Here is a 41,786-nt window from a genome sequence, read left to right as displayed (position 1 = left end):
GGGCATCGCTGACAGCCCTCAGTCATTTAGAAAGCAACTTTATTGCTTCTGCATAAAAAAATTACTGGGGATCCCTCAGCCCTATGGGAGAGGGTTAGGGTGAGGGTACCCAAAACCCCTCACAGCATTGCAACCACGCCTGTGCGCTGTGCGACAGATACACCCCTTCACGCCAGATCATCCCTAACTGCCAGTGCAGATCGCTCTCCAGCGGGATCCAGCGCAGCGTGTTTTTATCCAGCCGCCCGCAGATCGGCTGCGGCAGAATGGCTATCCCCACGCCCGCCTGTACCATCGCTGCCAGAAAATCCCACTGGCCGCTGCGCACCGCAATGCGCGGCTTTACGTTGTGCTGGTTAAACAGCGCCATCAGCTGGCGGCTTAAGGCGAAATCTTCGTTGTAAATCAGCAGCGGGTGTTCGCCGAGCAGCTCGGGTTTTACTGATTCAATCTTCAGCCAGTCGCCGGAGCGCGGCACCAGCACGCACAGCGGGTGGCTGAACAGCGGCAGCGTTGCCAGCCCGCTCTCTTCTTCCACGGGAAGGGCCGTCATGGCCACGTCCAGTTCACCGTTCATCACCGCCTGCTGCACGGTCAGGCCGCCAAACTCAGAGATTTTTAGCTCAACGCCGGGATAGCGCTGGCGAAACAGGCTAATCGGCCCGGCCATCATCATGCCGACCATCGGCGGAATGCCGAGCCGCAGCAGCCCTTTTGTCAGGTGGTTGATGTCCCCAAGCTCGGCCTCCAGCTGGCGGAACTCCGCCAGAATTGCCAGCCCGCGCTCGAACACTACGCGACCGGTATCGGTCAGCAGCAGCTTGCGCCCGTCGCGGATCAGCAGGGTACAGTTCAGCTCATCTTCGAGGTTTTTCAGCATCTTACTGATGGTAGGCTGGGTTACGAATAACTTCTCCGCTGCGCGGGTAAAACTTTGCTGGCGAACCACCTCGACAAAATAGCGCAGCGTTCTTATGTCCATGATTATTCCTCGAAACTATACCTTCGATGATTTTAATTCATTTCAGTCGATACCGTACGCTCACTATACTGGCGCCTCGTCTCATTTCTGAGGAAAACCCCCATGGCCGTGGCGTTAAGCCGTGTTACGCCTGCCGTTGTTCAACGACTCCAGGTACCGGTTCAGGTACTGCTCTACGCGGGACTGTTTGTTTTTGCTGAATATCTTGTCGACTGGCTGAACCTGCCTTTACCCGCCAACCTGGTGGGAATGGTGCTGATGCTGACGTTGATCCTCTGTCGCGCGTTACCCCTTAGCTGGGTGCGGGCCGGTGCGCGCTGGCTGCTGGCGGAGATGCTGCTGTTCTTCGTTCCGGCCGTGGTGGCGGTGGTGAATTATGCGCAACTGCTGATGGTCGACGGCTGGCGCATCTTTGCGGTTATCGCCCTGAGCACGCTGATGGTGCTGGGCGCCACCGCCTGGGTGGTGGATAAAGTGTATCGCTTTGAAATCAGCAGGCAGAAGCATGACTAACTTTCAGATAAGCGTGCTATGCCTGATTGCGACAGTCGTCATTTACTTTGCCAACAAGCGCCTGTATCGCCGCTTTCGCACGCTGCCGCTGATGCCGCTGGTCTTTACGCCGATCCTGCTGGTGCTGATGCTGGTCTTCGGCCATATCTCCTGGCAGAACTACATTGGTGAATCCCACTGGCTGCTGTGGCTGCTCGGCCCGGCGACTATCGCCTTTGCGGTGCCGGTGTATGACAACCTGGCAATTATTAAACGCCACTGGATGTCGCTCAGCGCGGGTGTCGTCACCGCGACGGTAGTGGCGGTGTGCAGCTCGGTCTGGCTGGCGCGGCTGTTTACCCTGTCTGATGAAATCCAGCGCAGCCTGGCGGTACGCTCGGTGACCACACCGTTCGCGCTGGCGGCGGCTAAACCGCTCGGCGGACAGCCGGATCTGGTGGCGCTGTTTGTGGTGGTGACCGGCGTGTTCGGCATGGCAGTGGGGGATGTGCTGTTTCTGCGCCTTTCCATTCGCGAAGGGATGGCGAAAGGGGCGGGGTTTGGCGCGGCGTCGCACGGGGCGGGGACGGCACGTTCGTATGAGCTGGGACAGCAGGAAGGCGTTGTTGCAAGCCTGGTGATGATGCTCTCGGGCGTGACAATGGTATTAATCGCGCCGCTGGTGGCGTGGGTGATGTTTTAAGTTCCCCGGCCAGAGCGACCGGGGAGAAAAGGTTTAGTGCGCGCGGCCTTGCTCAACACCCAGGCCGGTTTGCGAGCGGATAAACTGGGCGCGGAATTTCTCACGCTCCAGGTTACCCTCCGGCGAGTTGTCGGTCGCTGAGAAGAACCAGATCCCAATAAACGCCACGGCAATGGAGAACAGCGCCGGGTATTCATACGGGAAGATAGCGCTTTCGTGACCGAGGATCTGCACCCAGATGGTCGGGCCGAGGATCATCAGAATCACCGCCGTCAGCAGCCCCAGCCAGCCGCCAATCATCGCCCCACGGGTGGTCAGTTTTGACCAGTACATGGAGAGCAGAATGATTGGGAAGTTACAGCTTGCCGCAATCGAGAAGGCCAGCCCCACCATAAAGGCGATGTTCTGCTTCTCGAACAAAATCCCCAGCAGGATGGCGACGACGCCCAGCACCAGTACGGTGATTTTGGAGACTTTCAGCTCATCGCGCTCGCTTGCGCCTTTGCGGAAAACGTTGGCGTAGAGATCGTGCGATACCGCAGACGCACCAGCCAGCGTCAGCCCTGCAACCACCGCGAGGATGGTGGCGAAGGCCACGGCAGAGATAAAGCCGAGGAACAGGTTACCGCCTACCGCGTCGGCCAGATGCACCGCCGCCATGTTGTTACCGCCGATAAGCGCGCCCGCCGCGTCTTTAAACGCCGGGTTTGCCCCCACCAGCATGATCGCGCCAAAGCCGATGATAAAGGTCAGTATGTAGAAGTAGCCCATAAACCCGGTGGCGTAAAACACGCTTTTACGCGCTTCACGTGCATCAGACACCGTGAAGAAACGCATCAGGATATGCGGCAGGCCAGCGGTACCGAACATCAGGCCGAGACCGAGCGAGAGCGCGGATATCGGATCTTTCACCAGCCCGCCCGGGCTCATGATCGCTTCCCCTTTCGGGTGCACTGACATGGCTTCGGTAAACAGATTATTGAAGCTGAACCCGACGTGTTTCATCACCATAAAGGCCATAAAGCTGGCGCCGAACAGCAGCAGTACCGCTTTGATGATCTGTACCCAGGTGGTGGCCAGCATGCCGCCGAACAGGACGTACATCACCATCAGCACGCCTACCAGCACCACCGCGACGTGGTAGTTCAGACCGAACAGCAGCTCGATCAATTTACCCGCGCCCACCATCTGCGCAATCAGGTACAGCGCCACCACAACCAGCGAACCGCAGGCGGAGAGCATGCGGATGGGGCCTTGTTTGAGGCGGTATGAAGCTACGTCTGCAAAGGTGTAGCGGCCAAGGTTACGCAGGCGCTCGGCAATCAGGAACAGAATGATCGGCCAGCCGACGAGGAAGCCGAGGGAGTAGATCAGGCCGTCATACCCCGAGGTATAAACCAGCGCGGAGATCCCGAGGAACGAGGCGGCAGACATAAAGTCTCCCGCAATCGCCAGCCCGTTCTGGAAGCCGGTAATGTTGCCGCCCGCGGTGTAGTAATCGTTACGGGAGCGCACGCGTTTCGACGCCCAGTAGGTGATGTAAAGCGTTAGCACCACGAAAATCAGGAACATGATAATCGCCTGCCAGTTGGTTGGCTGGCGCTGGACCTCGCCGGTAAGGGCATCTGCCGCATGGGCAGCAAAGGGAAGTGTGGCGGCAAGCGCCGTCAGGACTCGCTTCATGATGCTTTTACCTCGCGCAGAACTTCTCTGTTAAGACGATCGAATTCACCGTTCGCACGCCAGACATACACACCTGTCAGCACAAACGAAATAACGATAACGCCAATGCCAATTGGGATGCCGCGCGTAACGCTGGTTCCGGCGTGCAGCGGCGTACCGAGCCACTGCGGCGCAAAGGCGATCAGCAGAATAAAGCCGACGTAAATAACCAGCATGATGATGGAAAGGATAAAGGCAAACCGTTGCCGTTTTTCGACGAGCTCCTTGTAGTGCGCACTATTCTCTATCTGCTGACAAATATCGTTATTCATCACAGAGTCTCCAAAGGTAAGGTTGGTTTGTTTTTATCCCCTCTCCCCTATGGGGAGAGGGTTAGGGTGATGGAAGGAAGGTGCGGTCTGATGCCCTCACCCCGGCCCTCTCCCACGGGGAGAGGGAGAAAACACTAGGAAGGCATTGCGATGGCCTGCTTCTCTTCGAGCAGTTTGTCCACCACGCCAGGATCGGCAAGCGTTGAGGTATCACCGAGGTTGCTGGTGTCGCCCGCTGCGATTTTGCGCAGAATACGGCGCATAATCTTGCCGGAACGGGTTTTCGGCAGTGAGTCGGTCCAGTGCAGCACGTCCGGCGTGGCCAACGGGCCGATCTCTTTACGCACCCAGTTACGCACCTCGGTATACAGCTCTGGCGACGGCTCCTCGCCGTGGTTCAGGGTGACGTAGGCGTAGATCGCCTGGCCTTTGATGTTGTGAGGAATGCCGACAACTGCCGCTTCGGCAATCTTCGGATGCGACACCAGCGCAGACTCAATCTCCGCCGTGCCCAGACGGTGGCCGGAAACATTCAGCACGTCGTCCACGCGTCCGGTGATCCAGTAATAACCGTCTTCGTCCCGGCGCGCGCCGTCGCCGCTGAAGTACATGTTTTTAAAGGTCGAGAAGTAGGTCTGCTCGAAGCGCTCATGGTCGCCGAACAGGGTACGCGCCTGGCCAGGCCAGGAATCGACGATTACCAGGTTGCCTTCGGTGGCCCCTTCCTGCGGATTGCCTTCGTTGTCCACCAGCGCGGGCTGCACGCCGAAGAACGGACGGGTGGCCGAACCGGCTTTCAACTGCGTGGCGCCCGGCATCGGGGTGATCATGAAGCCGCCGGTTTCGGTCTGCCACCAGGTGTCCATCACCGGGCACTTCTCGTTGCCGATCTTCTTCCAGTACCACTCCCAGGCTTCCGGGTTGATCGGCTCGCCCACGGAACCGAGGATGCGCAGGGAAGAGCGGTCGGTCCCTTCGATGGCTTTATCGCCTTCCGCCATCAGCGCACGGATCGCCGTTGGCGCGGTGTAGAGAATGTTGACCTGATGCTTATCGACCACCTGGCACATACGCGCCGGCGTTGGCCAGTTAGGTACGCCTTCAAACATCAGCGTCGTTGCGCCGCAGGCCAGCGGGCCGTACAGCAGGTAGCTGTGACCGGTGACCCAGCCCACGTCGGCGGTACACCAGTAGATGTCGCCCGGATGGTAGTCGAAAACGTATTTAAAGGTGGTGGCCGCGTAAACCAGATAGCCGCCGGTGGTATGCAGCACGCCTTTCGGCTTACCGGTGGATCCGGAGGTATAAAGGATAAACAGCGGATCTTCCGCGTTCATCTCTTCCGGCTGATGCTGGTCGCTTGCGTTTTCAATCAGATCGCTCCACCACAGGTCTCGGCCCTCGTGCCAGTCAATGTTGCCGCCCGTGCGTTTGAAGACAATGACGTTATGGATGGATTTCACGTTCGGGTTTTTCAGCGCTTCATCGACGTTTTTCTTCAGCGGAATGCCGCGCCCGGCACGCACGCCTTCGTCAGCGGTGATCACCAGCTTTGAGTTCGAGTCGACGATACGTCCGGCAACCGCCTCCGGCGAGAAGCCACCAAAAATAACGGAGTGGATCGCGCCGATGCGCGCGCAGGCCAGCATAGCCACCGCGGCTTCCGGCACCATCGGCATATAGATCGCCACCACATCGCCTTTTTTAATGCCCTGGGCCAGCAGCACGTTGGCGAAGCGGCAGACGTCGCGATGAAGCTCTTTATATGAGATGTGTTTGCTCTGAGAGGCATCGTCGCCTTCCCAGATAATGGCCGTTTCGTTGCCGCGTTCGGCAAGATGGCGGTCCAGGCAGTTCGCCGCCAGGTTCAGCGTGCCGTCTTCATACCATTTAATGGAGACGTTGCCCGGCGCGAAAGAGGTGTTCTTTACCTTCTGATAAGGTTTGATCCAGTCGAGGATGTGGCCCTGTTCACCCCAGAATGCGTCAGGGCTGGAAATGGACTGCTGGTATTTCTCCTGGTACTGCTCCGGGCTTATCAGGCAACGGTCCGCAATGTTTGCGGGAATGTCGTGTTTGTGTATTTGGCTCATGGCTTTTTTTCTCCTTGTAAGATGTTAATAATATGTCGCAAAAACGTTAATAGTAGGGGCTTTACAAGCTTTGTTTAGTATTTGGGCGACAGATCACGCAATGTCTGAAGAGTATGAAAATTGAGCGAATGAAACTTTGAAGGGAAATAATTCATCTGAAGAATTATTCACTTTTTTGTTTGTAAAAGTTTTTTCATAACAATCGGTTATTGATGTGGATTGCTATTAATTACCGTCAATGACGCTTTTTGCAGTGAAATGCCTTGTTCTTTAAGGCTTGCGCAGCATGCCGTGCAAATGATACTCATACGGCGCGTTAAAAAATCCCATAAACCAACGCAACACAATTCATACCCTTTCAGTATGTCTCCATATTCATGCAGTTTTGCTGGTGCGGAGATTTCATTGAGGAAGTCAGTTTCTATGAAAAATTTGAAAGTCAGCCTGGCCTGGCAGATCCTGCTGGCCCTTGTGCTGGGCATCTTGCTGGGCAGTTACCTCCATTATCATAGCGACAGCCGCGAGTGGCTGATTGCGAACCTTCTCTCGCCAGCGGGCGATATCTTTATTCATCTGATCAAGATGATTGTTGTGCCGATTGTGATCTCGACGCTGGTGGTCGGTATTGCCGGGGTAGGTGATGCGAAACAGTTAGGCCGCATCGGCGTTAAAACCATTCTCTATTTCGAAGTGATCACCACGGTTGCCATCATTCTTGGTATCACCCTGGCGAACGTGTTCCAGCCAGGTTCCGGGATTGATATGTCGCAGCTGGCGACGGTGGATATTTCGAAATATCAAAGCACCACCGCCGACGTGCAGAGCCATTCGCATGGGCTGATGGGGACTATCCTCTCGCTGGTGCCGACCAACATTATCGCGTCAATGGCGAAGGGCGAGATGCTGCCGATCATCTTCTTCTCGGTGCTCTTTGGTCTGGGGCTTTCTTCCCTGCCCGCGACGCACCGTGAACCGCTGGTAACGGTGTTCCGCTCTATCTCTGAAACCATGTTCAAAGTCACCCACATGGTGATGCGCTATGCGCCGGTGGGTGTTTTTGCGCTGATCGCCGTAACCGTGGCGAACTTCGGTTTTGCCTCCCTGTGGCCGTTGGCGAAGCTGGTGATTCTGGTGCACTTCGCGATCCTGTTCTTCGCGCTGGTGGTGCTGGGGATTGTGGCGCGCCTGTGCGGGCTGAGCATCTGGATCCTGATCCGCATTCTGAAAGATGAGCTGATTCTGGCGTACTCCACGGCAAGTTCTGAGAGCGTGCTGCCGCGTATCATTGAGAAGATGGAGGCCTACGGTGCACCGGCGTCCATTACCAGCTTCGTTGTACCGACCGGTTACTCCTTCAACCTGGATGGTTCAACGCTGTATCAGAGTATTGCGGCAATCTTTATCGCTCAGCTGTACGGCATTGACCTGTCGCTGTGGCAGGAAATCGTGCTGGTGTTGACCCTGATGGTGACCTCAAAGGGTATCGCAGGCGTGCCGGGCGTCTCCTTCGTGGTGCTGCTGGCGACGCTGGGCAGCGTCGGTATTCCGCTGGAAGGCCTGGCGTTTATCGCCGGTGTGGACCGTATCCTCGACATGGCGCGTACCGCGCTGAACGTGGTGGGTAATGCGCTGGCGGTGCTGGTAATCTCCAAGTGGGAACACAAGTTCGACCGTAAAAAAGCGCTGGCGTATGAACGCGAGGTGCTGGGTCGTTTTGATAAAACGGCTGACCAGTGATGTAAAAATGCCGGGTGGCGGCTTCGCCTTACCCGGCCTACATAACCGTAGGCCCGGTAAGCGCAGCGCCACCGGGCAATAATTTACTCCCCGCTCAACGCATCAAACTCTTCACACCCGGTATCAAACCCTTCCGTACAGCTCAGGTTTAACCAGTAAAGCGCTTTCTGTTTATTCGGTGTGATAAAGCCTTTCTCACCCTGCCTGAACAGCATGCCTGCCCAGTACTCCGCATAGCCCGTCCGGGACAGAGCCGAACTCCGCTTGAACCACGCCGCAGCCTGCAAGTCATCCTGAGGGACTTCAACGCCGTTGGCATAGATCAGCCCCAGCAGCTGTTGCGCGTCTACCGCCGAGTCGCTATCGATGTCTTCGGTCGCCGTTTGCAGCAGTTTAATGGCCTGCGGGTAGTCGGTCTTGCCTGCTTGCGTGTTCACCAGCACCCGCGCCAGCATGATCGCGCCGCGTTTGCTGCCCGCAATGTTTGCCTGTTGGGCCAGAGCTTTGGCCTGTGCGTAGTCGCCCTGCGTAAAGAGGATTTGCGACAGCAGCGCCATGGCGTCGACATTGCCGCCTTTCGCCGCTTTCTCGGCCCACAGCGCGGCCTGCTTGCTGTCGCCGGAACTGAAGTACGTATCGGCAAGATAATACTGGGCGCGCGCATCACCGGCTTCCGCCTGTTTTCGATACTGGCTGCCTATCTCATCGGCACGGGCAAAGGCGGTTAAAAATAACAACAACAGAAAAATGGCTTTCATGGATTCTTATCATCGGGGTACATGCCGCGCAGTATAATCGCGGTGACAGAAGAAAAAAACGGGTGCGTTAAGACCTCAGCATCCCACAAGCCGGGCGGAACACGCGTTCCACCCGAAGAGGTTAGCCTGCGTTACAGGCTAATTTCGCCGCCACCTCCTGATGTTCACTCTTTATTGAAAACTCACATAACTTACCGCGAGTAATAAAGGTAAAGATCACTATCGTCAGGCAAATAATAAAAACGATGCCTAACGCAGTTTTTAATGGCGTCATGCCTTTTACTCCTTGTGAAAAAAAGAATAAGAGGCTACTCTCAACCTGTTGGGGGTTGAGGGGTAGCCTCGGGTAAATGCAAATTTCCCGGGGCTTTCCACTTTCTGTCCCTCAACAATGCTCAAGACAGAAAGTCTTAAGCACCCGCCGCATATCTTATCCCTCTGAATTAAAATGCAAAGATGTAATTAATTTTCGCGCAAATTACATTTTTCTGCGAGACGTCTTCAGAGAAATATATTGATATTATTAATAGCGATGCCAGAAATAATAATGGGGTGAATATCTCACCCCATTTAGTCAGCGATTAATTAACAGCTTCATCCCATTGCGCTTTCACGCAGGCGGGCTTTCAGCTTGTTATATTCGTCGATCACGTACTGTTCCGCTGCGCGCTGATCCGCTATGGGCTCCACGTTTACGGCGCAGTATTTATACTCCGGCGTTTTGGTTATCGGGCTTAAGTTCTCCGTCACCAGCTCGTTACAGGCGCCAATCCACCACTGGTAGGTCATATAGACCGCGCCTTTGTTCGGACGGTCGCTGACCTGCGCGCGGGTAATGATGCGGCCTTTACGCGAGTTCACCCACACCAGCGCTTCATCTTCAATACCGAGCCGTTCGGCATCGGCGGTGTTGATCTGCGCGTAGCCCGGTTCATCCGCCAGCGCCGCCAGCGCGGCGCAGTTGCCGGTCATGGAACGGCAGGAGTAATGGCCCACTTCACGCACGGTGGAGAGCACCATCGGATACTCGTCGGTGAGTTTATCGATCGGCGCGACCCAGTCGCAGGTGAAGAATTGCGCCAGCCCGTTCGGGGTGTCGAATTTTTCTTTAAAGAGGTACGACGTTCCCTGATCCGCCTCTGACTCATCCCGGCATGGCCACTGGATGTAGCCTAGCTCACCCATTTTTTCATAGGTTGCCCCATAAAAGTCCGGGCACAGATGCCGCAACTCGTCCCAGATCTCCTGGGTGTTGTTGTAGTGCATCGGGTAGCCCATCCGGGTGGCGATTTCGCTGATGATCTGCCAGTCCGTTTTCAGATCCCACTTCGGCTCGACAGCCTTGAAGAAGCGCTGGAAGCCGCGGTCTGCCGCCGTATAGACACCTTCATGCTCTCCCCAGGAGGTCGACGGTAAAATCACATCCGCCGCCGCCGCGGTTTTGGTCATAAAGATATCCTGAACAATCACCAGCTCCAGATCCTCAAACCCTTTACGCACCGCAGACAACTCGGCGTCGGTCTGGAGCGGATCTTCACCCATGATGTAGGCCGCACGCACTTCACCGTGCGCCGCGCGGTGCGGCAGCTCGCTGATGCGATATCCCGTGTGCTCAGGCAGGCTCTCCACGCCCCAGGCCTTCGCGAATTTCTCGCGATTTTCCGGGAATTTGACGTACTGGTAGCCCGGATAGGTGTCCGGCAGCGCGCCCATGTCGCACGCGCCCTGCACGTTATTCTGACCACGTACCGGGTTCACGCCCACATGCGCTTTACCCAGATTGCCGGTCAACATGGCGAGGCTGGTGAGCGAGCGCACGGTTTCCACGCCCTGGTAGAACTGGGTCACGCCCATACCCCACAGAATAGAGGCGGTTTTCGCTCCGGCGTACATCCGCGCCGCCTGGCGGATCTCCTGTGCGCTGACGCCGGTTATCGCCTCAACGGACTCCGGCGTATAGCCTTCGACAATCTTGCGATACTCTTCAAACCCTTCCGTACGGCTTGCGACAAACGCCTGGTCGTAGAGGTTCTCCTCAATAATGACGTGCCCCATTGCATTTAACAGCGCGATGTTCGAGCCGTTTTTCAGTGCGATGTGCATATCGGCAATGCGCGCGGTTTCAATTTTGCGCGGATCGCAGACGATGATTTTCGCCCCGTTCTGTTTGGCGCGAATCACGTGATTCGCGACGATAGGGTGAGAATCCGCCGGGTTATAGCCGAAGATGAACACCAGATCGGTGTTATCTATCTCATTGATGGCATTACTCATTGCGCCGTTACCGACCGACTGGTGCAGACCTGCAACCGATGGGCCGTGTCAGACGCGAGCGCAGCAGTCGACGTTATTGGTACCAATAACGGCGCGCGCGAATTTTTGCATCACATAGTTGGTTTCATTCCCGGTTCCGCGTGAGGAGCCGGTGGTCTGAATCGCATCCGGGCCATACTTGGCCTTGATGGCGCTAAGGCGCGTGGCAACATAATCCAGCGCTTCATTCCAGGAGACGGCTTCCAGCTTGCCGCCGCGCTCGCGGCGGATCATAGGGGTTTTCAGGCGCGGGGTGAGGATTTGGGTATCGTTAATAAAATCCCAGCCGTAGTACCCTTTCAGGCACAGCGTGCCCTGATTGGTTTTACCCTGCGCCGCTTCCGCCCGGACGATTTTGCCGTTATCGACCACCAGGTGGATCTTGCAACCTGAGGCACAATAAGGGCAAACCGTGACGACTTTTTTCATCACTTTGCTCCAGTTAAACAGTTCTTACCTGCCCAATATGCAGCTTCTATGCCATGTTTTTACTATGGGTATTTCCTGACTTTACGACCCTTTGCGGGGCAAAACCCTGACGAAAAACAGCCAATCGTCAAAATTGACGTGTCGAAAGGGCAGGGGATGTGACATGGATTGAATTTCCGTCACGTAAAAAACAATTCGGCTGGAGCCGGCGGCAGAATGGTTCAGACTTAACATAATTCCCTGACGGAAGCATGCGATGAAACCGGCGATTCTGGTGGTTGATGATGATGTCGCAGTCTGCGAACTGCTACAGGATGTGCTCAGCGAGCACGTCTTTACCGTGCTGACGTGTCACACCGGTCAGGAAGCGGTGAACCGTGTCCAGCAGGACTCCGGCATTGCGCTGGTTCTGCTGGACATGATGCTGCCGGATATCAACGGATTACAGGTTTTGCTGCAGATGCAAAAGCGGCGACCGTCGCTACCGGTGGTGATGCTGACGGGGCTGGGAAGTGAATCAGATGTGGTCGTCGGGCTGGAAATGGGCGCTGATGATTACATCGGAAAACCGTTCAATCCGCGCGTGGTGGTCGCCCGCGTTAAGGCGGTGCTGCGTCGTACCGGTGCGCTGGCCGCGGGGCCTGCCGCGCCGCGCGTTGAAGGTATTGCCTTTAACGGCTGGACGCTGGACACCACCCGCTGCGAGCTGAGCGATCCGCAGCGTAATACCGTGCCGTTAACCCAGGGCGAATATGGCCTGCTGCTGGCATTAACGCAAAACGCCCGCCGGGTACTGAGCCGTGAACAGCTGCTTGAACTGACCCACAGCGAAAGCGCCGAGGTCTTTGACCGCACTATCGACGTGCTGATCATGCGGTTGCGGCGAAAAATTGAGGTTAATCCGCACCAGCCTCTGCTGATCAAAACCATTCGCGGTCTGGGCTATGTTTTTGCCACGGACGTTTCCCATCATGAGAAAGCCGCCTGACCGTTCTCCTGAATAAACGTCTGAAGCTCGGCCAGCGTTTTCGCGCCGTCAATTGCATTAGCCGCCAGCAGGCTGGCCCGCGCACAGGCGTGCGCCAGATAAATACTCTCCGTCAGCGGCAGGGATTCATGGCAGCCGTATAAAAAGCCCGCGCAAAACGCGTCGCCCGCGCCGACGCTGCCGATAATCTCGTCCTGCGTCAGCTTCCACGACGGAACCCATTGCCCTTTTTCACCCGGCGCTTCACCCCATGCCCCTTCCGGACAGTGGATCACCACCCGCTGTCGCACGCCTGCCGCCAGCAGCTGTGCGGCAGCGTCGGCGATATGGGCCATGTTCAGCGCATCATGGCTGTCGCGGATCTCAAGCCCGCTAAACTCACCGGCTTCCAGCTCGTTAATCACCAGATAATCAAGATGGCGCAGGGCAGGGAGCACCAGCGGCTGATAGCGCGGGTCGCCCTTGCGGGACACCAGATCGAGCGAGGTTTCATACCCCTGATCGTGCATCTGTGCCAGTAACCGCGCGCTGCGGGTGCCAAATTCCTCGTCCGGCATATCCAGGCTGTCGAGCAGCAGCAGATAGCCGAGATGGAAGATCTTCAGCGATCCGTCTAAACGATCGAAGGCGGGAAGATCCAGCAGGCGGTTGGCGCCCGGCGAGTGGAAAAAGGTGCGCTGTCCGCTGGGGTCGGTCATCACCTGCGACATCGACGTTGGGGAGAACGTCGTGCGCTGCACGCGCTGGCGATTGACGTGATACTGGTCGAGCATCGCCAGAATATAGTCTCCGTCGCTGTCTTCCCCAATCAGCCCCACCGCCTGTAACGGCAGGCCGACGTGCATTTTCGCCAGCGTCAGCAGAACGTTGAGCGGCGCACCGCCGGTTGAGCGTTCGCTGTGGGTGATTTCTGCCAGCCAGCCGCGCTCCGGCCACTGTACGATCTGGTGGACGTGATCCACCAGCATATTGCCTGCGGCGACGATCCCTTTGCGTTCCATTAGGCCTGCCCCGCACTGCCGAAGATGCGCATCTGTTCCGCAACCGTATCGGTAATGGCCTCTTCAATGCCCAGCAGCAGCTCGGCAAACTCATCGTAAAGCGGTTGGCGGTTCGCCATGCGTTGCTCAACGGCGGCAAGTGCGGCCTGCGACATGCCGGTATAGAAATTGATTTTATGAATACCGAGTTCAATGGCGCGGCGGAAATCAGTGTCGCTTATGCCAGAGCCACCATGTAAAACCAGCGGCAGGCCCGTCTGCTGGCGAATGGCGTCCAGACGCGGAAAATCAAGCTTCGGCTCGCCCTTGTATTTGCCGTGCGCGTTGCCAATGGCAACCGCCAGCGCATCGATGCCGGTTGAATCAACAAATTCGCGCGCCAGTTGCGGGTCGGTAAAGAAGGCTTCATCCGCATGACCGTACAGCGCGCCACCTTCATCCCCGCCTACCGCGCCCAGCTCCGCCTCTACCGAGACGCCCACCGCGTGGCACATCTTCACCACTTCCCGGGTCTGGCGGATATTTTCCTCATAGCTCAGCGTGGAGCCGTCGAACATCACCGAGCTGAACCCTAAACGCAGGGCGCGCACCACCGCCTCAAAATGCAGGCCGTGGTCGAGGTTAAGCACCACGGGAATATCGTGGCGGGCAGCTTCGAATTTCACCGCTTCCACCAGCGACTCCAGAGACACGTACTTAAAATGCACTTCGGCGATGTTGATGATAAACGGCGAGCGTTCCTGCTTCGCGGCGGCAAACAGCGCGCGCAGAAAATGGGAGTCGAGCACGTTGAACGCGCCCAGGGCGTAGCGGTGTTCCCTGGCGTGGGCCAGACCGTCGGCAAGAGAAATCAATGGCATCATTCACTCCTTATATCCGAAAGAGGGTGTACTCGTTGCACAGCACCAGCACCGCCGGTTCGTCTTCTTCGATGGTGTTGTAGCGATCGATGGGCTGTAAAAAGTGGTTGTCGTGTTCATCGTCATTGACCGACGACACTTCGCCCACCAGCACATCACCAAAGCCGCGTTCACCCCAGAAACTGTGGTACAGGCCGGGCGTCAGGCAGATGCTCTCCCCTGGCGTGAGGCGCAGCTGGCTGCCGGGCGCGTGCGTCTGCCGACAGCCATCTATCGTGACGGTCACGTCGGTGTTTTCGGTCTCTTCATGCGCGCCCGCATTCCATAACTCAATAATCAGATTCCCGCCGCCGCGGTTAATGATGTCCTCCCGCTTGCGCCAGTGAAAATGCATCGGCGTCACCTGGCCGTCGCGGACGTGCATGATTTTTTCGGCATAGCACTTTTCATAGGGCACGCCGTTGGGGGAGCCGTTGCGCAGGGTGAAAAGCGTCAGGCCCTGGGTGGCAAAGCTGTTGCCGCCGAACGCCGTCACGTCCCAGCCGAGCCTAAGGTCAAACACCTCCTGCCATGCTGCCTGGTCAAGCTGCTGCCATTTTGTCGGCGGAAAGCTGGCAAACGGCGGGAGATGCACGCCGTGCATGGAGAAGAACTGCCGCGTGTGGCCGAGGATTTCATTTATGTCGGAGCGTTTCATGGGGACTCCTTGAGTTTTTGCCGCCCCCTTACCCTAACCCTCTCCCCAAAGGGGAGAGGGAACTTGAACACCCTCTCTCCTTTGGGGAGAGGGTCGGGGTGAGGGGCTTACTTAACCGTCCACCCCTTATACGTGCCGACGTTCTTTTTATCGATCATCGTCACCGGGATCAGCACAGGCTCTTTCGGCGCAGGTTTGCCCTGAAGAATGTCATAGCCGATCTCCACCGCCTTCGCCGCCATCACCTGCGGATCCTGCGCCGGGGTAGCAACAAACAGCGAGTTTTCGCGCTTCAGGGCTTCTTCACCATCCGGGCTGCCATCCACGCCAACGATAAAGAATTCATTGCGTTGCGCCTGTTTAGCCGCCAGATCGGCGCCGATCGCGGTCGGATCGTTAATCGCGAATACGCCGTCGATCTTCGGATTGGCCGCCAGCAGGGAGGTCATGACCTCCAGGCCGCCTTCGCGGCTGCCTTTGGCGTTCTGATTATCCGAGAGCACTTTGATATCCGGGTGGCGCCTGAACTCGGTCTGGCAGCCCTCCACGCGGTTTTGTACCGCAGAAACCGGCGGTCCGTTGATGATCACCACGTTGCCTTTACCTTTCAGGCGGTCGGTAATGTACTTACAGGCCATTTCTCCCGCCTGAGTGTTATCGGAGGTGATGGTCGCATCGGCCCCTTCCGCCGCCACGTCCACCGCCACGACCACGATCCCCGCCTCTTTAGCGCGTTTTACCGCGGGGCCGATCCCTTTGGAATCCGCGGCATTGAGGATGATCATGTCTACTTTCGCCGCAATGAAGTTATCGATCTGCGACACCTGCTGGCCCAGATCGTACCCGCTGGAGACCAGCGTCACCTTGACGTTGTCCCCCGCCAGCTTGCGCGCTTCCAGCTCGGCACCTTTGGTGATCTGCACGAAGAACGGGTTAGCCAGGTCACCCACCGTCACGCCGATGGATTTCAGATCTTTTGCCTGCGCAAACGGGGTTGCGGCCAGCAGCGCGCCAGCACAGAGCGCGGTCACTAAGGGCTTCAATCTCATGCTGTATTCCTCACGTAGGGTATTGTTGTTATGCACTTTGATGGTGTCGGGTACGGTATTTGTCGATCAGCACCGCTATGATGATCACCGCCCCTTTGATCACCAGCTGCCAGAAATAGGAGACGCCCATCAGCGTCATGCCGTTGTTGAGGGTGGCGATGATCAGCGCGCCCACCAGGGTGCCGGTGATCGTGCCGATCCCGCCGACGAAGCTGGTGCCGCCGAGGATCACCGCCGCAATCGCATCCAGCTCGTACCCCGTGCCGAGGTTGCCGTTGGCGCTGTAGAGACGTGAAGCGCTCATCACGCCGCCTAAGCCCGAGAGCAGGCCACTCATGCCGTAGACAAACAGCAGCACCAGCCAGACCTTAATGCCGGTTAAGCGTGCCGCCTGCATGTTGCCACCAACCGCATAGATGTGAACGCCGAGGGTGGTGCGGCGCAGGATGAACCAGCACACCACAATCACCGCCAGGGCGATCACCACCAGCCACGGAATCGGGCCGAGGTAGTTATTGCCGATCCACTCGAAGTTAATGTTGGAGTTAATAACCGTCGTGCCGTCCGCCAACAGGTAGGCCGCGCCGCGCAGCGCCGTATAGGTGCCGAGCGTGACGATAAACGGCGGAAGTCCGGCGAAGGCCACCAGCGCACCGTTGAACAGCCCCAGCACCATACCGAGCATCAGCGCCGCCGGAATGGAGAGCATCGCAAATTCAGGGATAAGCGAGACCACCATCGCCGCCACTGCCGTGGTGCCCAGAATCGAGCCCACGGAGAGGTCAATCCCGCCGGTCAGGATGATGAAGGTCATCCCGGCCGCCAGCACAATGTTGATCGACGCCTGCCGGGTAATGTTGAGCAGATTACTCTCGGTGAAAAAGTTCGGGGCGATAAAGCCAAATACCGCCACAATCAGGATTAAAATCGGCAAAATGCCGATCGTTTGCATCAGATCGCTCATCAGCATTTTTTTGGCGGAGGCGGATTTCGCCACCTGCTGCGGATGGGTTGGAGTTGTCATAATTACACCGCCTGATGATGTGTGTCGTTTACGCCGGTTGCCAGCGTCATGATGTTTTCCTGAGAGATGTCGCGCCCGTGCAGTTCACCCGCAATGCTGCCTTCCCGCATCACGTACACCCGGTCGCTCATCCCTACTACTTCCGGCAGCTCGCTGGAGATCATCAGTATCGCAACGCCTTTGCGCGCCATCTGGTTCATGATGCGGTAGATCTCGCTTTTTGCGCCGACGTCTACGCCGCGCGTGGGCTCGTCCAGAATCAGAATGCGCGGGCCTATCGCCACCCAGCGGGAGATCAGCAGTTTTTGCTGGTTGCCGCCGGAGAGCCCGCCCGCGCGCACCTGTGAATGGGGCACGCGGATATTGAGCAGGGCGATGGCGTCATCGGAAATCGACTGCGCTTTTTTGCGGTTCAGCCAGCCGAAGGTGGCGTCGCGCTCCAGCGTCGCCATGGTGATGTTCTCCTGCGCCGCCAGCTCCAGAAACAGACCTTGCTCCTTGCGGTTCTCGGTAAGAAAACCGATGCCGTTCTCAATGGCCGCGCGCGGGGAGTGGATCACCACCGGTTCGCCGTCCACCTCAATCATGCCGCCGGTGGCTTTGCGCACGCCGAAGATCAGCTGCGCCAGCTCGGAACGCCCGGCCCCGACCAGCCCCGCCAGTCCGACGATTTCACCGGAGCGCACCTGCAAACTACAGGGCTGCACTTTTTTGCCGTCGGTGAGGTGGTGGACGTTAAGACGCGGGCTGCCGAGGGGAATATCGCGCTCTTTGTTAAACAGATCGCTGAGCGGACGGCCCACCATCATGCGCACCAGCTCGGAGGCGTTGAGCCTGTCGCGCGTCAGGCTGCCGACGTATTGCCCGTCGCGCAGCACGCTGACGCGGTCCGAGAGTTCATACACTTCCGCCATCCGGTGGCTGATGTAAATAATCGCCATGCCTTCATCGCGCAGGCGCAAAATCAGTTCGAACAGACGGTGGGTTTCGCGCGAGGAGAGGGCGGCGGTAGGTTCGTCCATCACCAGAATGCGGCTGTTGCGGTGCAGGGCGCGGGCGATCTCCACCTGCTGCTGCTCGGCGATCGTCAGCTTCATGACCAGGTCGGTGGCGCTGAACTGCGCACCGAGGCGGTCAATGACCGCCTGCGCCTGGGCAGCCATCTCTTTGCGCTGGACCAGCCCGCCGCGCGACAGCTCGCTGCCGAGAAAAATGTTTTCCGCCACGGTCAGGTTAGGAGCAAGCTGCATCTCCTGATAAATCAGGGTAATGCCTGCGGCCAGCGCATCTTTCGGACCTTTGATGTGAAATGGCTTGCCGTCGATGAGGATGTCGCCGCTGCTGGCGGTATAGGCGCCTGCGAGGATCTTCATCAGCGTGCTTTTTCCGGCGCCGTTTTCCCCCATCAGCGCGTGGATCTCACCGGGGAAAACCGTCAAATCCACGCCCTTGAGCGCGTGGAAATTGCCAAAGGTTTTGGCAATGTGGCGCATCTCTAAAACCGGGGTTCTGCTCATGGCGGATCTCCTGTGAATGTCGATATCTGCACTTCATCACAGGCGCGTAAATGCAAAATGTCAGAAGCTGTTCATATTTGTCATAGTTATGAATAGCTAATCGCCATCACATTTTCCTTTTCCCTCTCCCTGTGGGAGAGGGCCAGGGTGAAGGCACCAATCCGCAGAGGAGCCCAAACCCATGTCTTCACGCCCCCCGTTCTTCACCAGCGCCCGCGGACGCCTGCTGATTTTTAATCTGCTGGTGGTCGCCGTCACGCTGATGGTCAGCGGTGTGGCGGTGCTCGGCTTTCGTCACGCCAGCCAGATCCAGGAGCAGGTCCAACAGCAAACGCTGGATGACATGACCGGCAGCATGAACCTCGCCCGTGATACCGCAAATGTGGCAACGGCGGCGGTGCGGCTGTCGCAGGTGGTCGGTGCGCTGGAGTACAAAGGCGAAGCCGAGCGGCTGAAACAGACGCAGATGGCGCTGCGCCACTCGCTGGATCAACTTGCCGATGCGCCGCTGGCGCAGCAGGAGCCGGCGCTGGTGGCGCGAATTATTCGCAGGAGTAATGAATTACAGCAGAGCGTGACGGGAATGCTGGAGCGCGGGCAAAAGCGGCATCTGGAGCGTAACGCGCTGCTCAGCTCGCTCTATCAAAGCCAAAGCTACCTGCGTCATTTGCAGGATATCAACCGCCGTTACGCGAGCAATGTGCCAGACGCCCGACAGCTTGCAGAGATGGACAGGCTGATCGTTGCCGCCATTGATACCCCTTCACCGCGCGCCACGGTGCAGCAGCTGGATGCAGTAACCGCGGGGTTACCCGCGAGCGCCCTGCAACCGGTGGCCAACCTGGTGCTCCCGGATTTTAATGATGAGCTGCGCAAGCTCGCACCACTGTCGACGCAGCTGGAGGAGAGCGATCTGTCCATCAGCTGGTACATGTTCCACATCAAGGCGCTGGTGGCGATATTAAACAGCGACATTAATCAGTACGTTGAACAGGTGGCGCAGGCTTCCCGGCTTCGCACGGCCCAGAGCCATCACGAGCTGCAATCCATCAGCGTGTTTATCAGCATCTTCGCGGTGCTGGCGCTGATCATCACCGGCTGTGCCTGCTGGTATATTTACCGCAATCTGGGCTCCAACCTGACGGCTATCTCAAGGGCGATGTCGCGTCTCGCTCACGGGGAGCAGGATGTGTCGGTGCCCGCGCTACAGCGGCGTGATGAGCTGGGGGAACTGGCGCGCGCGTTTAACGTTTTCGCCCGCAATACCGCTTCGCTGGAGCACACCACGCGGCTGCTGAAGGTGAAGACCTCACAGATGGAGGTTGACCGCATCGAACGTCAGGGGCTGGAGGAGGCGCTGCTGCACAGCCAGAAAATGAAGGCGGTCGGGCAACTGACGGGTGGCCTGGCGCATGATTTTAATAACCTGCTGGCGGTGATTATCGGCAGTCTGGAGCTGACCGATTCGGCATCACCGGACGCGCCGCGCATCACCCGTGCGCTTAAAGCCGCGGAACGCGGAGCCATGCTCACCCAGCGTCTGCTGGCCTTCTCGCGCAAGCAATCCCTGCATCCACATGCGGTAGAGATGAAGCCGCTGCTGGAGAACCTGAGCGAGCTGATGCGGCACTCGCTTCCCGCCACGCTGACGCTGGATATTGAAGCGCAAACCCCGGCCTGGCCCGCATGGATTGACGTCAGCCAGCTGGAAAACGCCATTATCAACCTGGTGATGAACGCCCGTGATGCAATGGAGGGGCAATACGGTGTGATCAAAATCCGCACCTGGAACCAGCGTGTGACCCGCAGCGACGGGCGCAGGCAGGATATGGTCGCGCTGGAGGTGATTGACCACGGCTGCGGGATGTCGCAGGAGGTGAAATCGCAGGTCTTTGAACCGTTCTTCACCACCAAACAGACCGGCAGCGGCAGCGGGCTAGGGCTGTCGATGGTGTACGGCTTTGTGCGCCAGTCGGGTGGTCGCGTTGAGATCGAAAGCGCGCCGGGGCAGGGAACCACCGTGCGGCTCCAGCTGCTGCGCTCGACGCTGCCCGCGTTCTCCGGTGATGTCGTGCTGGCAACCACGGCCCCGGCAGAAAGTGAGCTGCTTGTGCTGGTCCTGGAAGATGAGGCGGGCGTGCGGCAGACCCTGTGCGAGCAACTGCACCAGCTTGGCTACCTGACACTTGAAGCCGAAAACGGCGAGCAGGCGTTGAACATGCTGGACGCATCACCGGATATCGGCATGTTTATCAGCGACCTGATGTTGCCGGGCGGCCTGAGCGGTGCGGAGGTGATCGGCCATGTACGCAGCCACTATCCGCAGTTGCCGGTTCTGCTGATCAGCGGGCAGGATTTGCGCCCGGCGCATAACCCGCAGCTGCCGGACGTTCCGTTACTGCGAAAACCGTTCACCCGCGCACAGCTGGCGCAGGCGCTGCGCAAGGTGAGGGTAATTTGAGATTCCTCCGCTACTCCCGCTAACAGCCAGTCATTACTTTAAGGCCAGTTCACCTGCGAGTCTGGCCTTATGAAACGTTACTCTACCGCTCTGTTATTGGGTCTGCTGACTTTAACCAGCCAACTGGCGCATGCCGATGTGATTGATGATGCTATTGGCAATATTCAGCAGGCGATCAACGACGCTTATAACCCCGGCAGCAGCCGTAATGACGATGACGACGATCGTTACGATCGCAGCCGTCAAACCGACAGCCGCCAGTACGACGATCGTCGTCGGCAGTTAGAAGACCGACGCCAGCGCTTAGACGAGCGTCAGCGGCAGCTGGATGACGACCGGCGTCGGTTAGAGGAGGATGAGCGCCGGTTAGAGGATGATTACGATCGGTGGTAAACCCCGGTATCGCAACGCGTAGGCCGGGTAAGGCGCAGCCGCCACCCGGCAAAACCTAATCCAGCACCAGTACCATCCCGTCATACCCCGCTTCAATGCCGGACGGCAGCGGGTTATCCATCATCCAGACGTCAAACTGATGGCTGATATGCGTCAGGATCACCTGCGGACAGCCAATCACCTCGTTCAGCGCAATCACCGTATTCAAATCACAGTGGTTGCGCGGCGTCTCCTGGCGCGGTTCATGGCTACAGTCAATAATCATCGCCTGCGGCTGATTATTTAGCAGAAACGTCACCGTTTTATCCGGTAGCCCGGCGGTATCAGAAAGCCACGCCACGCGGCTGTGGGCGGACTCCAGCAGATAGCCAAATGTGAGTTTTGAATGGTTGAGCGGCAGCGGCGTGACCCGCAAGCCCTGAAGTTCAAACGTTACAAACGGCTCTACCGTGTGGCTGAAATCGAGAAGGCCCGGATGTTTGAACAGGTCGTCACAGCCTGCGTCGTCCGGCGGACCGTAAACCGGAATGGTCGCCCCCACGCCCCAGCGCAGAGGAAACAGCCCCTGAACGTGATCCATATGATAGTGGGTAAGCAAAAACTGCCTGAAACTCCCTGCGGGCCAGTCGTCCATCAGGTGTGGAATACCCGCGTCCAGCAAGGTGACCGCATCGTTGAATTTCACCGCCGCGCTGCAGGGGCGACGGCGATAATTTTCCTGCAAACGCGCCCGTCGGCACGCCGCGCAGTCGCAGCCAAACACCGGCACCAGTTGCGCCCCTCCCGTTCCTGTCAGCGTGATCGTCAGACTCATAACGCACCTCTACAGCGGTTTGGTGAAGCGGAAATGGCTTTGCGTATACCCTTCACGAACATAAAAACGGTGCGCGTCCACGCGCTTCACGCTGGTGGAAAGCTCGGTCAGCTCGGCGCCTGCCTGGCGTGCGATCTCCTCTGCCCAGGCCAGCAACTGGCTGCCCACTTTCAATCCGCGCGCCTGCGGCATCACCACCAGCTCCTGGATCTCGCCGATCCAGCGGGCGTGGTGCAGGTGAAACTGCATGTGCAGGCCGATCATCCCGATGATCTTCCCGTCCAGCTCGGCCAGCTGGTAGCGCATATTGTGATCCTGCAAGTTGGCCAGATACCCGGCGTGAAACGCCTGATGATCGAACTCGGCCTGCTTAAGTTCGCAGATCAGCGCGTAAACGATCGGCGCATCGTCGGCGGTGGCGGGGCGAAGCTGGCAGTCAGGCATGCTGTTTCTCCTTCTGGCGAATAAGCGATAGAAAGGTCTCGACTGACTGTAGCAAACTTCCGTCGTTATTGAGGAGATGGCAACCCGACGGGGTGTAGCGCGCCGCCCGTTCCAGCCGCTGGTCGATCTCGCGTGCGTTTTCGCGCCCCCGCTTTTGCAGCCGGCTACGCAGAACCTCCGGGGAAACCTGCAAACAGACCGGGAGCAGCGCCGCTTCGTACCGGGCGCGAGCCTGCGGGAGATGCGCCCGTGAGCCGTTAACCAGCACGTCGAACCCCGCGTGCAGCCAGAGGTCGATCTCAATGCCGACGCCATAGTAGTAACCGTTGGCATGCCAGCTTAGCGCCAGCAGGTTTTGTCCGGCGCGGGTAAAAAACTCCTGCTCGCTCAGGGCGATATGGTTTTCGCTTCCGGCGTTGGCATCGCGCGTGATATAGCGGTGCGCCACCAGCAGCTGTGAGTGTTCCCGCTGCCGTAACGCCGACAGCAGGCTGTCCTTCCCAGAGCCGGACGGGCCCATTAACCAGATGAGTCTTCCCATCAGAACACCCTTTTTCCCTGACGCCAGACGTGGTCGATATGAATGTGCTCGCCCTTACGGTGCGCCAGCACCAGATCGGCCCGTTTCCCCTCGGCGATTTCCCCGCGATCGTGAAGATTAAGCGCCGAGGCCGGGTTTTTCGTCACCAGGCGAATCGCCTGCGGCAGCGTGAAGCTATTGCCTTCGTCGTCCGCGACGCGGAAGGCCGCGTCCAGCAGGCTGGCGGGGTAATAGTCAGATGAGAGGATATCCAGCAGGCCGAGGGAGGCGAGCTTGCTTGCCGCCACGTTTCCGGAGTGCGACCCGCCGCGCACGATGTTCGGCGCACCCATTAGCACGTTCATGCCATGCTTACGCGATGCCTCTGCCGCCTCGAACGTGGTGGGAAATTCGGCGATCACGCTCCCAAGCTGGTGGGATTCGCGAACATGGTCGTGCGTGGCATCATCATGGCTGGCCAGGGCAATATTACGGTCACGGCACATCGCGGCAATGGAGAGACGATTCGGCTGCGACCACCGCGCCGCAAGCTGGAGCTGCTCTTCTTCATAGCGCGCCATCTCGGCATCATTGAGCGCGTATTTGCCCTGATAGTATTCGCGATACTTTTCAATGTTGGCGAACTGGCGCTGCCCCGGCGAGTGATCCATCAGGGAAACCAGCGAGACCGGCTCGCGGCCCACCAGCTTTTCAAACAGCGGCAGGGTGGTGTGGTGCGGCAGCTCGCAGCGCAGGTGCAGGCGGTGCTCGGCGCGGTTGAGGCCGCGCTTTTGCGTCTCTTCCACGGCGTTGATCATCTTCTCCAGGTTCTCCAGCCGATCGCCGCCGTCGCGCACGTCGCCGATCGCCACCGCGTCCAGCACCGTGGTGATGCCGCTGGCGACCATCAGCGCGTCGTGGCTGCTCATCGCTGAATGCGCGGGCCAGTCGACCTTCGGGCGGGGCGTGAAAAATTTATCAAGATTATCGGTATGCAGCTCAATCAGCCCCGGCAGCAGCCAGCCGCCTTCGCCATCCATCGCGTCCGGTGAGCGGCTCTGGGTTTCAGCAAACGCGCGGATGACACCGTCCCGGACCTCAACCGAGCCGTTCACGACCTCATTTTCCAGTACCAGCCTGACGTTATTGATAATCATACGTTTGTCCCCATCGGGTGCAGTCTGTCCGCCACGCGATGGCGTACGGCGTCGTCGTGGAAGATCCCGACGATCGCCGCGCCGCGCGCTTTGGCCTGTTCGATCAGTTCCATCACCGCTGCGCTGTTCTTACTGTCGAGCGAGGCGGTGGGTTCATCCAGGAGTAAAATCGGGTAATCGACGATAAAGCCGCGGGCGATGTTCACGCGCTGCTGTTCGCCGCCGGAAAAGGTCGACGGGGCGAGGTGCCACAGACGCTCCGGTACGTTGAGACGCGTCAGCAGGCTGGCGGCTTTAGCGGCGCAGGTTTCGCGCGGCACGCCGAGATCCAGCAGGGGCTGCATGACCACGTCCAGGGCAGAGATCCGCGGGATCACCCGCAGGAACTGGCTGACCCAGCCGATCGTCGAGCGGCGTACTTCCAGCACCTTGCGCGCGGGAGCCTGGACCAGATCGACCCATTCATTGTTATGGCGGATATGAATATGGCCTTCGTCCGGCAGGTAGTTGGCATACAGGGAGCGCAGCAGGGTGGATTTTCCGCTGCCGGAATGGCCATGCAGCACCACGCATTCGCCATTGCTGACCTCTAACGAGGCATTTTGCAGTACCGGCAGGCGGACGCCGTTTTGCTGGTGGAGCACGAAGGTTTTACTGACATTTTCAACGTGGATCATTTTTGCCTCGCGATTCGTTTTGCCGGGTGGCGGCTTCGCCTTACCCGGCCTACGGGTGCGGTGTTCGTTTTGCCAGGTGGCGGCTTCGCCTTACCCGGCCTACGGGTGCGGTGTTCGTTTTGCCGGGTGGTGGCTTCGCCTTACCCGGCCTACAGGTGCGCTGTTCGTAGGCCGGGTAAGCGCAGCGCCACCCGGCAACAGCGCCCTCAGTTCTGCAACACCGACGACACCAGCAGCTGGGTATACGGATGATGCGGATCGTCGAGCACCCGGTCGGTTAACCCACTTTCCACCACCTGACCTTGCTTCATCACCAGCAAGCGGTCCGCCAGCAGGCGCGCAACGCCTAAATCATGGGTGACAATCACCACCGCCAGGTTCAGCTCCACCACCAGGCCGCGCAGCAGGTCGAGCAGGCGAGCCTGCACGGATACGTCCAGCCCGCCGGTCGGTTCGTCCATAAACACCAGCTTCGGATGGGTGACGAGATTGCGGGCAATCTGTAAACGCTGCTGCATGCCGCCGGAGAAGGTGGTCGGCAGGTCGTCGATGCGCGAGGCGGGGATTTCAACTTCCTCCAGCCAGTGCTGCGCCGTGGCGCGGATATTGCCGTAGTGGCGTGCGCCGGTGGCCATCAGCCGTTCACCGATGTTGCCCCCCGCTGACACCTGACGGCGCAGGCCGTCCATCGGGTGCTGATGCACCACGCCCCACTCGGTGCGCAGCAGGCGGCGGCGCTCGGCTTCGCTCATGCCGTACAGCGATGCGCCCTCATACAAAATGTCGCCATTCTGCGGCGTCAGGCGCGCGGAGATGGACTTCAGCAGGGTGGTTTTACCGGAGCCGGACTCGCCGACAATGCCCAGCACTTCGCCCGGCCACAGCTCAAACGACACGTCGCTAAAGCCTTTGCCCGGCGCATAAAGGTGAGTCAGGTTGTTAACCGAAAGCAGCGGTTTCATTGGCTGTTCGCCTCGCTCTGTTGGCGGCAGTAATCGGTGTCGGAGCAGACAAACATCCGTTTGCCCGTGTCGTCCAGCACCACTTCATCCAGATAGCTGTGTTTGGATCCGCAGATGGCGCACGGCTCGTCCCACTCCTGCACCGTAAACGGGTGATCGTCGAAATCCAGGCTCTCTACGCGGGTAAACGGCGGTACGGCGTAGATGCGTTTTTCACGTCCGGCACCAAAAAGTTGCAGGGCGGGCATCATGTCCATCTTCGGGTTATCGAATTTCGGGATCGGCGACGGGTCCATCACGTAGCGGCCGTTCACCTTCACCGGGTAGGCGTAGGTGGTGGCGATATGGCCGAAGCGGGCGATGTCCTCATACAGTTTGACCTGCATGATCCCGTACTCTTCCAGGGCGTGCATGGTGCGGGTTTCGGTTTCCCGCGGCTCGATAAAGCGCAGCGGCTCCGGGATCGGCACCTGGAAAATCAAAATCTGATCTTCCGTCAGCGGGGTTTCCGGAATGCGGTGACGGGTCTGGATCAGCGTCGCGTCTTCGGTTTTTTCAGTGGTGTTGACGCCCGTTACGCGCCTGAAGAAGTTGCGGATCGACACGGCGTTGGTGGTGTCGTCTGCCCCCTGGTCGATGACCTTCAGCACGTCCGCTTCGCCAATCACGCTGGCGGTGATTTGAATACCGCCGGTGCCCCAGCCGTAGGGCATCGGCATTTCGCGGCCGCCGAACGGCACCTGGTAGCCGGGGATCGCCACAGCCTTAAGGATGGCGCGGCGGATCATGCGTTTAGTTTGCTCGTCCAGATAGGCAAAGTTGTAGCCGCTTAAGTTAGCCATTGGCGCGCTCCCGTTGCAGGCGTTTCAGCAGTTCCAGTTCGGCCTGGAAATCGACGTAGTGCGGCAGCTTGAGGTGCGAGACAAAGCCCGCGGCCTCAACGTTATCCGCGTGGGCCAGCACGAACTCTTCGTCCTGTGCCGGGCCTGCAATATGCTCGCCGTAGTCCGGCGCCTGGAGCGCACGGTCAACCAGCGCCATCGCCATCGCCTTGCGCTCGCTCAGGCCATACACCAGCCCGTAGCCGCGGGTAAAGTGTGGATCTTCATTTTCTGGCGCGACAAAACCGTTGACCATTTCGCACTCGGTCATCAGCAGTTCGCCGATGTTCACCGCAAACCCCAGCTCTTCTGGCACAATTTCGACATCGAGATAGCCGCTGCGGATCTCTGCCGCGAACGGGTGGTTGCGCCCGTAGCCGCGCTGCGTGGAGTAGGCCAGCGCCAGCAGATACCCTTCGTCGCCGCGCATCAGCTGTTGCAGACGGGACGAGCGCGAACAGGGATAGACCGGCGGCGTGCGGGTGATGTCATCCGGTGTGCTGCCGGTGTCTTCTTCCGCCTTCGCCAGCCCCTGGTTTGCCAGCAGGCTAAAGACGTGCGGGGAGGCGTCTTGTTCAGCATCAGAGGCGCTGAGCTGCGGTGTTTCACCGTTTGCCAGCAGAGCGAAGTCCATCAGACGATGGGTGTAGTCGTAGGTGGGGCCAAGCAGCTGGCCGCCAGGAATATCTTTATACACCGCAGAAATACGGCGCTCTAAACGCATTTCCGCCGTATTTACCGGCTCGCTCACCGCCAGCTTCGCCAGCGTAGTGCGGTAAGCGCGCAGCAGGAAGATGGCTTCCACGTTATCGCCGCTGGCCTGTTTCAGCGCCAGCGCCGCCAGCTCACGGTCCGCGATGCCGCCTTCGGTCATCACGCGGTCGACGGCCAAATTTAACTGCTGTTCAATCTGGGCGACGCTCAGCTCGGGAAGAGCGTCATCCCCCCGGCGTCTGTGCGCCTGCAAGGCATGGGCGGCGGCGATCGCCTTCTCGCCCCCTTTGACGGCAACGTACATCAGCACACCTCCACGTGGGTAGTTCGCGGGATCGCCAGCAGGCGCTCGCCGCAGGTCAGGAGCAGGTCAATGCCGAGCGGGAACGGATGCGGACGCTCGGTCAGCTCATGGATGATGCACTCCGGCAGCTGGGGGGCGACCATCCGCTCGTCGGCGATGCCTGCACCCGTCAGGCGAAGCATGCGACCACCGCTCAGGCTGGAGACTTGCAGGATCAGCGTGGCGCTGGTTTCCGGTGCGACGGCGCTGCCTTCGCTCAGGGCGTTAAGCTGCTCGTGGCTGATTTGCTCGTCTGCCACGGCGAAGACCGCCTGCTGGGGCTGCTCGACCAGCGGCGCGTTGGTATGAAAGCGCAGGTTCTGGCTGGCGATATCGTTCAGCAATGCCCCTGACAGCCATACCGGCGTGTCGTTGTCCGCCAGCGTCAGCAGCACGCTGGTAGAGGCGAGATTCAGCGGCAGCCAGCCCTGCGAAAGCTGGTGCAGCGAGACGATCACGCCGGGCTCGCTCATGGCTTTCAGCAGGCGACGGAAACTCTGTTGGGCATCCTGGACGGCCAGGGTAAAGGCAGGTTGAAGCGTCATGCGTTGTCTCCGCGAACGAGCGTAAAGAAGTCGACCCGGCTGGTATTCACTTCGGCCTGACGCGCGGCAAGGCGTGCGGCGCGGTCAGCTTCCAGCGGGGCAATAAGGGTTTCCATTAAGGTCTGAAAATGCGGCTGTTCCTGTAAAAGCGCGTCGATCACGGCGCAGCGCTCGGCGTGTGTTTTGTCGCGCCCAAGTACGTAGCCGTAGCCCAGCGTGCCGCTGCTCAGGCGGATCACCGCGCGGGTGAGGGTGGCATCGCCGGCGAAGAAGCGCTCGCCGGTGCCGCCCATGCGTGCCTGGATCTGCACCAGGCCGATCTCTGGCGCGCGGATCGTGTCGTAGTCCGGCGTCAGGCCGAGCGCGTTCATGCGGGCAGCCAGCGCAGCAGGCTGGCTGTGGGCCAGCACGCGCATCCAGCGCTGACGAGTGGAGGTGTCGAAGTGCATTCAGTGCTCCATGGTAAATTCAATCATGTCGGCGCGGGTCAGGCTGACGGAGTATTCCGTTGCGTTGACGTCGCCGTCACGGTGGTTGAGGGTGCGCACGCAGAGCAGCGGGGCCATGTTGGGGATCTCCAGCACCTTGCTCTCTTTAGCCTGCGCGCGGCGGGCGCTGATGCGCGTCTGGGTGCGTTTGAGCGCGATACCCGTCGCCTCCTGAAGAAAATCATGCAGGGAACCGCTGGCGAAATGTTGCAGCACGGGCCAGAGGGAGAGGTCCGCGAAGTAGTGGTCGATCTGACAGACCGCCACGCCGTTCACCCGGCGCAACGTGCGCAGGTGAACGACGTTGTCGCCCTCCTGAATCCCCAGCGCGTCCGCTACGTGGCGGGAGGCCGGGCGCAGGACAGACAGCAGCTTTTCGCTGGTGGGGTGGCTGCCCTGATCGAGCAGGTTCTGGCTAAAACGCGCCTGGGCATTGAGCGGGTAGTCAAACGGACGCATCAGCACCAGCACGCCGACGCCCTGACGACGCTGGACCCAGCCGCGTTCCACCAGCTGATCGATGGCGCGACGCAGGGTGTGGCGATTCACTTCGTAGCGGTCGGCAAGCTGCTGCTCGGCGGGCAGGTAGTCGCCGCACCGATAGTGCGTGCGCAGCTCCACTTCGAGCTTTGCCGCAATCTCTTGCCAGCGGCTAGGGTAACTGGTCGGATGTCTGGATAAGTGCATACCAATCAAAGCCTCGCTTCTCAGATGAAGTGCTTACGCAAGCGTTGAGAGAGGAAATCCAGCAGGCTGACGGTGACGATGATAAGCACCATCAATGCGCAGGTTTGCTGGAACTGGAAACCGCGAATCGCTTCCCACAGGGTGACGCCAATACCGCCTGCGCCCACCATGCCGACCACGGTGGCGGAGCGAACGTTGGACTCGAAGCGGTATAGCGAATAGGAGATGAGCAGCGGCATGACCTGCGGCAGGACGCCGTAGAGGATCTCTTCGATTTTGTTCGCGCCGGTTGCGCGGATGCCTTCCACCGGGCCGGGCTCGATGGCTTCAACCGCTTCGGAGAGCAGCTTGGAGAGTACGCCGGTGGTGTGGATGAACAGCGCCATCACGCCAGCGAACGGACCCAGGCCGACGGCGACCACGAACAGCATCGCAAAGACCATTTCGTTGATGGCGCGGCAGGCATCCATCAGGCGACGCATCGGCTGGTAGATCCACCACGGCACGATGTTTTCGGCGCTCATCAGGCCAAACGGAATGGAGAGGATCACGGCGAGGGCGGTGCCCCAGACGGCGATTTGCAGGGTGGTGGCCATTTCACTGAGGTAGTCCTGCCACTGGCTGAAGTCCGGCGGGAAGAAGTCGGCGGCGAAGGTCGCCATGTTGCCCGAGTCCCTGAAGAGCAGCAGCGGATCCATCTCCGCGCCCTTCCAGGAGATAACGAGCACCGCCAGCAGAACGGCCCAGCTTATGAGCGAGAACCAGCTGCGCTTTGGCGGCGGGAGGGTGATGGTTTGCATGTTGGCTCCTTAATCTGTTCTCCCTCTCCCTGTGGGAGAGGGCCGCGGTGAGGGCATCAGCGTGCGCCTTTCCCCCTCACCCTAACCCTCTCCCTCAAGGGAGAGGGGACTTGAGTTACTGCACCGCTTTATTCACGCTGGTCATCGCCCCGAGCGCGGCGGTCAGGCGGTCGAGATCGTCCAGCTGCGCCTGTATTTCCGACACTTTGCTGGTCTTCTCTTCTTCCTTCAGACCTTTGTTGTCCTTCACGCCCTGCATCTGTTTAAACAGCGCCAGCTGGCGAATCGGCACCAGCTGCAAATCGCTGGACGCGCGGAACGGTGCCCAGCCCAGGTGCGCCAGCACTGCTTTCTCTTCCGGCGTTTTGCCGTAGTTCATAAAGAAGTCGTAGACCTTGTCTTTGGTGCTTTCGGAGAGGTTTTTACGCCACACAATCGGGTCGCCCGGGATCAATGGCGATTTCCAGATCACCTTCAGCGCTTTCAGCTTGTCCGGCGCGGAGGTCTTCAGCTTGTCGAGGTTTTCAGTGTTGTTGGTGGCAACGTCTACCTGCTTGTTTGCTACGGCCAGGGCGTTGGTTTCGTGGCTGGCGTTGACCGTGCGCTTGAAGTCGCTGGCGGAGATGTTGTTTTTCGCGAAGACGTAGTAACCCGGGACGAGGAAGCCGGACGTAGAATTCGGGTCGCCGTTACCAAAGGTCAGCTCTTTGCGTTTGGCGAGCATATCGTTGAGGTTGTTGATCGGGCTGTCTTTGTTAACGATCAGCACGCTCCAGTAGCCCGGGGAGCCGTCTGCTGCAACGGTCTGGGCAAAGACCTGGCCGTTGGCGCGATCTACCGCTTCCATGGCAGAGAGGTTGCCGTACCACGCGATGTCGACTTTGTTGAAGCGCATTCCCTGGATAATGCCCGCGTAGTCCGGGGCGAAGAAGGCGTTCACTTTGATCCCCAGTTTGGTTTCCATATCTTTCAGGAACGGTTCCCACTGCGGCTTCAGGTTTTGCTGTGATTCCGTTGAAATGATGCCAAAGTTCAACGCTTTTTCCTGTTCCTCTGCCCAGGCCGGGCTTAACAGGGTGCTGATGCTGAACATGCTGGTGAAGGCCAGCGCGGCAACGGCTTTGTAGTTCATTTCCATTCCTCGTTATCGGGGCGTTAAGCAGCCTGCGCGCGTTCTTCGACGCGGTTTACGCTGCGGTAGAGATGATCAAAACGTTCGTTATCAAACTGATGGCTGGCGCCATCGAAGAACACGTGGCCCTGACGCAGGGCGACGATGCGCTCGCAGTAGCGCAGGGCGTAATCCACCTGATGCAGCGTCACCACCACGGTGATGCCGTCGTTCTGGTTGATGTCGCGCAGGGTTTCCATCACGATGCGGGCCGATTCCGGATCCAGCGAGGCGATAGGCTCATCGGCCAGAATGATTTTGGCTTTCTGCATCAGGGCGCGGGCGATGGCGACGCGCTGCTGCTGTCCGCCGGAGAGCGTTGAGACGCGCTGGTGGGCAAAATGCGCCATGCCGACGCGGGTCAGCGCCTGTAAGGCTTCTTGTTTCTGGGAAGGGGAGAACCAGCGCAGGCAGGTGCGCCAGAACGGGGTGCTGCCGAGCGCGCCAATCAGCACGTTCTCGAGCACCGTCAGGCGGTTCACCAGGTTGAACTGCTGAAAGATATAGCCCGTCTGCGCGCGGCTTTTGCGAATATCGCTCGCCAGACGCCCCGCATGTTGCACGGTGTTACCCAGCAGCTCGACGCGACTTTCCGGCGTTTTGTCACAGGTAATGAGGCCGCTTAAGTGACGAAGAAGGGTGGATTTTCCTGAACCGGATGGCCCCAGCAGCGCCACCATTTCGCCCTGCTGGACGGTCAGATCAACGGCATGCAGCGCCTTGTTGTGATGGAAGGTTTTGCTCAGTTTCTCGACGCGAATGACAGTTTGCATGTGCTGGGCCTCACGATAAATGTGGCCTCATGCTGGCGCATCAATATGACATTCAGGTTAAGTGTTGGTTGCGGGAGTTTGAAGAGTTGAGGGGGATTTGATGACAATCACCGTAGGCCCGGTCAGCGCAGCGCCACCGGACGCTGTTGCCGGATGCGCTGCGCTTATCCAGCCTACGATTTAACGACGTTAATCATCCACGGCACGCCGTATTTGTCGGTTACAGTGCCGAATCCGTGCGCCCAGAAGGTCTCCTGCCAGGCCATTTCAATATTGCCGCCATCGGCGAGGTTGTCGAACCAGCGCTTGCCTTCCGACACATCCTGGGTGTCGAGCACCAGTGTGAAACCCGCGTATTGCGCGCTGCTGCCAGGCGGTATCCCGTCGCTCATCATAATGTCGCTGCCCGCGATGCGGACGTTAGAGTGGGCGATGGCGGTATCCGGGAAGTTCATGCCGGACGGACAGCCTTCTTCGCTGTTTTCGTCTTTAGGCATTTCGCCGAAGGTGATTTTGTAGAGGAGTTCTGCGCCGACGGCCTGCTGATAGAAGGCGGTGGCCTCCGCACAGTTGCCGGCGAAAGAGATGTAGGGACTTAACGGCATAATCTTTACCTCACGTAAGAAAAGCCCGTTAAGTGTAGTTCCCGAACGCCCGGTAAGCGAAGCGTCACCGGGCGGGTCAATCAGTTCTTTTTCACGAACTCAGATTTCAGTTTCATCGGACCGAAGCCGTCAATTTTGCAATCGATATTATGATCGCCTTCAACAAGACGGATGTTTTTCACTTTGGTACCAATCTTCAGCATGGAAGAACTGCCTTTTACCTTCAGATCTTTCACAACGGTAACGCTGTCGCCGTCTGACAGCAGGTTGCCGTTCGCGTCTTTCACAATCAGCGTATCGCTGTCCTGCGCAGGCTCCGCATCGTTCCATTCATGGGCGCATTCCGGGCAAACGAACATGCCATTGTCTTCATAGGTGTATTCAGAATTGCATTTCGGGCAGTGTGGAAGTTGCATGTTGGTATCCTCAAAAGTGTTAACACGCTGGAAAACGCCAGCTAAATGACGGCAGTGTGCCGAAAAAGGCAGCGAGTATAACGCAAATCCCCACTTTTGTCGGTGATATTGTTTTAGAAAAATAGCGCAAAAATGCGTAAAAGATGACACGAACTGTCAGTGAATTAAGGGAAGCTTATGCCCTGCACGGCAGTGATCGTTATGATGATAAATATATCGAATATTTTATTACAGCAAATTGCTACGCTGTGCCATTTCGGATAAGGTGAAGGAACAAGCCGTTATTTATCTATCCTTTCTGATGCTATACATCTTTTGGTGTCAGGGAATACCTCTCTTTTTTGGTGGGTAAATAACGATGATATCTCCTGATGTTTCCTGAAAATGCGTTTTGTCTATTTACTTTTGGTCTTCTGACCAGAGGGATGTTTTACACGTATTAGAAGGGTGAGATTTAAATTCTCATTATCTTCAGTTACTTGTATTAAATGAACATGTTTTCCATACATGATCATATAAGCCTGAACAGTATAATTAAAAAAACGTGGCTTAATAAAAGTAATAAATTTGCGTTAAGGGAAGGCTTTTATCATGCACACACAGACCATATTTGAATTAAGCCAGGAAGCCGAACGTTTGTTACAGCTGGCTCTGAACAATCTTGATTCATTAAAATCAATGCCGATTGCAAAGCTGGATAGCACAGCCGCTGCCATGAGCGGCGTTAATAACAACGTTTTGCCATTACATTTTAGCGCGCGGGGTGTCGACGCTCAGCAGGCGTTGCTGAATAACGAATTACGCAAAATAACCCGCCTCGAAATGGTGCTGGCGATTGTGGGTACCATGAAAGCGGGAAAATCGACCACCATTAATGCGATTGTGGGCACGGAAGTGCTGCCGAACCGCAATCGTCCGATGACGGCGCTGCCCACGCTGATCCGCCATACGCCGGGCCAGAAGGAGCCGGTGCTGCATTTTTTGCACGTTGCGCCCATTGATACCCTGATTTCCCAGTTGCAGACGAAATTGTGCGATAAAGATCGCGGCAAGCTGGCGCGGCGTCTGGAAATCGACAAGGACATGAATACGCTGCTGGAGCGCATCGAAAGAGGTGAGGCGTTCGGAAAACATCACCTGGGCGCGGAGCCCATCTTTCATTGTCTTAAAAGCCTGAACGATCTGGTGCGGCTTTCTCAGGCGCTGGGCGTGGAGTTTCCTTTTTCTGAGTACGCCGCGATTGAACATATTCCGGTGATTGAGGTGGAATTTGTGCACCTCGCCGGTCTGGATGCGCACCTGGGGCAACTGACGCTGCTCGACACGCCGGGGCCGAACGAGGCCGGACAGCCGCACCTGCAAAAAATGCTCAGCGAGCAGCTGGCGCGCGCCTCCGCCGTGCTGGCGGTGATGGACTATACCCAGCTTAAATCTATTTCCGACGCCGAGGTTCGTCAGGCAATTTCGGCGGCGGGGAAATCCGTGCCGCTTTACGCCCTGGTCAATAAATTCGATCAGAAAGATCGTAACAGCGACGATGAAGAGCAGGTACGGGCGATGATTTCCGGCACGCTGATGAAAGGGAATATTTCTCCGGGACAAATTTATCCGGTCTCTTCCATGTGGGCCTACCTGGCAAACCGCGCCCGCTATGAGATGAACACCCATGGGCGGCTTCCCGATCATCAGGATCAGCGTTGGGTACAGGATTTTGCCGAGGCCGCGCTGGGCCGCCGCTGGCGTACGGCCGATCTCGACGATAGTGACCATATTCGCCATGCGGCGGATCTGCTGTGGGAGGATTCGCTGTTCGAACAGCCCATCCGCAAGCTGATTTACGCGGCTTACGCCAACGCCTCGCTGTTCGCCCTGCGGTCGGCATCGCATAAGCTGCTGAACTATGCGCAAAATGCCAGAGAATACCTGGATTTTCGCCATCAGGGACTGACGGTCGCCTTTGATGAGCTGGAGCGGAATATTAAGCGCCTGGAAGAGGACATGGCGATGCTGCGTCAGCGGCAGAGCGTAGTGAGCGATGAGGTCCAGCATGAAGTTGAAGAGGCGCTCAACGCAGCGGATACATTTCTGCTTAGTCAGAAAGGTGAACTTCACCAGGCGCTGGACGACATGTTTAGCCGCCCGTTAATTCTTGATTTAGCCGGGCGCGAGCCATCCAGCATGCGTACAGACGACACGGATGAGCACCAGCAGCTGGTGCTTGACGATGAAGGGCAGGCACAGATTGTCCTGAGCAAGATCCGATCGTCATGCGAGCAGATTTTGCTGAATGCGCAGAGCAGAATTAGCCGGGAGCTGGCGTTACGCTTCGATCAGCTGGAGTCTACGCTCGCCCGATCGTTGAATGAGGCGATGCGCCCCATCGAGATGCAAATTAAGGAACAGCTCAGTCATGCCGGCTTTCGGGCGCGGATTAGCTTTCCGGCGTTTCAGGCAAACCAGCTTAACTTCAATACGCGCGGCTTATTTAATGATGCCATTGTGCAGGACACCCCTCCCGCCAGTCAGCCCGCAGGGGCGGGCAGCGTACGTAATACCGTCTCGCGCTGGCTCAATCATCCCGGCTGGGGCTGGGAAGCGTATGTGGAGACGCGCACCCGATATGTCATCGATATCGCTCAGCTTCATGGCAAATTTACGCAGCATACCGATCAGTTTTGCGATCAAATTCGTAAAGCTTTGGCCGCGCAGGTCGATGTCTCTGTTACGGCAGGTATGGCAACGTTCTTTGCAGAGTTTTCGTTGTGCCTGACCGGGTTACAGGAAAGCTTGCGTGATAGCCTTGCCGTGCGGCAGCAGAATGAGCATTCAACCCGGGCGCTTAGCCAGTTGTTGAAGCAAAGTATGACCACAGCGGCGTGGATTCAGGAAGATACCCGACTGTTACGCGATGATATTCAAACCTTATTCGCGGCAGAGCAACCATGACAACACAGCTACTGGACGGTCCCGGGCGGACGCTGGAGTGTATTCATCCAAAATTTATGGTCGATTTGGTCCAGGGGGCGGATGCTGCTCGTCACACCCTCCTGGGGCCACAGCAACTGCAATTTCGTGAGCGTTTGACGCAGGAGATCGTTACGCAGACCCGGTTGCGGCCATGGGCAATGGCGGGAATGCTCAACGAAAATGCAGCACTGCGGCTGGGTCTGGCGGAGAAACTGGCCGGTATGCTCGACCCCGGACACCTGGCGCTGACCCGCATGTCCGACAAGCTGGTAGCCCTGCGCCAGCAGGTTAATCCACGCCTCCCTCAACCTTCCGGATTGTTGCAACAGTACGAGGCGCTCTCCGCACATTTCAACCAGCGTGCCGCTTATAAAGAGAAAGCGCTCGCGCAGCGCGGCCTTACGGTTCAGGCGGGTGAGCACAGCGAGCAAATTTTTACCCGCTGGCGAGCCGGGCAGTATGACGGCTGGTCGCTGGCTGGCCGCTGCTTTATCGTGCTGGAAGAGTTGCGCTGGGGCGCGTTTGGCGATGCCTGTCGTCTGGCGAATAGTGATGTGGCGGCCATGCTGAAAGATAACCTGCGCAGCATGGCCGCAAACTATCTGGCACAGGGGATTAATGCTTCTCCCACCACCCGGCATTTTTACCATCAGTGGCTGACGACGCCCGCTTCTCCTGGTCTGATGGATTATAAAGATATGCTTGGCTGGCTGGGGGACTGGTGTCAGGCGGATAAACATCCGGTGAGCTGGTCAGTGACGCAGAGCTGGCAAACGGTCGCGCTGGGTATGCCGAGACTCTGTTCGGCAAAACGGCTGGTGGATGGCATGGTGGAAGAGATATTTAGTGCGTGATTGCCCCCTCTTTTTAAGGAGGGGGCGAACGACTTAGTGGTGCATTTCTACCGCTTTCGGCTCTGCCTGGGTCTCCGGAACCTGTCCAAAACGTCTGGCGTATAGCGCCGTGATGATCGGGACCAGAATCGCCGTCACAATCACGCTGGCGGCAACCAGGGCCGTGGCGGAAGCCGCCACCGGTTCAAAGGCCGGGTTAATCTGGGCGATAATCACCGGGTTAGCTACCGCAGCGCCTGCGGCCGACGAGGCGGCCACACCTGCGGTTCCGTTACCGCCCCCGATGACGCGGTCTGCAATAATTAGCGGAATACCCGTGATGACGATGACGGCAACACCCAGCACAATACCCAGCAGGCCGGTTTCCAGAATCACGTTCAGATTGATGGTATTGCCCAACGCGAAGCCGAAGAACGGGATCAGTACCGGGGTGGCTTTGCTGAAGAAATCGCGCAGATCGTGATCGAGGTTGCCTAGCGCAAAACCAATCAGGAACGGCAGGATCGCCCCGACAAAATGGTGGGGTTCAAAGGAGGCAAGGCCGGCAGAACCCAGAATCAGCATGGTCATCAGCGGACCCGACTCCAGGGACATCAGCACGAACGCGCCTGATTCTTCTTTGGTGCCATATTGATTCATCAGGCTGGCATAGAGACCGCCGTTGGTCATATCCATTGCTGAAACAATGGCCAGAACGGATAATCCGGCGAAGAATCCGGTCTGTATGCCATTCTCCGGAATGAACATCGCGCAGATCATGGCAACGACCCAGGCGACCGCAATTTTAGTAATGACCAGCGTCCCTGATTTACGTAATACCGTACCAGTTGCACGTAAATTAATAGATGCGCCGATGCAAAAGAACCAGACTGCCAGAATCGGTACCGTTCCGGTGATCATACCTTTTGTAAAACCGCCAAAATAAGCACCGGTATTCGGGGCCAGCGTATTTAATATCGCGCCAAGTACCAGCGGGACCAGCATCATCCCGCCCGGGATGCGTTCTATTGTTGCTTTAATCTTCATCATTAACCCTCACATCTCGCCCGCGTGGCTGGCGGAAATCTCAAAAAATAGATCAACAAATTCAAATGATTGCCTTTTTTGAAGACCAATCGATTCGTTACTTATGCTGTAAAGCGAAATTCAGGTGCTTAGCATTCCTTCATTTGAAAGCCGCTGGGATATTGTGTTCGGGTTTATCATGCGATCTTTGGAATTGCGATTCAATGAAAATAAAACACTGTTTTAGTTATCTGCGTCACATATTGAATGTAAACAGGAATGCCCGCTGTTAATAATTAAATTTTGTGTAAATTCGATGTGAAGAAATGTGATTGTTTTTTGTTTTAAGAGGAATAATAACGGGTGTTAAGATGTGCTTGATAAAGGGGGTGAGAATGACCTTATTTATCGTGAATTGACAAAACCTGAAGCCAACTTACGAACCGGAAAAATATATGTGAAGTTGATCACATATATAAACGCTGGTAGGGTAAAAAGGTCTTTAACTGCCCAGACAGGCGTCAACAGGTTCGGTTGTATTGAGGTAAAACGTCAATGTAAGTAAACCTGCTACGCTTGAATAAGGAGATTCGCATGGAGCGGATCTCTGGTTCACAGCTTGCAAATGCGCTGTGAAACGGACGGGGCTGAGTCTACGAGGAAAGCTATGCTTAGAAGGAAAAAAGTAAAACCCATCACGCTGCGCGATGTCACCATTATTGATGACGCGAAACTGCGCAAAGCGATTACGGCGGCCTCGCTCGGTAATGCGATGGAGTGGTTCGATTTTGGTGTCTACGGCTTTGTTGCCTATGCGCTTGGTAAAGTGTTCTTCCCCGGTGCCGATCCCAGCTTGCAGATGATTGCCGCGCTGGGTACGTTCTCTGTTCCCTTCCTTATTCGCCCTCTCGGTGGCCTGTTCTTCGGCATGCTGGGTGATAAATATGGTCGCCAGAAGATCCTGGCTATTACTATTGTCATCATGTCGATAAGTACATTCTGTATCGGCCTTATTCCGTCCTATGCGACCATTGGTATATGGGCACCGATCCTGCTGTTGATCTGTAAGATGGCGCAGGGCTTCTCCGTTGGCGGCGAATATACCGGTGCATCGATTTTTGTCGCTGAGTATTCTCCGGATCGAAAACGCGGCTTTATGGGCAGCTGGCTCGACTTTGGTTCGATTGCCGGGTTTGTCATGGGCGCGGGAGTTGTGGTTCTGATTTCAACCGTAGTGGGTGAAGAGAACTTCCTCGACTGGGGCTGGCGTATTCCGTTCTTCCTGGCGCTGCCGCTTGGCATCATCGGTCTTTACCTGCGTCACGCCCTGGAAGAGACGCCTGCGTTCCAGCAGCACGTTGAAAAGCTGGAACAGGGCGACCGTGAAGGGTTGCAGGATGGCCCGAAAGTGTCGTTCAAGGAGATTGCGACCAAACACTGGCGCAGCCTGCTGACCTGTATCGGTCTGGTGATTTCCACCAACGTGACCTATTACATGCTGCTGACATACATGCCGAGCTATCTGTCGCATAACCTGCACTACTCGGAAGACCACGGTGTGCTGATTATTATCGCCATCATGGTAGGCATGCTGTTCGTGCAGCCGATTATGGGCCTGCTGAGCGACCGCTTTGGCCGTAAGCCATTCATTATTCTCGGTAGCGTCGCACTGTTCGCGCTGGCAATCCCGGCCTTTATTCTGATTAACAGCAATGTGCTGGGGCTGATTTTCGCCGGTCTGCTGATGCTGGCGGTGATCCTCAACTGCTTTATCGGGGTGATGGCTTCTACGCTACCGGCAATGTTCCCGACGCATATTCGCTACAGTGCGCTGGCGGCAGCCTTTAATATCTCCGTTCTGATTGCGGGCCTGACGCCGACGCTTGCTGCTTCACTGGTGGAGAGCACGCAGAACCTGATGATGCCTGCTTACTATCTGATGGTTATTGCGGTGATTGGCCTGATTACCGGTATTACTATGAAGGAGACGGCGAACCGTCCACTGAAAGGGGCAACGCCTGCGGCGTCCGATATTCAGGAAGCGAAGGAGATCCTGCGCGAGCACTACGATAACGTAGAGCAGAAGATTGAAGATATTGACGCAGAGATTGAAGAGCTTCAGAAAAAACGTTCTCGCCTGGTTGACCAGCATCCGCGAATTAACGAGTGATAAAAAACCCGCCGCTGGCGGGTTTTCTTTTATTAGCATCCTGCGGCGATATAGTCGCCGCTGGCGCTGACGGGGATCACCGTCAGGAAGAGGATAGTTGCGAACAGTATCAGAACAACTCCTCCGGCTATTTTGACCATCGGCATTACCCAGTTCAGGGAAGTGCCGCCACTAAACCAGGCTACTGTGCGTTCACGCGCGTAACGTACTGCCAGCGACAGCCCCATAATCGACAGCGCCGTGCCCAGCGACATTGTCATCACAGCAGTAATTCCCCAGCTAATAATGCCGAGCGCATTCGAGAACATCAGGATCATAATTGCTCCGCTGCACGGGCGTGCGCCAATGGCCAGCACCACGCCCAGACGGGTTTTCCAGTCGCTTTTAGCCAGATCCACCCCTACGCCGTGATGGCCGCAGCCACAGTGTTCATTATGCTGATGATGCGGCTTGATGGCGCTAATCGCCATTTTGCGCGGACGCAGGCTGCTGAGCGCCTGATAAATGATAAACGCACCGAAGGCGGCAATCAGTAAGGCGCTGATTTTCTCGACGTACCAACGGCTGGTACTGATATCCCCTGACGCGAGGTTCAATCCAACCGCCAGGATAAACACAAAGAGGATCGCGCTGACGCCCTGCATCAGGCTACCGATAAACGGTACGACGCGCGCCGCGAGCTGGCTCTCTTTATTGGTGCTGAGATACGTGGCGACGATAAATTTGCCGTGTCCTGGTCCAACGGCATGGAGTACACCATAAAGAAACGCACCGGTTAACAACCACAGCCCACCGCTGTACTGATGATTATTAAGTTGCAGCAAATACATCACCAGATAACGGTGCAGGGTGATCTGAGCGGCGAGGCACCACTGAATAAAAGCATTCCAGTGCGTATGCAGTGCGAAACCTGCCATAAGTAACACCAGCACGGCGAGCCCGGCGGTTGGGATACGCCAGTCACGTTGAAGTCGTTGTGTCGTCATCAGGTTGGTCTGCGAGAGGAATATTTGCCGCTAGTATAGTGTTCAATTAGCGGGATCGCACCGGGATCGTCAATGGATTGTGGATAACTCTGTGCGTAAAAGGGTATAAGGCGGGGTTTTGCTGGGGAATACAGCAGTCAGTCATTTTTTTGCAACTTTTCTGTTGCGGTCGCTCGGGAACTCCCTATAATGCGCCTCCATCGACACGGCAGATGTGAATCACTTCACAGACAACCCGGTCGGTTGAAGAGAAAAAATCCTGAAATAACGGGTTGACTCTGAAAGAGGAAAGCGTAATATACGCCACCTCGCGACA

General features: G+C 57.5%; 40 protein-coding genes. 9 read left to right on the top strand and 31 right to left on the bottom strand.

Annotation, left to right across the window (positions count from 1 at the left end; all coding sequences use genetic code 11):
- Nucleotides 1–94: 94 nt before the first annotated feature.
- Nucleotides 95–982: a LysR family transcriptional regulator gene (locus tag ACOT1A_RS22615; protein WP_276170466.1), complete on the bottom strand. Its 888-nt coding sequence runs from the start codon at nt 980–982 to the stop codon at nt 95–97.
- A gap of 102 nt (nt 983–1,084) precedes the next feature.
- On the opposite strand from ACOT1A_RS22615, the gene ACOT1A_RS22610 reads away from it, so the two are divergent.
- Together ACOT1A_RS22610 and ACOT1A_RS22605 are read left to right on the top strand one after the other, a co-directional pair.
- Nucleotides 1,085–1,495 (top strand): CidA/LrgA family protein, encoded by a 411-nt coding sequence (locus ACOT1A_RS22610; protein WP_022646760.1) that lies wholly within the window; start codon nt 1,085–1,087, stop codon nt 1,493–1,495.
- Entirely contained in the window at nt 1,488–2,177 is a 690-nt protein-coding gene (locus tag ACOT1A_RS22605) for an LrgB family protein (protein ID WP_022646761.1), read from the top strand. Before ACOT1A_RS22610 ends, ACOT1A_RS22605 begins: the two co-directional genes overlap by 8 nt.
- 33 nt (nt 2,178–2,210) lie before the next feature.
- Here ACOT1A_RS22605 and actP read toward each other — a convergent pair whose 3' ends face one another.
- The 3 genes from actP to acs all read right to left on the bottom strand — a co-directional run bounded on the left by actP (nt 2,211) and on the right by acs (nt 6,264).
- Nucleotides 2,211–3,860, bottom strand: coding sequence for a cation/acetate symporter ActP (gene actP / locus ACOT1A_RS22600; RefSeq protein ID WP_023299099.1), 1,650 nt, complete (start codon nt 3,858–3,860; stop codon nt 2,211–2,213).
- Nucleotides 3,857–4,171, bottom strand: coding sequence for a DUF485 domain-containing protein (locus ACOT1A_RS22595; protein WP_038415083.1), 315 nt, complete (start codon nt 4,169–4,171; stop codon nt 3,857–3,859). Before ACOT1A_RS22595 ends, actP begins: the two co-directional genes overlap by 4 nt.
- Before the next feature lie 134 nt (nt 4,172–4,305).
- Nucleotides 4,306–6,264 carry an acetate--CoA ligase gene (acs, locus tag ACOT1A_RS22590; RefSeq protein ID WP_023299100.1) on the bottom strand — a complete coding sequence of 653 codons (1,959 nt, stop codon included), beginning with the start codon at nt 6,262–6,264 and terminating at the stop codon, nt 4,306–4,308.
- A gap of 423 nt (nt 6,265–6,687) precedes the next feature.
- On the opposite strand from acs, the gene gltP reads away from it, so the two are divergent.
- A complete protein-coding gene (gltP, locus tag ACOT1A_RS22585; protein WP_022646765.1) occupies nt 6,688–8,001 on the top strand; it encodes a glutamate/aspartate:proton symporter GltP in 1,314 nt (437 codons plus the stop codon).
- An 83-nt stretch (nt 8,002–8,084) separates the two neighbouring features.
- Here gltP and ACOT1A_RS22580 read toward each other — a convergent pair whose 3' ends face one another.
- From ACOT1A_RS22580 to fdhF, 3 genes are all read right to left on the bottom strand, one after another.
- The gene (locus ACOT1A_RS22580) at nt 8,085–8,759 is read right to left on the bottom strand and encodes a tetratricopeptide repeat protein (RefSeq protein ID WP_023299101.1); all 675 of its coding nucleotides are present in this window, start codon (nt 8,757–8,759) and stop codon (nt 8,085–8,087) included.
- 121 nt (nt 8,760–8,880) lie between these two features.
- The gene (locus ACOT1A_RS22575; protein WP_023299102.1) at nt 8,881–9,033 is read right to left on the bottom strand and encodes a Hok/Gef family protein; all 153 of its coding nucleotides are present in this window, start codon (nt 9,031–9,033) and stop codon (nt 8,881–8,883) included.
- A 320-nt stretch (nt 9,034–9,353) separates the two neighbouring features.
- Nucleotides 9,354–11,501 (bottom strand): formate dehydrogenase subunit alpha, encoded by a 2,148-nt coding sequence (gene fdhF, locus ACOT1A_RS22570; protein WP_080465274.1) that lies wholly within the window; start codon nt 11,499–11,501, stop codon nt 9,354–9,356.
- A gap of 256 nt (nt 11,502–11,757) precedes the next feature.
- Between fdhF and ACOT1A_RS22565 the strand changes: the two genes are divergently transcribed.
- Nucleotides 11,758–12,489 (top strand): response regulator, encoded by a 732-nt coding sequence (locus ACOT1A_RS22565; RefSeq protein ID WP_165716238.1) that lies wholly within the window; start codon nt 11,758–11,760, stop codon nt 12,487–12,489.
- Here ACOT1A_RS22565 and ACOT1A_RS22560 read toward each other — a convergent pair.
- The 6 genes from ACOT1A_RS22560 to ACOT1A_RS22535 form a co-directional block, all read right to left on the bottom strand.
- Nucleotides 12,471–13,490, bottom strand: a complete 1,020-nt coding sequence (locus ACOT1A_RS22560; RefSeq protein ID WP_048965642.1) for a carbohydrate kinase family protein — start codon at nt 13,488–13,490, stop codon at nt 12,471–12,473. The two genes, ACOT1A_RS22565 and ACOT1A_RS22560, sit on opposite strands and share 19 nt — an antisense overlap.
- Nucleotides 13,490–14,350, bottom strand: a complete 861-nt coding sequence (locus ACOT1A_RS22555) for a ketose 1,6-bisphosphate aldolase (protein ID WP_048965641.1) — start codon at nt 14,348–14,350, stop codon at nt 13,490–13,492. The genes ACOT1A_RS22560 and ACOT1A_RS22555 overlap by 1 nt, the downstream gene beginning before the upstream one ends.
- Before the next feature lie 10 nt (nt 14,351–14,360).
- On the bottom strand, nt 14,361–15,047 hold the full coding sequence (locus ACOT1A_RS22550) for a D-lyxose/D-mannose family sugar isomerase (protein WP_023299106.1): 687 nt from the start codon (nt 15,045–15,047) through the stop codon (nt 14,361–14,363).
- Nucleotides 15,048–15,154: 107 nt separating this feature from the next.
- A complete protein-coding gene (locus ACOT1A_RS22545) occupies nt 15,155–16,096 on the bottom strand; it encodes an ABC transporter substrate-binding protein (protein ID WP_003860240.1) in 942 nt (313 codons plus the stop codon).
- A 28-nt stretch (nt 16,097–16,124) separates the two neighbouring features.
- A complete protein-coding gene (locus tag ACOT1A_RS22540) occupies nt 16,125–17,120 on the bottom strand; it encodes an ABC transporter permease subunit (RefSeq protein ID WP_003860239.1) in 996 nt (331 codons plus the stop codon).
- A 2-nt stretch (nt 17,121–17,122) separates the two neighbouring features.
- Nucleotides 17,123–18,637 carry a sugar ABC transporter ATP-binding protein gene (locus tag ACOT1A_RS22535; protein WP_023299107.1) on the bottom strand — a complete coding sequence of 505 codons (1,515 nt, stop codon included), beginning with the start codon at nt 18,635–18,637 and terminating at the stop codon, nt 17,123–17,125.
- Nucleotides 18,638–18,818: 181 nt separating this feature from the next.
- Between ACOT1A_RS22535 and ACOT1A_RS22530 the strand changes: the two genes are divergently transcribed.
- Together ACOT1A_RS22530 and yjdP are read left to right on the top strand one after the other, a co-directional pair.
- A complete protein-coding gene (locus ACOT1A_RS22530; protein ID WP_058646406.1) occupies nt 18,819–21,098 on the top strand; it encodes an ATP-binding protein in 2,280 nt (759 codons plus the stop codon).
- A gap of 69 nt (nt 21,099–21,167) precedes the next feature.
- Entirely contained in the window at nt 21,168–21,491 is a 324-nt protein-coding gene (gene yjdP / locus ACOT1A_RS22525; RefSeq protein ID WP_017382647.1) for a DDRRRQL repeat protein YjdP, read from the top strand.
- Nucleotides 21,492–21,546: 55 nt separating this feature from the next.
- On the opposite strand, the gene phnP is transcribed toward yjdP, so the two are convergent.
- From phnP to ACOT1A_RS22445, 16 genes are all read right to left on the bottom strand, one after another.
- Nucleotides 21,547–22,305, bottom strand: coding sequence for a phosphonate metabolism protein PhnP (gene phnP, locus ACOT1A_RS22520; RefSeq protein ID WP_023305273.1), 759 nt, complete (start codon nt 22,303–22,305; stop codon nt 21,547–21,549).
- Nucleotides 22,306–22,314: 9 nt separating this feature from the next.
- A complete protein-coding gene (phnO, locus tag ACOT1A_RS22515) occupies nt 22,315–22,749 on the bottom strand; it encodes an aminoalkylphosphonate N-acetyltransferase (protein ID WP_022646777.1) in 435 nt (144 codons plus the stop codon).
- Entirely contained in the window at nt 22,742–23,293 is a 552-nt protein-coding gene (gene phnN / locus ACOT1A_RS22510; protein ID WP_032621424.1) for a ribose 1,5-bisphosphokinase, read from the bottom strand. Before phnN ends, phnO begins: the two co-directional genes overlap by 8 nt.
- Entirely contained in the window at nt 23,290–24,426 is a 1,137-nt protein-coding gene (phnM, locus tag ACOT1A_RS22505; RefSeq protein ID WP_038415093.1) for an alpha-D-ribose 1-methylphosphonate 5-triphosphate diphosphatase, read from the bottom strand. Before phnM ends, phnN begins: the two co-directional genes overlap by 4 nt.
- On the bottom strand, nt 24,423–25,103 hold the full coding sequence (phnL, locus tag ACOT1A_RS22500; protein ID WP_022646780.1) for a phosphonate C-P lyase system protein PhnL: 681 nt from the start codon (nt 25,101–25,103) through the stop codon (nt 24,423–24,425). Before phnL ends, phnM begins: the two co-directional genes overlap by 4 nt.
- A 206-nt stretch (nt 25,104–25,309) precedes the next feature.
- On the bottom strand, nt 25,310–26,065 hold the full coding sequence (gene phnK / locus ACOT1A_RS22495) for a phosphonate C-P lyase system protein PhnK (protein WP_006177354.1): 756 nt from the start codon (nt 26,063–26,065) through the stop codon (nt 25,310–25,312).
- On the bottom strand, nt 26,062–26,907 hold the full coding sequence (gene phnJ / locus ACOT1A_RS22490; RefSeq protein WP_023299113.1) for an alpha-D-ribose 1-methylphosphonate 5-phosphate C-P-lyase PhnJ: 846 nt from the start codon (nt 26,905–26,907) through the stop codon (nt 26,062–26,064). The genes phnK and phnJ overlap by 4 nt, the downstream gene beginning before the upstream one ends.
- Nucleotides 26,900–27,964: a carbon-phosphorus lyase complex subunit PhnI gene (locus tag ACOT1A_RS22485; RefSeq protein WP_022646782.1), complete on the bottom strand. Its 1,065-nt coding sequence runs from the start codon at nt 27,962–27,964 to the stop codon at nt 26,900–26,902. Before ACOT1A_RS22485 ends, phnJ begins: the two co-directional genes overlap by 8 nt.
- Nucleotides 27,964–28,548: a phosphonate C-P lyase system protein PhnH gene (phnH, locus tag ACOT1A_RS22480; protein WP_023305278.1), complete on the bottom strand. Its 585-nt coding sequence runs from the start codon at nt 28,546–28,548 to the stop codon at nt 27,964–27,966. Before phnH ends, ACOT1A_RS22485 begins: the two co-directional genes overlap by 1 nt.
- Nucleotides 28,545–28,997, bottom strand: a complete 453-nt coding sequence (gene phnG / locus ACOT1A_RS22475; RefSeq protein ID WP_023299115.1) for a phosphonate C-P lyase system protein PhnG — start codon at nt 28,995–28,997, stop codon at nt 28,545–28,547. The genes phnH and phnG overlap by 4 nt, the downstream gene beginning before the upstream one ends.
- Nucleotides 28,998–29,723 carry a phosphonate metabolism transcriptional regulator PhnF gene (phnF, locus tag ACOT1A_RS22470; RefSeq protein WP_276170414.1) on the bottom strand — a complete coding sequence of 242 codons (726 nt, stop codon included), beginning with the start codon at nt 29,721–29,723 and terminating at the stop codon, nt 28,998–29,000.
- 20 nt (nt 29,724–29,743) lie between these two features.
- The gene (phnE, locus tag ACOT1A_RS22465; RefSeq protein WP_022646785.1) at nt 29,744–30,523 is read right to left on the bottom strand and encodes a phosphonate ABC transporter, permease protein PhnE; all 780 of its coding nucleotides are present in this window, start codon (nt 30,521–30,523) and stop codon (nt 29,744–29,746) included.
- Between the two features lie 115 nt (nt 30,524–30,638).
- Entirely contained in the window at nt 30,639–31,655 is a 1,017-nt protein-coding gene (phnD, locus tag ACOT1A_RS22460) for a phosphonate ABC transporter substrate-binding protein (protein ID WP_022646786.1), read from the bottom strand.
- Nucleotides 31,656–31,678: 23 nt separating this feature from the next.
- Nucleotides 31,679–32,467, bottom strand: coding sequence for a phosphonate ABC transporter ATP-binding protein (gene phnC / locus ACOT1A_RS22455; RefSeq protein ID WP_003860210.1), 789 nt, complete (start codon nt 32,465–32,467; stop codon nt 31,679–31,681).
- 173 nt (nt 32,468–32,640) lie between these two features.
- A complete protein-coding gene (yjdN, locus tag ACOT1A_RS22450) occupies nt 32,641–33,072 on the bottom strand; it encodes a VOC family metalloprotein YjdN (RefSeq protein ID WP_022646788.1) in 432 nt (143 codons plus the stop codon).
- Nucleotides 33,073–33,152: 80 nt separating this feature from the next.
- Entirely contained in the window at nt 33,153–33,488 is a 336-nt protein-coding gene (locus ACOT1A_RS22445; RefSeq protein ID WP_022646789.1) for a zinc ribbon domain-containing protein YjdM, read from the bottom strand.
- Nucleotides 33,489–34,079: 591 nt separating this feature from the next.
- Here ACOT1A_RS22445 and crfC point away from each other — a divergent pair.
- Nucleotides 34,080–36,434: a clamp-binding protein CrfC gene (crfC, locus tag ACOT1A_RS22440; protein ID WP_023305280.1), complete on the top strand. Its 2,355-nt coding sequence runs from the start codon at nt 34,080–34,082 to the stop codon at nt 36,432–36,434.
- On the top strand, nt 36,431–37,309 hold the full coding sequence (locus tag ACOT1A_RS22435) for a diguanylate cyclase regulator RdcB family protein (protein WP_022646791.1): 879 nt from the start codon (nt 36,431–36,433) through the stop codon (nt 37,307–37,309). The genes crfC and ACOT1A_RS22435 overlap by 4 nt, the downstream gene beginning before the upstream one ends.
- A gap of 33 nt (nt 37,310–37,342) precedes the next feature.
- Here the strand turns inward: ACOT1A_RS22435 and kdgT are convergent, their stop codons facing one another.
- Complete coding sequence (kdgT, locus tag ACOT1A_RS22430) at nt 37,343–38,335, bottom strand: 2-keto-3-deoxygluconate transporter (RefSeq protein ID WP_022646792.1); 993 nt, start codon at nt 38,333–38,335, stop codon at nt 37,343–37,345.
- Nucleotides 38,336–38,981: 646 nt separating this feature from the next.
- On the opposite strand from kdgT, the gene proP reads away from it, so the two are divergent.
- Nucleotides 38,982–40,484 carry a glycine betaine/L-proline transporter ProP gene (proP, locus tag ACOT1A_RS22425; RefSeq protein WP_022646793.1) on the top strand — a complete coding sequence of 501 codons (1,503 nt, stop codon included), beginning with the start codon at nt 38,982–38,984 and terminating at the stop codon, nt 40,482–40,484.
- Between the two features lie 32 nt (nt 40,485–40,516).
- On the opposite strand, the gene ACOT1A_RS22420 is transcribed toward proP, so the two are convergent.
- Complete coding sequence (locus ACOT1A_RS22420) at nt 40,517–41,470, bottom strand: nickel/cobalt transporter (protein ID WP_105322928.1); 954 nt, start codon at nt 41,468–41,470, stop codon at nt 40,517–40,519.
- Nucleotides 41,471–41,786 lie beyond the last annotated feature (316 nt).

The sequence above is a fragment of the Enterobacter cloacae complex sp. SYL003 genome, assembly GCF_049236925.1.
Taxonomy (GTDB): Bacteria; Pseudomonadota; Gammaproteobacteria; order Enterobacterales; family Enterobacteriaceae; genus Enterobacter; species Enterobacter intestinihominis.
The sequence above is the reverse complement of the archived record's forward strand: the minus strand, read 5'-3'. Positions and strand labels throughout refer to the sequence as shown.

Coding starts and splice junctions, on each gene's coding strand:
- ACOT1A_RS22615 (WP_276170466.1), bottom strand. CDS start 982: ATGGACATAAGAACGCTGCGCTATTTTGTCGAGGTGGTTCGCCAGCAA.
- ACOT1A_RS22610 (WP_022646760.1), top strand. CDS start 1,085: ATGGCCGTGGCGTTAAGCCGTGTTACGCCTGCCGTTGTTCAACGACTC.
- ACOT1A_RS22605 (WP_022646761.1), top strand. CDS start 1,488: ATGACTAACTTTCAGATAAGCGTGCTATGCCTGATTGCGACAGTCGTC.
- actP (WP_023299099.1), bottom strand. CDS start 3,860: ATGAAGCGAGTCCTGACGGCGCTTGCCGCCACACTTCCCTTTGCTGCC.
- ACOT1A_RS22595 (WP_038415083.1), bottom strand. CDS start 4,171: ATGAATAACGATATTTGTCAGCAGATAGAGAATAGTGCGCACTACAAG.
- acs (WP_023299100.1), bottom strand. CDS start 6,264: ATGAGCCAAATACACAAACACGACATTCCCGCAAACATTGCGGACCGT.
- gltP (WP_022646765.1), top strand. CDS start 6,688: ATGAAAAATTTGAAAGTCAGCCTGGCCTGGCAGATCCTGCTGGCCCTT.
- ACOT1A_RS22580 (WP_023299101.1), bottom strand. CDS start 8,759: ATGAAAGCCATTTTTCTGTTGTTGTTATTTTTAACCGCCTTTGCCCGT.
- ACOT1A_RS22575 (WP_023299102.1), bottom strand. CDS start 9,033: ATGACGCCATTAAAAACTGCGTTAGGCATCGTTTTTATTATTTGCCTG.
- ACOT1A_RS22565 (WP_165716238.1), top strand. CDS start 11,758: ATGAAACCGGCGATTCTGGTGGTTGATGATGATGTCGCAGTCTGCGAA.
- ACOT1A_RS22560 (WP_048965642.1), bottom strand. CDS start 13,490: ATGGAACGCAAAGGGATCGTCGCCGCAGGCAATATGCTGGTGGATCAC.
- ACOT1A_RS22555 (WP_048965641.1), bottom strand. CDS start 14,350: ATGCCATTGATTTCTCTTGCCGACGGTCTGGCCCACGCCAGGGAACAC.
- ACOT1A_RS22550 (WP_023299106.1), bottom strand. CDS start 15,047: ATGAAACGCTCCGACATAAATGAAATCCTCGGCCACACGCGGCAGTTC.
- ACOT1A_RS22545 (WP_003860240.1), bottom strand. CDS start 16,096: ATGAGATTGAAGCCCTTAGTGACCGCGCTCTGTGCTGGCGCGCTGCTG.
- ACOT1A_RS22540 (WP_003860239.1), bottom strand. CDS start 17,120: ATGACAACTCCAACCCATCCGCAGCAGGTGGCGAAATCCGCCTCCGCC.
- ACOT1A_RS22535 (WP_023299107.1), bottom strand. CDS start 18,637: ATGAGCAGAACCCCGGTTTTAGAGATGCGCCACATTGCCAAAACCTTT.
- ACOT1A_RS22530 (WP_058646406.1), top strand. CDS start 18,819: ATGTCTTCACGCCCCCCGTTCTTCACCAGCGCCCGCGGACGCCTGCTG.
- yjdP (WP_017382647.1), top strand. CDS start 21,168: ATGAAACGTTACTCTACCGCTCTGTTATTGGGTCTGCTGACTTTAACC.
- phnP (WP_023305273.1), bottom strand. CDS start 22,305: ATGAGTCTGACGATCACGCTGACAGGAACGGGAGGGGCGCAACTGGTG.
- phnO (WP_022646777.1), bottom strand. CDS start 22,749: ATGCCTGACTGCCAGCTTCGCCCCGCCACCGCCGACGATGCGCCGATC.
- phnM (WP_038415093.1), bottom strand. CDS start 24,426: ATGATTATCAATAACGTCAGGCTGGTACTGGAAAATGAGGTCGTGAAC.
- phnL (WP_022646780.1), bottom strand. CDS start 25,103: ATGATCCACGTTGAAAATGTCAGTAAAACCTTCGTGCTCCACCAGCAA.
- phnK (WP_006177354.1), bottom strand. CDS start 26,065: ATGAAACCGCTGCTTTCGGTTAACAACCTGACTCACCTTTATGCGCCG.
- phnJ (WP_023299113.1), bottom strand. CDS start 26,907: ATGGCTAACTTAAGCGGCTACAACTTTGCCTATCTGGACGAGCAAACT.
- ACOT1A_RS22485 (WP_022646782.1), bottom strand. CDS start 27,964: ATGTACGTTGCCGTCAAAGGGGGCGAGAAGGCGATCGCCGCCGCCCAT.
- phnH (WP_023305278.1), bottom strand. CDS start 28,548: ATGACGCTTCAACCTGCCTTTACCCTGGCCGTCCAGGATGCCCAACAG.
- phnG (WP_023299115.1), bottom strand. CDS start 28,997: ATGCACTTCGACACCTCCACTCGTCAGCGCTGGATGCGCGTGCTGGCC.
- phnF (WP_276170414.1), bottom strand. CDS start 29,723: ATGCACTTATCCAGACATCCGACCAGTTACCCTAGCCGCTGGCAAGAG.
- phnE (WP_022646785.1), bottom strand. CDS start 30,523: ATGCAAACCATCACCCTCCCGCCGCCAAAGCGCAGCTGGTTCTCGCTC.
- phnD (WP_022646786.1), bottom strand. CDS start 31,655: ATGAACTACAAAGCCGTTGCCGCGCTGGCCTTCACCAGCATGTTCAGC.
- phnC (WP_003860210.1), bottom strand. CDS start 32,467: ATGCAAACTGTCATTCGCGTCGAGAAACTGAGCAAAACCTTCCATCAC.
- yjdN (WP_022646788.1), bottom strand. CDS start 33,072: ATGCCGTTAAGTCCCTACATCTCTTTCGCCGGCAACTGTGCGGAGGCC.
- ACOT1A_RS22445 (WP_022646789.1), bottom strand. CDS start 33,488: ATGCAACTTCCACACTGCCCGAAATGCAATTCTGAATACACCTATGAA.
- crfC (WP_023305280.1), top strand. CDS start 34,080: ATGCACACACAGACCATATTTGAATTAAGCCAGGAAGCCGAACGTTTG.
- ACOT1A_RS22435 (WP_022646791.1), top strand. CDS start 36,431: ATGACAACACAGCTACTGGACGGTCCCGGGCGGACGCTGGAGTGTATT.
- kdgT (WP_022646792.1), bottom strand. CDS start 38,335: ATGAAGATTAAAGCAACAATAGAACGCATCCCGGGCGGGATGATGCTG.
- proP (WP_022646793.1), top strand. CDS start 38,982: ATGCTTAGAAGGAAAAAAGTAAAACCCATCACGCTGCGCGATGTCACC.
- ACOT1A_RS22420 (WP_105322928.1), bottom strand. CDS start 41,470: ATGACGACACAACGACTTCAACGTGACTGGCGTATCCCAACCGCCGGG.